Raw genomic sequence first — 57,216 nt, 5'->3', positions numbered from 1 at the left:
GCAAGATAGTGAATACATAATCGCTATCAACAAAGATGCAGAAGCTCCAATCATGAAAGTTGCAGATTTAGGATTAGTTGGAGACTTAAATAAAGTAATTCCAGAATTAATAGCTCAAATAAAAGCTACTAAAAACTAAAGAGCTTTATCTATTGATAAATATAAATTTTATAAGAGTTAATACTAAATTTAGTTGAGCAAGTAAATTATTTGCTCAACTTTTTTATACACTGAACTCTTTACGAAAGGCTATAAATTAATTATAATATAAGTTATAATTAATTTATAGCTGTATAAATATACGCAAAAACGAATAAAAAACTGTCGTTAATGATGATATGGGGTGTAAGAATGTTTAAAATTACTAAAAAAATGTTGTTAGTGTCTAATATATATCTTATGGATATAGAGGCGCCAAGAGTTGCAAAGGCTGCTAAACCAGGACAATTTGTAATTGTAAAGATGGATGAAAAAGGAGAGAGAGTGCCTCTTACAATTTGTGATTATAATGAAGAAAAGGGAACAGTAACTATAGTGTTTCAAGCGGTAGGACATTCAACTATAGAAATGGCTAAATATGAAGAAGGGGAATATTTTCAAGATTTCGTAGGACCTCTTGGAAAACCATCTGAATTTTTAAGTGAAGATATTGAAGAATTAAGGAATAAAAAAGTGCTCTTTATATCTGGTGGAGTAGGGGCAGCGCCAGTGTATCCTCAGGTTAAATGGTTCCATCAACATGGAATGAAAGCTGATGTAATAATGGGAACAAGAAGTAAAGAGTTATTAATATTAGAAGAAGAAATGAAAGATGTAGCAGATAATGTTTATGTGACAACGGATGATGGATCTTATGGATTTAAGGGGCTGGTTACTGAAAAATTTAAGCAATTAGTTGAAAATGAAGGTAAAAAATATGACTATGTTGTTGCAATTGGTCCAATTATAATGATGAAGTTTGTTTCACTTGCTACAAAACTATATGAAATAAAAACAATAGTAAGTATGAATCCATTAATGGTTGATGGCACAGGAATGTGTGGTGCTTGTAGAGTAACAATAGGTAATGATATTAAATTTGCTTGTGTTGATGGACCGGAATTTGATGGACATTTAGTGGATTTTGATGAAGCAATGAGAAGACAGGCGATGTATAAAACAGAAGAAGGAAGAGAAAAAATTAAAAGAGAAGAAGCTAATATTGAGCATCATCATCACCATAATGGTGGATGTGGCTGCTGTGGGGGTGAAGAATAGTGGATAGAATGAAGAAAATACCAATAAGTGAACAAGACCCTAAAGTAAGAGCTGCTAATTTTGAAGAAGTGTGTTTAGGATATACAGAAGATGAAGCTGTTGCAGAAGCAAGTAGATGTTTAAATTGTAAAAAGCCTTTATGTGTAGAGGGATGTCCAGTATCAATTGATATTCCGGCTTTTATACAACAGGTTAAAAATAGAAAGTTTGAAGAAGCAGCTAAGGTTATAGCTAAATATAGTTCTCTTCCATCTGTATGTGGTAGAGTATGTCCGCAAGAAACTCAATGTGAAGGAAAATGTGTACTTGGAATAAAAGGAGAGTCTGTAGCAATAGGAAAGCTTGAAAGATTTGTAGGAGATTGGTCAAGAGATAACAATATAGATCTTTCAGAGACAGAGTCTAAGAAAAATAAAAGAGTTGCAGTGATAGGAAGTGGACCATCAGGACTTACTTGTGCAGGGGATTTAGCTAAAAAAGGATATGATGTCACTATTTTTGAAGCTCTACACGAGCCTGGTGGAGTTCTAGTATATGGAATTCCTGAGTTTAGACTTCCGAAGGATACAGTAGTTAACGGTGAGATTGAAAACATAAAGAAATTAGGCGTAAAAATAGAAACTAATGTTGTAGTAGGAAGAACTGCTAATATAGATAAGTTAATGGATGAAGAAGGTTATGATGCTGTATTTATAGGCTCAGGAGCAGGACTTCCTAAATTTATGGGAATACCAGGTGAAAATTCAAATGGCGTATTTTCAGCTAATGAATTTTTAACAAGAGTAAATCTAATGAAAGCTCATAAAGATGATTATGCAACTCCCGTTAAGACCGGTAAAAAAGTTGCTGTTGTGGGCGGGGGAAATGTGGCTATGGATGCGGCTAGAACTGCTTTAAGACTAGGAGCACAGGCACATATAGTATACAGAAGATCAGAACAAGAGCTTCCAGCAAGAGTAGAGGAAGTACATCATGCAAAAGAAGAAGGAATTATTTTTGATTTATTAACTAATCCCATAGAAATTCTAGCAGATGAAAATGGCTGGGTAAAAGGAATGAAATGTATAAAAATGGAGCTGGGAGAGCCAGATGAATCAGGAAGAAGAAGACCAAGAGTTATAGAAGGGTCAGAATTTATAATAGAGGTTGATACCGTTATAATGTCATTAGGCACTTCTCCTAATCCTCTAATAGCATCTACAACTGAAGGATTAGATATTAACAAATGGAAGTGTATAGTTACTGAAGAGGAAACAGGAAAGACCTCAAAGGATGCAGTATATGCAGGAGGAGATGCTGTTACAGGAGCGGCTACGGTTATACTTGCTATGGAAGCTGGTAAAAAAGCTGCAAATGCTATTGATGAATTTTTATCTAAGGAAGAAGTATAGAGTGATTAGTAATATAAATAAATATTTTATTTAATGATTATTTGCCTAGAAGATGAATTGATTGTTCTAGGCAAATAACATCTTCTCATGTAGTTTTACTGGACAGTCAAAAGTTCTATTCTCTTAAGAAGCTAGTGGATCCTCATAGAATAAAGGGTCAACTTGCTTCTTTTTAATTCAACAGGTTGAGGTTGCTGTTTTTTAGTGTGTTTTTTTAGTTTTGGCATAGACGTATTACTTTTTTAGGTTCAAGGTTTAATTTAGTAGTAACTAATATTGCATTTCTATCTGTGTGTTTTACCAATACAAAACGTAGTTCTTGATACAATTTTGGTCTCCATAATAAATTAAGGCACAGATATTGAACAGTTTCTCCTTAAAAGTTTAGTCGCTTAAAGGATACTATAAAATCACTTAAGAGTGTTATCTTTTTTTATATGAAATTATTGGAATTAACTTTTGACTGTCTAGTATATGATATAAAATAAATTATGGATAAAACAGTGTTGGAAGAGTTAAAATATAATTTAGATTAAACTCGAAGAACAGAGGTGGAGTAATGGATTTTAATTATGCAGAAGAATTTGAAAATGGTGTCATAATAAAGGATGTAAAAAACTTTGAATTATCTCATGTATTTGATTGTGGACAATGTTTTAGATGGAAACGTCAAGAAAATGGAAATTATATAGGTGTTGCTTTTGGAAAGGTAATAGAAGTAGAAAAGAGAAATAATGATATAATTTTATATAATACCAATGAAGAAGAATTTAAAAATATTTGGTGTAATTATTTTGATTTATACAGAGATTATGATGCTATAAAAGAAATTTTAAGCAAGGATGAGCTTTTAAAGAAATCAGTAGAATTTGGTTGGGGTATCAGGCTTTTACAGCAGCAGCCTTTTGAAATAATAATATCATTTATTATTTCTGCTAATAATAGAATACCTATGATAAAAAAAGCACTAAATAATATGGCTGAAAAATGGGGAAAATCTATTATATATAATGATGAAACCTATTATACATTCCCAAGTATAGATGATTTAAAAAACTGTACTATTGATGAGATTAAGGAATGTGGAACAGGTTTTAGGGCTCAATATATAAAAAATACAATTGATGGAATTTTAAAAGGTGATATAGATATTAACTATATTAAAAGTTTAGATGATGATATGTGTCACAACGAATTACAAAAACTTAGTGGTGTTGGTCCTAAAGTTGGCGATTGTATAATGCTGTTTTCAATGAATAAATATTCTGCTTTTCCAGTAGATGTATGGGTAAAAAGAGCCATGCAGCATTTTTATTTAGCACCAGATGTATCATTAAAAAAGATTAGAGTCTTTGGTAGAGAAAAATTTGGACAATTATCCGGGTTTGCTCAACAATATTTATTTTATTATGCAAGAGAGAATAAAATAACAATTTAAGAATTAGTTGCAAATATAAATTTTGAATAGACTATAAATTAAGAAAACTGTTACAATATTATTTTATCTTCTGTTATAATTTTGTTGTTACATTATTAACAATTATCTGGTATAATAAAAAACGAACCTAGTGTACAATGTGTTAAACCTAAATTCTTACTTCTTAGTATAAAATACAACGTATTAATCAGGTATATAAATGGGAGGTAAAATAATGAATGTATTTGAATCACAATTAAAAAAATTAAAGTATGAAGTTTTACAAGAAGTGGCTTTATTGGCTAAAGAAGACGAACTTACTGAAGAAAATATAAATATTATTCCATATAAAATAATTCCAGGAAAAAAAGCAGTTTATAGATGTTGTGTTTATCATGAGAGGGCTATTTTAAAAGAAAGAGCAAAACTTGCTTTAGGATATGTCAGCAATGGAGATTCAGCAGGATATGTATTAGATACGGAGAAGAGTGAGCAAATAATGCATGTTATAGATGCAGCCTGTGATACATGCCCAATAGATAAATATACTATTACAGAAGTATGCAGAGGATGTATTCAACATAAATGCATGGAAGTATGTCCAGCTAATGCTATTACTAGAATTAATGGAAGAGCATATATTAATCAAGACCTATGCAAGGAATGTGGATTATGTAAGCAGGCATGTCCGTATAATGCTGTATCAGAAGTAATGAGACCTTGTAAAAAAGTTTGTCCAACCAATGCATTAGATATACAAGAAGATAGAAGAGCTATGATTAAGCAAGAAGATTGCATAAATTGTGGTGCATGTATGGCTGCATGTCCTTTTGGGGCAATATCAGATAAAAGTTATATAGTACGTGTTATTAATAAATTAAAAGAGAATAAGAATATATATGCAGTGGTTGCACCAGCAATTACTGGACAATTTGGACCAAACGTAACAGTTGGACAAGTTAAGGATGCTCTAATAAAAATTGGATTTAAGGATATGGTAGAAGCAGCTTTAGGTGCTGATGCGGTTACTTTACATGAAGCTATGGAATTTGTAGAAAGAATGGAACAGGGTGCGACATATATGACTAATTCATGTTGTCCTGGATTTGTGTCATATATAGAAAATAAATTTAAAGATCAGGTTGGCAATATATCAAATACTGTTTCGCCAATGATTGCAACTGCAAGGCTAATAAAACACAAGGATAAAGATGCAGTAGTTGTATTTATTGGACCTTGTACTGCTAAAAAGGTTGAAATGAAGAGAGAAAATATAAAAGAAGCAGTAGATTATGTACTGACTTTTGAAGAAATAGCTGCACTTATTGGAGCATATAAAATTAATCTTGAAAGTTGTGAAAATCTTGAAATAGATGATGCATCAGCATATGGAAGAGGATTTGCTCAAGGTGGAGGACTTACTGCAGCTATTGAAAATATTATAAAGGACAAAAAGTTGGATATAGAGTTTAAACCAGTTAAAATCAGTGGTCGTGAAAATATTAAGAGATATATGCTGCTTGCTAAAAATGGCAAATTACCAGGTAACTTTATAGAAGGAATGATGTGTGAAGGTGGATGTATAGGTGGCGCAGCTACAATATGTTCAAAGAACAAAGCTAAACTTCCTTTAAATAAGTTTAGTAATGAAGCGAAAAATAAGAGTATAATTGAAAATAATAAAATAGAACAATTTAAAGATATAAATTTAGAAAGATAATACTAAAGTATAAAGTAATATTTAAATAAGAAAAAATTGAGAATAAAAAAGGATACTTATTATGTAGAAAAAATATAAGTATCCTTTAGTTTTAATTAAAACAAAAATTAAAAGATATATTTAAAATAAATAAGGATTATAATAAAAGCGGTTTAATGAGATAATACTAGTGTAAGTTTATATATAATTGGTTTAAATAAGCAAGGAGAAGCTATGTTAAAGAGAATAAAGGATAAGATTATTGAATATAAGGAACATATAACATTAATAATAATTTTAGGTTTTTTTATTATAGCAGGCTATGAATATTATTATAAATATTTTTATGTATTAAAAGATCCGGAAAAACTTAAAGTATATGTAATGTCTTATGGAAAATATAGTGTGTTTGTTTTCATAGCTATTCAAGTCATACAAGTTATAGCCTTTTTTATTCCAGGAGAGATTGTTCAAATAGCTGGTGGATATATTTTTGGCGCTGGAATAGGAAGCATAATTTCTCTTACAGGTATAACAGGAGGAAGTATATTTGTTTATTTGATAGCAAATAAATTTGGAAAGCCTTTTGTGCAAAAAATTGTTTCAGAAAATAAATTTGATTTTATTGAAAAAATATTAGCTGCTGGAAGTAAAAAGTTTATAATATTTTTACTTTATTTGATTCCAGGATTACCAAAGGATATTTTTGGATATGTTTGTGGAGTTTCAGATATATCATTAAAAGATTTTGCATTGTATTCAACCCTTGGAAGAATTCCTGGAATTTTTATATCTGCATACTTTGGTTCTCAAATGTTTACAGGAAACATACACTTATTATTACTTATTGCTGTAACAATGAGCATATTATTTATTGTTGGTATGTTAAATGGAGATAGAATTATTAGAAAAATAATAAAAAATCATAAAAAAGAAAAATAATTATCTAGTTTTTTAAAAATAATATAAAATATAGAAGAAAATACAAACATAAGGCTAATTATTAAAATAGCACAGTGAAAAAAGAATTCTTGAGGCATAATATTTATTATAGGGTCTAGCTTAGGGTCTAGTAGCCAGTAATCATTGTTAAATAGCAATTTGTGAAAAATAGTAAAACTTTTATCGAAATTTAACAAAAAAGGTATTAAGCACAAAAATGGAGCTAAAAACAGGAATATGGAACTCCACTTTAGAAATCTAAATCTCTTGTCTGTTTTAATGTTTATATAAATAATTATTACGTCTATTAGAATTAAAGTATATAGAATATAATCCAGTTTATTAAATATTGCTTTAACTTCTTCAAAATGGATTTTACCTTGATTAGAAAAAGTTAATGTCGGTAAAACAAAATTTTGTTTTTGATGACTTTGTACATAATTTATCACATAATTATAATTTAACTTTATTTCTTTACTGCTTAAATTTGAAGTTTCTTGAACATTAAGTGTAATAATATCCATATAATATAAAGGCTTGAAATTAAGAGTGATTTTTACACTTAATATTATAATTAGTAGTGTTATGCAAAAGGTAAGGAGTATTTCAAATAGTATATTTTTTATATTGATTTTTATCATAAATTCACCTCTTATAATTTATTGCTATTTTAGCATAGGTGTAAAAGTTTAAGAATTTCATATAAATAAGTATAGACAGATAAAAAAATAATAATCAGTATTATATAAAACAGTTAATCAAATCTATATTGTTAACTGGAAAAATGTCAAAATATTTTTAAAATAGACTTCATATTACATTTGTTCAAAGAAATATGAAGTTTTCAATTAGACTTTATCAAAATAAGGTATTAATATGTTGTTATATTTTTATAATAATCATAAGAAAATGAAATTTGAAGCTTAAAGTTCTTTATTTATATAGTAATTTGGTATAAAATTTTCATATAATAAGTAAACATAAGAAATAAGACGAAATAGCTTAATATTTTAGGCTAGTTACTTATAATTGCCTTAGATAATGTGTTAAGTTAAAATGTGGAATTTGATATTACATTTAGGATAAATTATTATAATAATTGTATTAGCACTCAATGCTAACGAGTGCTAACAACAGTTAAAAATAATTTTTACATAAGTATATAAAATATATTAAGGAGGGGTTTATATGAAAATTAGACCACTTGGAGACAGAGTTGTAATTAAAAGATTAGAGGCAGAAGAAACTACTAAAAGCGGAATAGTTTTACCTGGAAGTGCTAAAGAAAGACCACAAGAAGCAGAAGTTGTTGCTGTAGGACCAGGCGGAGTTGTGGATGGAAAAGAAATTAAAATGGAAGTTAAAGTAGGGGATAAAGTATTATTTTCTAAATATTCTGGAACAGAAGTTAAAATGGATGGAGAAGAATATACAATATTAAGACAAAACGATATATTGGCAGTAGTAGAATAATTAGGTAGATGATAGTTTAAAATAGGAGGGTGTTAGAAATGGCTAAAAGTATTTTATTCGGTGAAGAAGCAAGACGCGCTATGCAAAGAGGCGTAGATAAATTGGCTGATACAGTTAAGGTTACTTTAGGACCAAAAGGAAGAAATGTTGTTTTAGATAAAAAATTTGGTGCACCACTTATAACAAATGATGGTGTTAGCATAGCAAGAGAAATTGAGCTTGAAGATCCATATGAAAATATGGGAGCACAACTTGTTAAAGAAGTTGCTACAAAGACAAATGATGTAGCTGGAGATGGAACAACAACTGCTACATTACTTGCACAAGCAATTATAAGAGAAGGATTAAAGAATGTAACTGCTGGTGCAAATCCAATGTTAATAAGACAAGGAATTAGAAAAGCTGTTGAGTGTGCAGTGGAAGAAATCAAAAAAGGTTCAAAACAAGTTGAAGGAAAAGAAGATATAGCAAGAGTTGCTGCAATATCAGCTGCTGATGAAGAAATAGGTAAACTGATAGCAGATGCTATGGAGAGAGTAGGGAATGAAGGCGTTATTACTGTAGAAGAATCAAAAACAATGGCAACTGAACTAGAAGTTGTTGAAGGAATGCAATTTGACAGAGGATACTTGAGCCCATATATGGTGACTGATACAGAAAAAATGGAAGCTGTTTTAGAAGATCCATACATTCTTTTAACTGACAAGAAGATCACTAATATTCAAGAAATACTTCCAATACTTGAACAAATAGTTCAACAAGGAAGAAAGTTATTAATTATAGCTGAAGATATAGAAGGAGAAGCTTTGGCTACACTAGTAGTTAATAAATTAAGAGGAACATTTACATGTGTTGCTGTTAAAGCTCCAGGCTTTGGTGATAGAAGAAAAGAAATGCTTCAAGACATAGCCATCTTAACTGGTGGAGAAGTTATAGCAGAAGAATTAGGAAGAGATTTAAAGGATGTTACTTTAGATATGCTTGGAACTGCAGAAAGTGTAAAAGTTTCTAAAGAAAATACTACAGTAGTTAATGGTAGAGGAGACAAAAACGCTATAGCTGATAGAGTAAATCAAATTAAAAATCAAATAGAAGAGACTACTTCAGAATTTGATAGAGAAAAACTTCAAGAAAGATTAGCTAAACTTGCAGGTGGTGTTGCAGTGATTAAAGTTGGTGCAGCTACTGAAACTGAACTTAAAGAAAGAAAATTAAGAATAGAAGATGCTCTAGCAGCTACTAAAGCAGCAGTTGAAGAAGGTATAGTTGCTGGTGGTGGTACTGCTTATGTTAATACTATAAAAGAAGTAGCTAAAATAACTATGGATAATGCAGACGCACAAGTTGGTGTAAATATCATAAGAAGAGCACTTGAAGAACCAGTAAGACAAATAGCTGCAAATGCTGGACTTGAAGGTTCTGTAATAATTGAAAAAATAAAAAATAATGAATCAACTTTAGTTGGATTTGATGCATTAAATGGACAATATGTAAATATGGTTCAGAAAGGTATCGTTGATCCAACAAAAGTTACAAGATCAGCACTTCAGAATGCTGCATCAGTTGCTTCGACATTCTTGACAACTGAATGTGTCGTAGCTGAACTTCCAGAAAAGAATCCAGCACCAGCACCAGGAATGGGCGGTATGGGAATGGACGGAATGTACTAGAATACAGTTGAGAGTTGAAAATTTAAAGTTGAGAGTTAATAAAGGGATTTTTGCTGGTGGCAAAAATCCCTTTGATTATATAACTATGAATTCTCAATTTTTAACTCTCATTGTTTTTCTGTTCCCATAAATTTTTGAAATCAAGATTTGATAAAGAAGTCATTATGTTTCTTTGAGCATCTGGATATATTTTTTCTAATTTATATAGAAGGTTTTTCATTTCTTCTCTTGTAGTTTTTTTATCTACAGGACAAGCGCTTTTAATTACAGGAAGATTATATTCTAAGGTTAGTTTTTCAATTGTATCTTCACGCATATAGATAAGAGGTCTTATTATATTAATATTCTTATCTTTAAAAAATATATTAGGATGAAAAGTTCCTAGTTTACCTACCTTTAAAACATTCATGAAAAGAGTTTCAATTACATCGTCGCTATTATGCCCAAGAGCTATTTTATTAATGTTATTTGCTTTGGCAACTCTAACTAAAGCACCTTTTCTTAATTTGGAACAAAGAGAGCAAGGTTTTTTTTCTTTTCTATCATAAAATACAATTTCTGATATGCTTGTTTGTTCAATTATCAGAGGAATACCATTTTTATTGCAAAAATGTTTTAAAGGTGAAACATTTATATCAAAACCTAAATCTATGTATATACCTATTAGTTCAAAATTTTTATTAGAGGTCATTTGTATAAGTTTTAAAGCAAAGAGCAAAAAGATACTGTCTTTACCTCCAGAGAGACCTACTGCAACTCTATCTCCAGCAGTAATCATTTTATATTCTTCCATAGAACGTTTAAGATATCTTAAAAATAATCGATTATATTCTTTTTGAAAGCATATCATAGTTATCCTCCTAGTATAATTTTATAAATGTAAAAATAAAGTTTTGAAACACATTATTTACATATAAAGTTACCGCAGGAAAAAAAGTTAATGCATTTTAGAGTTTTAGTGTCAAAGCATTCTGCAATGGTAAATGTTATATGTAAAGTGATCTGTAAAGTGTAGGTTATGTGGAATGTTAATCTTTAAAATTCCACATAGTGGTTTATAAAAATATTATACTATAAAATTTCTTGTAATTTTGCAAGTTTATTATCAAAAAAAGTATAATTTTAATTGACAAAATTCAAAATATAAAATAAAATAAAACTTAATAAAAATTTCAATATAAATATATTAGATTCGCTTATATATCCCTTGAATATGGCAAGGAGTATCTACCGGAATCCGTAAATTTCCGACTATGAGTGATTACTGCATACGTATTTTTGTACATGCATTAATTTCACTCTTATGATATATGTAGTGAAGTTAATGCATTTTTTATTTTATGACTATTAACTTTACAATAGGTAAAAACTAATTTATGTCTTAATAATAAATTTGAAAGGAAGTTGATTAAAGTGGCAATTATTTTAAAAGAAGGTTATACTTTTGATGATGTATTACTAGTACCTAATAAATCAGAGATTCTACCAAATGAAGTTAGTTTAAAAACTAATTTGACAAATAAAATAAAACTTAATATACCGCTTATGAGTGCAAGTATGGATACTGTTACAGAAGCTAAAATGGCAATAGCTATGGCAAGAGAAGGCGGAATAGGAATTATACATAAAAATATGAGTATAGAAATGCAAGCTAGTGAAGTTGATAAAGTAAAGAGACAAGAAAATGGAGTAATAACAGATCCTTTTTATTTATCACCAGAAAATACAATAGATGAAGCTTTAGAGTTAATGAGTAAGTATAGAATTTCAGGTGTACCAATAACTGTGAATGAAAAATTGGTTGGAATTATTACAAATAGAGATGTTTTATTTGAAACAGATTATACTAAAGAAATACAAGCAGTTATGACAAAAGAAAATCTTGTGACAGCACCGGAAGGTACAACTGTTGAAGAAGCTAAAGAAATATTAAAAAAGCATAGAATAGAAAAGCTTCCATTAGTAGATAATGAAAATAACCTAAAAGGACTTATTACTATAAAAGATATAGAAAAAGTTAAAGAATTTCCTAACGCTGCGAAAGATGAAAAAGGAAGACTTTTATGTGGGGCAGCAGTAGGAGTTACAAAAGATATGATGGATAGAGTAGATGCTTTAGTTAAAGCTAATGTAGATGTAATAACTATTGATACTGCTCACGGACATTCTAAAGGTGTTTTGCTTGCTGTAAAAGAAGTTAAAGCTAAATATCCAGAGCTTCAAGTTATTGCAGGAAATGTTGCAACACCAGAAGCGACAAGAGAGTTAATTGAATCAGGAGCGGATTGTGTAAAGGTTGGTATAGGTCCAGGATCTATTTGTACAACAAGAGTTGTTGCTGGAGTTGGAGTTCCACAACTTACAGCGGTTATGGATTGTGTAGAAGAAGCAAATAAATATAACATACCTATTATTGCTGATGGTGGTATAAAATACTCAGGAGATATAGTTAAAGCTCTTGCAGCAGGAGCTAAAGTTGCTATGATGGGTTCTATGCTAGCTGGATGTGAAGAAGCTCCGGGTGAAGTAGAAATTTATCAAGGAAGAAACTATAAGGTATACAGAGGAATGGGATCTCTTGGAGCAATGGCTTCTGGAAGCAAGGATAGATATTTCCAAGAAGACAATAAAAAGTTTGTTCCAGAAGGAATAGAAGGAAGAGTTCCTTACAAAGGTGTTTTAGCAGAGACATTATATCAATTAATGGGTGGAATCAAAGCAGGAATGGGTTATTTAGGTTCAGCTACACTTACTGATTTATATAACAGTGCTAGATTTGTCGTTCAAACTTCAGCAGGACTTAGAGAAAGTCATCCACATGATATTTCAATGACTAAAGAAGCACCAAACTACAGCGTACAATCTTAAGATGAATCGGAGGGTTTCCTATGAAAAGAGAATTAGTTTTAGTTATAGATTTTGGCGGACAATATAATCAGCTTATTGCAAGAAGAGTTAGGGAACATAACGTTTATTGCGAAATAGTTCCATATAGCACTTCTATTGAAAAAATAAAAGAAAAGAATCCTAAAGGAATAATTTTTACAGGTGGTCCTAACAGTGTTTATGGAGAAGGAACTCCAAAGGTTGACGGAGAAATTTTTGAAATGGGAGTACCTGTACTTGGAATATGTTATGGACATCAATTAACGGCTTATACTTTAGGGGGAAATGTTGAAAGTCCTGATATCAGAGAGTATGGCAAAAAAGATGTTAAATTAGATACTTCATCTTTATTATTTGATGGAATTAAAGAAGTTGATCAATCATGGATGAGTCATACAGACTACGTAGCACAAGTTCCAGAAGGTTTTAAGGTAATAGGTACAACAGACCAATGTCCAGTTGCAGCTATGGAAAATGCCGAGAAGAGAATCTATGGAGTTCAATTCCATCCAGAAGTTGAACATACTTTATTTGGTAAGCAAATGCTTTCAAACTTTTTATTCAAAGTTTGTGATTTAAAGGCAGATTGGTCAATGGCTTCTTTCGCAGAAGAAAAGATAAAAGAGATAAAAGAATTAGTAGGAGATAAGAAAGTGCTTTGTGCGTTATCAGGTGGAGTTGATTCATCAGTTGCAGCAGTTCTTGTACACAAAGCAATAGGAAAGCAGCTTACTTGTGTATTTGTTGATCATGGTTTATTAAGAAAAGATGAAGGTGATCAAGTTGAAAACATCTTCAAGAAACAATTTGATATGAACCTTATAAGAGTTAATGCTCAAGATAGATTTTTAGGAAAATTAAAAGGTGTAAGTGATCCAGAAAGAAAGAGAAAGATAATTGGAGAAGAGTTTATAAGAGTTTTTGAAGAAGAAGCTAACAAGCTTGGACAAATAGATTTCCTTGTTCAAGGTACTATATATCCAGATGTAGTTGAAAGTGGAACAGATACTTCAGCTACTATAAAGAGCCATCATAATGTTGGTGGACTTCCAGAGGATATGCAATTCTCATTAATTGAACCTTTAAGAGAATTGTTTAAGGATGAAGTTAGAGCAGTAGGAGAAGAAGTTGGAATTCCTCATAAGCTTGTATGGAGACAGCCATTCCCAGGACCAGGTCTTGCAATTAGAGTTCTAGGAGAGATTACTGAAGAAAAATTATTTATTACAAGAGAAGCAGATGCAATATTCAGAGATGAAATAGCTAAAGCGGGGCTTGAAGAAAAAATATGGCAGTACTTCGCATGTCTTCCAAACATTAAATCTGTTGGAGTTATGGGAGATGAAAGAACATACTGTCACACAATAGCACTAAGAGCCGTTACTTCTTCAGATGCTATGACTTCAGATTGGGCTAGAATACCATATGAAGTATTGGATGAAGTAAGTCGTCGTATAGTTAACGAAGTTAAAGGAGTAAACAGAATTGTTTATGACGTAACTAGTAAGCCACCTGCAACTATTGAGTGGGAATAGAAAAAACTAGTAAAATTAATACTTAGAGAAGAGTATTATACTTAGATTATATAAAAAAGTGTTTATGATTTACTTTTAAAAGAGGTAAAATCATAGGCACTTTTTATGTTTTTCAGTGTTTTAAGATAACTTTATAAATATTATTGAAGCTAACAGTAATGTTGAAATAGTAACTATGATTAAGAATTTAAGTAGAATGAATGAGACTAACAACTTAAAATAATTATTTTAAATTGCGTGATAAATACAAGAAAATAATTGTAAAATATTTACAATTAGATAAATAGTAAGTATAATATGTAGTAACAGTTAAAAATAAAATAACAATAAGAAGGGGATGATAAGATGAAGAAAAGAAAACTAATGACATTGATTGTATCGACCTTTGTTATATTAATGATGCAAAAAAGTAATGCGTTTGCTCTGGTTAAGGGGTATGTTATAAAAGATACTGTGAATAATAGACTCTATCAGTACGACAAAAACGAATTAATTAATTCATTTTTAAATAATGAAGCAGGAGAGGGAAATAACTTATTATTTTTAGATTACCAGAGTAAATTACAAAATAATATAATGTATTCTTTCTATGATGATTCAAAAAAATATGTGAAATATACAGATGTAGTTGAAGCATTTGAAAAAAGTAAAGATATAGGTGAAAATTTCTACTTAGATAAATTTGTGAAAAATACTGAGACCATAAAAACCCCAGACTATGTGTATAGTAGGAAAATGAAAAATGGACAAGTTGTAAATGAAATTAATTTTACCAAGAGTGGGTTAATAAAAGATTTTGGGAATAGAGAAATTAAAGAAGATATAAGAATAACAGGAGATAATATTTTAATAACTAATGGAGCGCTTAAAGGAGATATTATTATAGATGTTGGAGCAAGTGGAACAACTTTTGTTAAAGGTACACAGACTAATAATATAATAGTTTTATCTTGTGGAGAAAGCGGTCTACATTTTATTGATACAACAGTTAATAATCTTGTAATAAATACTGACAAAAAAGCAGGAATAGAATTAAGAGGGAAAACAAATATACGAAAAACATTGATACAATCTCCAGTTATTTTGTATAAAAAACAAGGGTCGTTTGGAGATATTATTGCAAAAATAGATAAGAATAAAGATAAAGAAATAGAACTTAGAGGAAACTTTAGTGAGAATATATCTATTGAAAGTGGTTTGAAACTTAAAACAGTTAAAGATTCAAAAGTAGAAAAAGTTGAAATAAAAGCAGATGGTAAAGAAGAAGTTATTTTAGATGGAATTTTCAATGATATTAAAATTGAGAATAATTCAAAGGTAAGGTTAACAGAAGGTACAGAAGCAAATATTACTGTTTTGGATAAAGTAAGGAATGGTTTAGTTATTATTTCGAAGGGAACCGATATAAGACTTGAAGGAGATATTAAGTTACTAGGTGAAGGAAAGGATCAGGTTAAAAAGATATCTACAAGTACATCACATACTTCTAAACATAAAAATAATACAAAGGATGATTCAAAAGATGATTCAAAGGATGACTCAAAAGATGACTCAAAGGATGACTCAAAAGATGATTCAAAAGATGACTCAAAAGATGACTCAAAAGATGACTCAAAAGATGATTCAAAGGATGATTCAAAGGATGACTCAAAAGATGACTCAAAGGATGACTCAAAAGATGACTCAAAAGATGATTCAAAGGATGACTCAAAAGATGATAAAAATATAATACTAACATGGAACAATTCTTCAGGGGATAAGCAAATTGGAGATTCAATAGACTTAATAATTGATTCAAAACTAGCAGAGAATACTACGCATGTAAATGATGTAGTTTATATTATGGAATGCACAAAAAATGGTATAGCTGTTGAAGAAAAGGACATAGTAGTAAAATACAAAAATATAATACTTGATAATATTAAAGGAAAGTATGAAATAGGAAATAAGCATCAGATAAAAGGTAATGAAGTTTATATGGTAAATGTGACTTTTAATGCTGCGGGTAAATATAATATAAAGATTTATGCAGAGAGATAAGATAGTGGTATAAAGGGTATAAGCTTTGTTATGAAAGAAATGAGAGCGGTCACATGTAGGAAATAAGTTCGCTTATAATTAAATTTATTATAAATTAAATTTTAAAACAGGGGGAGTATTATGAATAAAAAGAAGATAGTATCTATAATTGCTGCAGTATCTGTTACTGCTTCAGTAATGGGTAACTCCATAGGAGCTTTTGCAGAACAAATATCTAATACATTAGAAATGACATTTAATGTAGGTGAATCAAGTGGTTCGAATGAAGTTACAGTAGGTAAAGATGGAGTAGAAACAATTAATCAAGCTATTGAAAAGGTAGCAGTAAATGGTATAGTAAAAATACCTAAAGATATATACGATTTGAAAACGATTACTAACAAAAAGGTAACTTTGGAATCTGCTGATGGTGGTTATGTAGATATAAATATTGGAGAAAATGCTGAGTTACCTAAGGATATAACTGTTGGTGAAAAGGTTACTATAAATAAAAACAAATTAAAGCCAATTGAATTAGCAGGTACAATAAATGGAAAAGAATTTAAAGATAATACTAAAGTTGAAGCAGAAGCAGGACAAGCAGTAGAAATTGAAGTAAATCAAAACGTAGTGAATAAATTAGGATTCCATCATGCAGATATAATTGTTCAATTAGACAAAAATGATGGGGTGACAGTAGAAAAATGTGTAAAGGGTGGAACTTGGCAATCTGTATCGTTGGAAAATAATAAATATAATTTAGCTTCAGCAGGTACAGATGGCAAAATGAAATTAAGATTGACATTTAAAAATAAAGATACATATAATCTAAAGTTATATGTTGATAATGGAAGAACAACTGAAAGTAAGAAAGATTTTAGTACCATAAAAGATGCTAGAGTAATGGCAGATAATACAGAGGTTAAAGTACAAGGAATTGTAACCGCAGACCTTGGGGATAATCTTTACATTCAAGATGAAACTGCTGGTATGATATTAAGATTAAAGGGATTGGATTTAAATTTAGGAGATAAGGTTTTAGTACAAGGAAAAATAAAACAATATTATGGTATGGCACAAATAGAACCAGAAAGTAAGGATAATATAAAAATAGTACAAGCATCTGTAGGTGTTCCCAAACCTCAACTTGTAACAGCAACAGATATAAGCAAAAGTGGTGATGCAGGAGAAGCCTTTGAAGGGGAATTGGTTGAGATTAAAAATGTTACATTAGAAGAAGTAGATAAGTATAAAAATTTCAAAGTAAAGGATTCTAAAGGTTCTACATTTGTTCATGCTGTTGATGGAAACTGGCTGGAGGTTGGAAAAACTTATGGCAGTATAACAGGTGTTGTAAGTTATGATCATGATGAATATAAGATAATGGTAAGAAACATGCAGGATATAGTAGAAGACAATAGCAAGGTAAGAATAGTTACTGCTTCACTAAATGGAGGAATTGTACAAAAAGGTGATAAAGTTACACTTTCAACAGCTACAGAGGGTGCAGAGATTTACTATACTACTGATGGAAGTGAACCAGAAACTTCACAGACGGGAAAGACAAAAAAATATACAGAACCAATAACAATAAATGAAGATACTACAATAAAAGCAATTGCAGTAAAAAATGAAATGAAGTCCAGTGATGTTTCAACATTTAAATATACTGCAAAAGAAGCAGGTGAAGCAACTAGAATTAGAGATATCCAAGGTTTAGCTCATACATCACCTCTTAAAGGCAAAAGTGTCAGCGGCATTAAAGGTGTAGTTACGGCATTAGTAAACGATAGCTATGATAAAGGATTTTATATTCAAGATATAAATCCAGATAGTGATAATAAAACTTCAGAAGGTATATATGTTGATACAAAAGCAAAGAAAATTAATGTAAATGTTAAGGTTGGAGATTTGGTATCAGTAGATGGTACAGTTGCAGAAGTAGTAAATGCACCTGCAAGTTATACCAATATGCTTACTGTTACAGAACTTGCAGCTGCTAAAGTAAATGTAGAATCAAGTAACAATCCTTTACCTGAACCAATAATTATAGGGGAAGACGGTAGAAAACCATCTACATCAAATATCGACAATGATAAATTTGGTAAATTTGATCCAGAAGAAGATGCCATAGATTTTTATGAAAGCTTGGAGGGAATGAGAGTTAAAATAAATGATCCTCTAATTGTAGGTGCAGATGAAAGATATGGAGAGACATATGTTCTTGCTGATAATGGTGTGGCTTCAGAGGATAAAAAGAGTGTATCAAATGGAATAACTGCTACTAAAGATAATTTTAATCCTGAGAGAATTATAATAGATGATGTTGTAATTCCAATCACTGGTAGAAATAAGAAATTTATAGATAAGAGATTTGAACAGATTAAAGTAGGAGATAAGTTTGAATCATCCATAACAGGAGTTATGAGCTATGGATTTGGTAATTACAAAGTGCTTAATACAGAAACGCTTCCTAAGATTGAAGATGGTGGAAACAAGAGAGAAACAACGGCAATAAAAGAAAGTGATAATAAATTAACTGTGGCATCATATAATATTGAAAACTTCTCTGCTGTTACAGAGAGTGGTAAAGTAGATAAAATAGCAAGCTCCATAGTAAATGAATTAAAGCAGCCGGATATAATTGGTTTGGTAGAAATACAGGATGATGATGGAGAAAAAGATACTGGCACAGTAGATTCAAGTAAAACTTATCAAACTTTAATAGATGCTATAAAAGCAAATGGTGGACCACAATATGCATTTACAGATATAGCACCAGTGAATAATCAAGATGGAGGAGCGCCAGGAGGAAATATACGTGTTGGATTTATTTACAGAACTGATAGAGTATCACTTGTAAACAAACCTAAAGGAAATTCAACTACAGCAGTGAAAATTGATGGAACAGATTTATCAGTAAATCCAGGAAGAATAGATCCAACAAATGAAGCTTTTAAAGAAAGCAGAAAATCTTTAGCAGCAGAATTTGAGTTTAAGGGCAATAAAGTATTTGTTATAGCAAATCATTTTTGCTCAAAAAGAGGAGATCAGCCATTATTCGGAGATAATCAACCACCAGAAAATGCAAGTGAGGTTAAAAGACAAAAGGAAGCTTCAGCAGTTAATAAATTTGTAGATAAAATATTACAGGCAGATAAAAATGCCAATATAGTAGTATTAGGAGACATGAATGACTTCGAATTTTCAGATACATTGAAGGTGTTAAAGGGTGAAGGAAAAGAAAATGTATTAACTAACATGATAGATGAATTACCTAAAGAGGAGAGATTTACCTATGTTCATCAAGGAAACTCTCAAGTATTGGATAATGTGCTTGTAAGCAATAATTTATCTAATAAAACTATAGTTGATGCTGTAAATATAAATTCGGAATTTACAGAAGGATATGGAAGAGCTAGTGACCATGACCCTGTAATTATTCAAATAGAAATGTCAGCTGAAAGTGGAGAAAAACCTGATTTAGATACTAAACCAGATACTAAACCAGATACTAAACCAGATCCAACAGCTCCATATATGTGGAACAACACAATACCTGAAAAAAAACCAGCGGCAGATAAAGATAATGGTAAGGTAGTATTATTTGATAATTCGCATATGTCCACAGCAGGTAATGCAGATTGGGTATTGGATGGAGGATTTTCAGATTTTGCAGATGCATTAGTTGAAGAAGGATATACAGTAAGAGAATATAGAGGTGTAGATAAAAATAAAGATGGAGCAATAAGATTTTTTGATGATAGAAAATTAGAAAATGTAGAAAAAAATGAAGCTATTATAACTTATGACGCTATAAAAGATGCAGACGTATTTGTTACAGCAGAAGCAAATAGACCATTTACAAAAGCGGAGCAAGCAGCGTTGTTAAAGTATGTAGAGTCAGGTAAGGGAATTTATTTTATAGGAGATCACTATAATTCTGATAGAAACGTAAACACTTGGGATTCAACCGAAGTTTATAATGGATATAATAGGTCGGATTTAGATAAATTTAATATTGGTGGTGAATATGGAGACTTAAGAAATCCTAAAGATGCAAATGAAGGATGGTTGAGTAAAAACTTTGGCTTGAGATTTAGATTTAACTGTATGGATTGGAAAAAAGGTGTATCAGGGCTTAAAAAGGATATTGATACAGAAGGAATTTTAAACGGAGTAGATCCAATTCTTATGGCAGCAGGAGATACAATTGCAATTACTGATGATAATATTGCAAAAGGATTAGTTTATTTTGGAAAAGGAGATAAGCCTACTAAATGGGGACACTCAGTAGATGAAGGTATATATTTTGGTGGTGAAAAAGAAGGTGCTTTTGTTGCCATATCTAAGCCTAATAAAGGAAAAGCTGCATTTATAGGAGATTCATCACCAATAGAAGATAAGTCAACTAAATATAGAAGAGAAGATAATGGTAAATATGCTGAAACTCATGCAGGCTGGAATTCTCCAGGAAATGCTGCAAAATTAAGTGTGAATATAGTAAACTGGTTGGCAGAATCAGAAGATTATAAGGGATTTGGAGAAGATGGGCGTAAAAAAGGATTTTTAACTGAAGAACCTATGGCTAAGGAAGAAAAATCAGATCCAGAGAATGGACAACCTTGGTCACAGCCAAGTGGAGAATTTGATCCATGGAATACTGATACATGGGAAGAGGGATCTTATGGTGCACCACATTCTGCAAAAGGTAATAGTGGAAATCTAGATAATCCAGGAGGTCATGAGACAGGAAACTTTGAATTTGAACTATATCCTAAATATGTATATGAAAACGAACCTTTTGCTGTAATAGTTAGTGGTGAAGGAGAAGATGCAAAATTTGGAATGTACACCCAAAGCAAACAATGTGGACAAGTTAAAATAGGAGACAGTTGGTCTAATACAGGATATACTGACCTTGAAGGAACATTTCCAATGGCTGTAACTGCCAAAGCTAGTGGTATAGAAAGTGATCTTAAAATAAGATTAAAGGCTGGCAAGAATAAGAGTGATACAAGAGATGTTATAGGAATATCAAGTGGATATGGATATATAGAAGGAAAAGTTACAGGCAATGCTGGAGATATAGTGGCAGCTTTAAAAGGAAATGAGATACTTGGTACAGCACAAATAGATGCAGAGGGAAATGCAAGAATAGCAGTTAAATGTGAAGAAGGAATTTCATTAAAAATATATGGTGCAGATGGAAAAGAAAAATCTAACTTAGAGGGTACTTATACTGTAACAGAAGGACAAATTACTAAAATAAATGGCAATGATGATACTAAAAAGACAGGTACAACAGCAGAAGTTAAACTTGATAATCAAAGATACAAAATAGGTGATACAGTAACAATTACTCTAGAAGACAGCGATTTGAATATAAATAAAGAAGAAGCTGACAAAGCAGTAATACATGTAACTTCTACAGGAACAGATAAACAGGGCTTTGATTTAGAAATTCAAGAAAATGGAGAAGATACAGGAATATTTACAGGTATGTTAGAAGTTGCAGCTGCCAGCGATAGTGAAAATAAAAAGTTGGGAGCAGCAGATGGAGAAATGATTACAATAACATATGTAGATGCTTTGGATGGCGAAGGTAAAGAAAATATTGAGAAAAATATCAGTGCTGCAATAGTAGGAGATGAAGAGGTACCACCAGAAAAACCAACAGAAACAAAAATAACAGAAACACTAGATGGGGTAACAGAAAATGGCAGCAACTATGTGAATGGTACTTTTACAGGGGTTAATGGAATTCAATGGATGTATTCAGGAGCAAGAGGAGATAAAGTGGCTGATGTTATTGATGGTAGTGGATTGTTGTTTGGAGATAGTAAAAAAGGAGATAGGCATATAATAACAGCTGAAAATATTCCAAATGGAATAGGAAGCTTTTCAGTAGACACCAAAAAAGGGTTTACATCAGAGAATGATCGTAAAATTGAACTTTGGATAAATGATGTTAAGAAAGGTGAGCTTGTTCTAGACAGTACTAGTGACGAAATACAAAAATTCACAGTAGACAATATAAATATATCAGGTTCATTCAAGTTAGAAATAAGAAGTGTAGGAAGTAAACAAGTGGTTATTGACAATATTGCATGGACTAGTTACGAAAACTAAGATATATTTTTAAAAGACATTTTTTAGTGTATAGAATTTTTTAGAATAAGGGTATCCTGTTTTGAGTAGTTTTATTTTTAAACTAAAGTACTCATTGAAAAACATGGATACCTGTTTTTTAGTTATCGAGAAAAATTATGATATAATTTATGGTATATAATACATATTGATTAAGGAGACATGATATATGAAGCAAACAAAAAAATTATATTATTTTAAGGGGCTATTGCTTATAATATGGATGGCAATTATTTTTAATTTCTCAAATGATCCTGCTGTAGTTTCAGATGAGAAAAGTGGATTTATACTCAAAATATTTGATTTCATAGGTTTAGATTTAAATAGTATATTTGGTACATTAGCAAACTTTATAGTAAGAAAGATGGGACATTTTACAGAGTTTTTTATTCTTTATGTACTGCTATATAATGTTTTAAAGGAGAGCTTTAGTAAGAAAAGAGCTTTAACTATGGCTTTAGCATGTACTTTTTTATATGCTTGTTCTGATGAATTTCATCAAATTTTTATCCCAGGCAGAGAGGGAAGATTTAGAGATGTTTTAATAGATACATCTGGAGGTATAGCTGGAGTTTTATATTTTAGCAGATAATAAAATTATTTAACGAAAAAACTAGTAGAAATTTTATCTACTAGTTTTGGATGTTTAAAACATTTGTACATTATAATAAAAGTAAATTCTTATTTAATATTATACTAATTTTATTATATAACGCTTTTATACGTATTTAATAAGTTTTGCTTTGTAATCATTATATCAAGCATTAGTTTATCTGTTTGTTTCATTCCATAGGAGCCTATATTTCCTACATTTTGAATTGTATTTTCTACGTTTTTATCAATTATGCCTTCTTTTTCTGATACACCAATATTTTCAATAGCTAGTATAGCTGAAAGAACTGCTGCATTTACAGCTGTTGAAACTTTAAGGGCACAGCTAGTCTTTGCACCATCACAAACAAGTCCTGTAATATTACCCAGCATATTATTTATAGCTCTTTTAATATGGTTAACATCTCCACCTAAAAGATATGTTATTCCACATGAAGCCGCTGTACCTGCTACAACTACTCCACATAATGCTGCTAGTCTACTTAAATAACTATGAATATGAATTGACATTAAATTACTTAATGCTAGAGCCCTTGTAATTTTTTCTTCACTAGCACCTAGTTTTTCGCCAACTGCTATTACAGGCATTGATACTGTTATACCTTGATTTCCACTTCCGGAATTACTCATAGCAGACATCATACATCCTGCCATTCTTGCATCAGCACCACTACTTGTTCTTTTTATTGCTGAAATTATAATATCTTCTGTTAACAATCCTTTATTTATGTATTTATCAATTGTTTTTCCAACTTTAAGACCATAATCATTGATTAGACCTTCTTTAGATATTTCTTCATTAAATTTATCTTTTTCACGTATAAATTTTATATCTTCTAAAGATACATTTACTGCAAAATCATAAATACTATCAACTGTTAAATATGCATTATCTTCTTCTAGGGCAACTTCGTCTATATTGTGTTTAGTTTTATCACTTTTCTTTTCAAATAAGACTTTCCCATTAAATTCAATCAAAACAATATTTATGTGAGTATCTTCAATAACTACTCTTGCATTGTCCTTACCGTTCCTACAAATAATTTCGATATACAGATCAGGAACATTTTCTTTAACCTTAATAATTACCCTTTCTTCCTTTATCATTTTTTTACCTTCATCAACGTGTTTTGGAGTTATACTTTTTAAAACCTCTAATACAGCTTCAGCAGTACCACCAAGTGCTCCAACTGCTGCTGCAATATCTAAACCTACCATTCCTGTTCCAGGTACCCCTACGCCCATTCCATTTTTTAGCATGTTACCACTAACAAAAACCTCTATTATTTGTGGGGTGGTGTTTAATGTTGCTGTTGCCTTAGCAGCTGCATAGGCAACAGCAATAGGTTCTGTACATCCTATTGCTGGTATTACCTCTTTATTGATTAATTCAATATATTTTTGCCAAGTCTTATTTTTCATAATGTTCTTCCTCCTTACAGTTATATCTTAAAATCAATGTGTATTTGAAAAAGATTTCTTATCTTGTTGAAAAACATTAGTTTTTAATCTAAGACAAGAAATCTGATTCATATTAAAGATTTATTTTTAGTTAAGCACTAACTTGGTCTATTTTATTTTTATTTGCTTTAGGTTTTCCATTTTTATCATAGAATAACCCTCTAAGGAGTAATGCTAATGCCCCATCCCCTGTAACATTACATGCAGTTCCAAAACTATCTTGAAGTGCAAATATTGCAATTAATAGTCCTACTCCTGATGCATCAAATCCAAGAACGCCTGTAACGATTGCTAATGACGCCATAACAGTTCCACCTGGAACTCCAGGTGCTCCTATAGCAAATATACCAAATAAAAGTATAAATAATATTACGGTTCCTACTGAAGGTAAAGTACCATAGAGTATTTTGGATATTGTAAAACAGAAGAAAGTTTCAGTAAGAACAGAGCCACAAAGGTGAGTAGTTGCTCCAAGAGGAATAGCAAAATCAACTACTTCTGGTGTTAATACTTTTGATTTATGAGCACATTTTAATGCAACAGGTAAGGTTGCTGCACTTGACATGGTTCCTACTGCTGTCAAATATGCTGGTAAATAATGTTTTGCTACTTCCCAAGGATTTTGTTTTGAAACTATACCTGCAATTGTATATAAGATTGTAAGCCATATGAAATGTCCTATAAGTACTATGACTATAACTTTTAAGAATATAGGCAACTGTTTAGTTAAACTTCCAGTATAGGCTAGTTCACTAAATGTAGCTGCTATAAAAAAAGGTAAAATAGGTACTACTATGTTAGTAATTATAGCAAGAATCATTTTTTGTAGTTCATTTAAAAACTTGTCTACTACTTCTGCTTTTGTCCATATTACTGATACTCCTGTAAATATAGATAAAACCAATGCAGTCATAACAGGCATAATTGGAGCAATTTCTAATTTGAAAATAATTTCTGGTAGTTTTTGAAGTGCTGCTGCTTCGCTAGAAATATTAAAATGAGGTATTATTATATAACCTGCAATAGCGGACATAGTTGCTGCTCCTACTGCTGATAAATAGCACATAAGTGCCATACTGCCTAACATTTTGCTTGCATTATTTTTAAGACTTGTTATTGCTGGTGTTATAAATCCAAATATAACTAACGGAACAGTAAAGAAAATTATAGATCCTAATATATTTTTAATTGTTAATATAACCATCATAGCTTTTTCTTTAACAGTAAGCCCTAATATTACACCAATAGTTATACCAATAATCATTTTTGTAATTAAACCCATATCTCTTTTCTTTTTCATTTTTCCACTTCCTTCATTTTATTTTTTAGTTGAAATTCAAAAACAAACATTGTAGTTTACTAGTAAACGTTTAAAATAAATATATTTAATATATGTATTAGCATAATTCATACCAATACGACAAAAACAGTAATAATCAGCATTTAATGTTTTTTATTTATGATTATTTTTGAAAATAATCAAATACTACAAATATTCATGATGTTTAACCAACTGTAAATATAGTCAAATACTACTTTTATTTGTTTTTGCAGTTTTTCAAATTGTTTTTGCATTTTTTCAAATTATTCCTGTGAAATTTTCATGGAATAAAAAAATAATAAAATTTATTATTTTACAAGTTAAATTTGTTTAATTTTCTGTATAATGTAGAAAGTTCTATTCCTAATTCTTCTATGATTTTACTTTTACCTTTAGCATCGTCCCCATATTTTTCAATCATAGACATTAATATTTTTTTTTCATACATTTCTACTCTGCTTTTAAGGGTCATTTTATTTTGTGAGTCAAATTCATAAAATTTTTGCTGCATTGTAATAGGCAAATTGGAGGGAGTTATTATTTTTTCTTCTGTTATATTAACTAAGTATTCTATAACGTTTTCAAGTTCTCTTATATTTCCTGGCCAATTATAATTTACAAAGATATTCTCAATTTCCTTAGAAAATAGCTTAGGTTCTTTGCAAAGCCTATTACAAAATTTTTTTAGTAAATATTGACTTAATAGTAGAACGTCTTTTCCTCTTTCTTTTAAGCTTGGCAAAAAAATAGGTATAACATTTAATCTATAATATAAATCTTTTCTGAAAAGACCACTTTTAACCATGTCCTCAAGATTTTTGTTGGTTGCAGCTATAATTCTAATATTTATAGAAATTTCTTTTTTTCCTCCAATTTTAATAAATCGCTGTTCCTGAAGAACTCTTAAAATTTTAGGCTGAAGATGGAGAGGCATATCTCCAATTTCATCCAAAAATATGGTTCCGTTATTTGCCAGCTCGAATTTTCCCATTTGTCCTTCACGTCTAGCTCCAGAAAATGCTCCGCCTTCATAACCAAATAATTCACTTTCAAGAAGATTATCTGGAATTGATGCACAATTTATTGCAATGAAAGGAGCTCTACACCTATCACTTTTATAATGTATGGCCCTTGCAAAGAGTTCTTTTCCTGTTCCACTTTCTCCTCTCAAAAGAATAGTAGAAGTACCTTTAGCTATATTTTCTGAAATGTTTTTTACAATTTTTATGCTGTTACTTTCACCTATTATATCCTCAAATTTTACTATTTTTTCTCCTTCAATAAGATTATATGCATCACGAACTTCATCACTAGTTTTTTTGATTTCAATTATATTACTAACTTTTTTGCCTTGAAAAATAACAGGATTACTTTTAAGTGTTAGACTAAATTTCTTATCGTTTACAGTAATCTTATCAGTATTATACTTAACTTTAGTTAATTTTAAGTTTATATTAGGTATTAATTCTCTTATGGAGTGATTAATTATATTTTCTTTAATAGTATCAAAAATATTTTCAGCTTTTTTATTTATATATTTTATTAGTCCGTCATTATCAACACATAAAATTCCATAACTTAAGCCCTCTATTATTTGATTAGTTTCTTCTGTTTGAATTTTAAGCTGTTTTATCGTTTGATCATAAATTATATTTCCAAGTAAAATAACGCTTAATTTTTCAAGAAAAACCATTAAAGAATCATAATTTTCTCTAATTATTTTTTCTTGTTCTGTTCTAAAGGAATTTATTCCTATTACTCCTATTACTTCACTACCTTTCATTATGGGATATCCTATAGTAGCAAATTCGTTACAAGTAGATTTCACAGAACAATTTTCACAAATATGATTAGAAACAAATCTATCGGTATAGTTTGGTTTCTTCTCAGCTAGTACAAATTCAAATAAACATTTTTCGGGTATTTTTTCGCCAATACAATTTTTATATTCACCAGTAGCAGCTATTCTTATTAAATGGTTATCAACAATGGTAACATCCACATGTAACACTGCACTTATAGCTTCCGCTACTTCTTGTACAGATGCACTTATTTCTTTTAAAGACATTTTTTATCCCCCTAAATTAATATATCATTTGCCATTTATACATTTTAGATTATATTCTTACAATACGTATTTGTCAAAAACAAGCAAATAAATAAGTTATTTCCTAAATGAAGTATATAAAAAAACTAGTAGAATTTTTATCCACTAGTTTTTGTGTGTAAAATATTTAAATATTATAATTTCAATAAAAGTAAATCCTTATCCACAAAAGAACCAATAACCTTATTAGCCTTATGTAATATTTCAGGTGAGCCAACTCCTATCGAATACATTCCTGCATTTATTGCTCCGTCAATACCAGCAGCTGCATCCTCAAATACAACACAGTCTTTAGGCTCAACATTTAATTCTTGAGCTCCTTTTAAGAAAACCTCAGGATCTGGTTTAGCTTTAGTTATTTTAGTTCCATCAATAATAGCATCAAAATAACTTACTAAATTTATAGAATTTAATATTTTCATGGAATTTTTACTAACAGAACCGAGAGAAATTTTAATTCCAGCCTCTCTAAGAAGAGTTAAGAATTCTCTAACACCTGGAAGTATTTCATCCTCAGTCATTTTAGATATATATTCTACATACCATGAATTTTTTTTCTCAGCTAATTGTTTTTTAGTTTCTTCATCAAAATTTTTGTTTCCTATTTCTAATAATATTTCTAAGGAGTCCATTCTGCTTACGCCTTTTAATCTTTCATTATCTTCTTCAGAAAAATCAAATCCAAGTTCATTAGCAAGCCTTTTCCATGCAAGGTAGTGATATTTAGCAGTATCTACTATAACTCCATCCAAGTCAAATATACAAGCTTTAATATTGTTCATAATAATTCCCCCTATAAGATTGCTATTACAAAAATATTATATCAAAAATATGGTTAACAATAGAATTATAGTAAATAACAAACTTTAATACTTGAATTTTGTTATAATTCACAATTGACAAGAGTAAGTCAGTAGTATATGTCGGAAAATTCAATATGAGCTTTGTGCAGAAAATCCTCTTCAATGGAGTTGTCTATAATAACTGATTCACTTTCTTCCAAATGTGATAAATCAGGAATTTCAATTAAAAATTCACTACCTTTATCACATTCACTGGTCAAAAAAATTTTACCTTTATGAATTTCTACTAAGGATTTAACCAGAAAGAGACCTATTCCCGAGCCTTCACGATTCCTGGAAAGTGATTTATCAACTTGAATGAATTTTTCAAATATATTTTTTCGATTTTCTTTAGGAATCCCCATTCCAGTATCTTTTACCGATATTAGTACAGATTTTTTTTTATCATAAGCTGTAATATAAATTGAACCTCCTGGATTAGTGAATTTTACTGAATTGGAAAGGAGATTTAATAAAATTCTTTCAAGCTTTCTAGAATCAAAAGTCATTATTTTTTCTTCTACAGTTGTATCAAAAATTAAATTTATATCATTTTTTTGTGTATATTCAATTACAGAAAGAGTTACATTTTCAATAAAATCTATTATATTCGCCTTTTTTAAATAAAGAGAAGTATGTCCTGCATCTATTCTTGTTATATCCAATAAATTATTAACTAGTCTAGTTAATCTGTAGCAGTTTTGCTTCATTATATTTGTGTATTTAATTATAGAATCTTTATTTTTGTCTTCTAAAAATTCTAAAAGCTGAATTGAACTCAATATTACATTAAGAGGAGTTCTGAATTCATGAGAAAGGTTGGCTAAAAATTCGTTTCGCATTTTATCGTATTCTATGGTTTGCTGTAATTTAATATTTTCTTCCAAAGTTTTTTTTCTGGCAGTGATATCAAAAGCAATACCTAGCATTAATGGTTTATTAGCAAAAAATATATATCCGTGACTAAATTCTAACCAACGCTCAGTTCCATCTTTAGTTATAATTTTTAACTCATGAGTAGGTGGAGCAGAATTAAATAAATACTGGCTAGATAAATATTTTTTGGCGGTTTTTCTAAAAGAGGGATGAATCAAGTCTTCAAAGTTCATTTGTAAAATCTCATCATTAGTGTAACCTGTTAACTTTTCCATATTATAGTTAACGTAGTTAAATTTTTTAAAATCATGTATCAATATTATTGCTGAAGTTATTTCTGCTAGGGTGTTAAATTTAATTTCACTATTGGAGGTTTTATTCCATTCACTACAGGCTGATATTTCTAGTTTATCAAAAATTCTTTCCAGACGATAAATATCTTTAACTTTATCTTCATTACATAAGTCACACTGGAAAATTAAATCAATATAGGCCCTTCTATAACATTTTACTGCAGCAAGAAATCCTCCAGAATCTATTTTCCTATTATGATACTTTAAAATATTTCCTATTCCTGATTGGCAAATTAATAAAAAAATATAATCTATATTTTGAGAATTTGTTTCCTGTAGATATCTGGATTTTAATATTAATATTATATACTTAGAAATATCATCAACAGGATTTTCCCAAATATCCGTACCTCCTTTGAATAAGTCTATTAGGTTAGTTAATTTTGCATATTTAATTACATTATTACATATTTTGATTCTGTTATTTTCTATTAAATTACAAACTTCTATCAAATCAATCCACACCTTCTTAAATATGTAAAAATTATTATACTATAGTTTTAATGTATTAGATATAATCATTTGCAAAAAGTTACAATTAATTAATAAAAAGTAAAGGGAGATGTACATAAGTATATTTAATCATAAAGTATAATTTAGTAAAAAGCACATGGTAATTATGAATAATGTGAATAAATTCATTAAAAAAGTATAAGAAAATACATATAGTAAAAATTGTAAATTAATTCAATTATGTGTTATTATATTTATATTAAGTTAAAAATGTATATACAAAGGAACAAAAGCATGAATAAGAACAGAAAAATAAAAATTTCTATTATAATATCCATTTGTTTAGGTATGTTTTTTTATTATCAGAATAATTTTATTGAAGTTACCAGTTTACAAATTAAAGCTAAAGAAATTCCACAAGAATTCAGCGGTTATAAAATTCTTCATTTATCAGATTTACATAATAAATTATTTGGAAAGAATCAAAAAAGGTTAGTCGAAGAAATAAGAAAAATCAAACCAGATTTAATAGTATTTACAGGGGATATAATAGATAGAAGAAGATATGATGAAAGACCGAGTTTAATTCTAATGAATGAAATTATAAATATAGCTTCAGTATATTATGTTACAGGGAATCATGAAATGTGGTCTGGCAAATTTGATTCATTAGAGAAAAAACTTAAAGATATTGGGGTTAATATATTACGAAATAAACAGAAAGCTATAAGAAAAGGAAAAAGTCAAATTCATATTATAGGTATAGATGATCCGGCTGCAAGTAGTTCATATAATGATGAACAAGTAGTGATAGGTAAGGAAATACAACAAGCAATAGGAAAAAAATATAATAATGAATATAAAATTTTATTATCTCACAGACCGGAAAAATTCCCTATTTACAGAAAAAACAATATAAACTTGATTTTATGTGGACATGCACATGGAGGACAAGTTAGATTACCTTTTATAGGTGGAATAATAGCACCAAATCAAGGTTTTTTTCCTAAATATACTAGTGGCGCATATCAGAATGGAAATTCTACTATGATAGTGAATAGAGGTCTTGGAAATAGTTTAGCTCCTTTTAGAATTTTTAATAGACCAGAAATTGTAGTTATTACATTGCATAAAGAATAGTTTAGCAGGAATGGAATAGGAAGAGTTTATGGGGAAAGAATAGTGTTTAGAAAGTATAAAAAAGAAGAACTTGATTTATAGGATTTTGAAAAAGTTTTCACAAATCATAGTAATTAGTATAACTTGAATTGTTTTCATAAATGCATTAGAATTTCTAAAGAAGTAAAATATATTTTATGGGAGGGTCAATATATGTCCAGAGGTTTAAAATTAGATTTATCAAAAGCTATGCCATATTTAAATGAGCATGAAGTTGAGCAGCTTCAACCAATGGTAACAGCAGCACATACTATGCTTCATGAAAGAACAGGTGCAGGTAGTGACTTTTTAGGATGGGTAGACTTACCAGTAAGTTATGATAAAGAAGAATTTGCAAGAATACAAAAAGCAGCAGAAAAAATAAAAAGCAATTCAGAAGCTCTTATTGTTATAGGAATAGGTGGGTCATATTTAGGAGCAAGAGCAGCAATAGAAATGTTAACTCATACATTCTATAATGTTGTTTCTAAGGATAAAAGAAAAGCACCACAAATATTCTATGTAGGAAATAATATAAGTTCAACATATATGTCAGATTTAATAGAAACTGTTAAAGATATGGATTTTTCAGTAAATGTAATATCTAAATCAGGAACTACTACAGAACCTGCTATAGCTTTCAGAATATTTAAGGATTTACTAGAAAAGAAATATGGAAAAGAAGGTGCAAGAGAAAGAATTTTTGCAACTACTGATAAAGCTAAGGGAGCATTAAGAACTTTGGCTAATACAGAAGGATATGAAACTTTTGTAATTCCAGATGATGTAGGTGGAAGATTTTCAGTATTAACTCCAGTTGGATTACTTCCAATAGCAGCGGCTGGAGTTAATATTGAAGAAATGATGAAGGGTGCTGCAGATGCACGTGAAGAATACAGCAATGCAGATCTTAAAGAAAATACAGCATATAGATATGCAGCAGCTAGAAATGCATTATATGCAAAAGGTAAAACTATAGAAATGATGGTTAATTTTGAACCATGCTTACATTATATGGGTGAATGGTGGAAACAATTATTTGGAGAAAGTGAAGGAAAAGATGGAAAAGGAATTTTCCCAGCAGCTGCTGATTTCTCAACTGACTTACACTCAATGGGACAATACATTCAAGAAGGTATAAGAAATCTTTTTGAAACTCAATTAAATGTAGAAAAACCAAGAAAATCAGTTATTATAGAAGCAAATGAAGATAATCTTGACGGATTAAATTTCTTAGCAGGAAAAGATATGGATTTTGTTAATCAACAAGCATTTAGAGGAACTGTACTTGCTCACAACGATGGTCAAGTTCCTAACATAATAATAAATATTCCAGAATTAACTCCATATTATTTTGGATATTTAGTTTATTTCTTTGAAAAAGCTTGTGGATTAAGTGGATACATTTTAGGAGTAAATCCATTTAATCAACCAGGAGTTGAAGCTTACAAAAAGAATATGTTTGCACTTCTTGGAAAACCAGGATTTGAAGATATGAAGGCTGAGTTAGAAGCAAAGCTTCAATAAAATAAGTTAGAGTTAAAACAAATTAATTAGGGACTGTAGATAGATTTAAAATATATATCAATATCTATCTACAGTCCTTAATTAAATTTTAAAGTTATAGTGGAGATTATAGTAGAGGTAGGAGTGTTAGGATTAGATGTTTTGCTGATACAAAGTTAAAATATATTAAGATGTATAATTATGTTACAATAATAACAGCATAATGAGGAGGAGTGGTTATGAGAATAATAGTAGATGCAGATGCTTGTCCAGGAAAAGAGTATATTGAAAAGGCAGCAAAAGAAAACGACATAGAAGTGATAATGTATAGTGACATAAATCATGTGATACATAGTGATTATAGCATAGTAAAGATAGTAGATAGTGGATTTCAAAGTGTGGATATGAAGATTGCAAATGAGGCTAAGTCAGGAGATATTGTAGTTACTCAAGATTATGGTGTAGCGGCTATGGTACTGGGGAAGAAAGCTTATGCTATAAATCCTAAGGGGTATATTTACAGTGATGATAATATAGATAAGTTACTTTTTGAAAGACATATGTCATCAAAAATTAGAAGAAGTGGAGGAAAAACCTTTAATCCCAAAAAAAGAACAGAAGAAGATAATAAAAGATTATATATTAATATTTTAAGAGTGATAAAAAATGCCAGCAAAGAGTAAACTGGAATTTCTATTATTTTATATAAATATAAGATTATTTATTCAAATAGTGAGTATAATTGTATAGTAGTAAAATATTTAAGAAGGTGACAATAAAATGGATACTATAATAAAATTTATTAATGAGCATAAACATTTTTTATATTTGCTTATATTAATACCTTTATTAATTTGTTTTAGCTTTTGTCAAAGGTTTTTAAAACCAAAGTATATAATGTACTGCAGTTTGGATAATTACATACCATTTTTAAAGATATTTATTTTAGCATATATGTTTTGGTTTATTTATATGGGAATAAGTTTTGTATATTTTGGATTAAAATCTAGAGATGACTTTATGAATCTGGCAAAATTTCTTTTCTTAGGAATGGGTATAAGTTATATAATATTTGTAACACTGCCTTCAGGTCAAAACTTAAGACCTGTTTTGAAGGAAAATGATATTTTAACAAAGATGGTTGGATTTATTTATTCTATAGATCCGCCTACTAATGTATGCCCAAGTATCCATGTTATAAATTCTATAGGTGTAAATGCTGTTGTGTGGAACAGTTCCTTATTTGCAAATAATAAAAGAATAAAAATTTCATCAGCTGTTGCTATGACACTTATATGCTTGTCGACTCTATTTATAAAGCAGCATTCTTTACTTGATGTAATTGCAGGAATAGGACTTTCATCTGTATTATATACGTTTATATATACTATTCCTGGGGTTAGAAAGAAAACAGAAGAAGTTGCGGATAACTTAAATAAGGAAGTTTAAAAACAAAAGTTTAGGGAGTGTAGTCACTACGTTGAGACTACACTCCCTAAACTTTTGTTTATTCAATTTGACAGTATTTTAAAATTAGCTCCAGCGTTGCGACTAAGGAGTCCATGTGAGTTCTTTCATACGAATGAGAAGCTGTCTGGATTTTGTAAATACTTTTTCATCAGAATTTCCCATGAATCCACCAACGAATACTATGGGTAAAGCACCGTTATATTTTATTTCACGAACCATTCCTCCCAAAGTATCAATGTGAGCAGAAAAAGTTCACTGATTTTCTTCATTTTCTCCTTTAAATGTAACTATTATGACATCTTTATTGGTAGTTCGATATGGTATATTTAGAGTAGCAAGTTATGTTTTTATATAACTTGTTAATTTATCAATATACCAAGAAGGACTTGGTATAGATAATATGTTTTTTAGTAATATTTAAGTTTATCTTGTTTACTTTGCATAGTATCACTCCTTTATAGAAATTTTAACATATACCTTAAGGATAACCAATGTAAAACAAATATTATATATATATAATTATTTGATATTTTATAGTATAATAAACTAGAAAGAAGGGAGAAATGACATGGGTAGAACAAAAAGAAATGATAAAAAGAAAAATGTAAAAAGAATGACAAAATTCTTTTTTGCCGCTGTTTTACTGGGGATTTCTGTTATCGGAAGTTATGGATATTTCACTACTCAAAAATGGAATAATTTAATTTTTCCTAATGTTGTGGTTGAGAATATTGATTTAACAGGAAAAACAAAGGAAGAGGCAATTAAGATTTTAAGTGATAAGTATGGAAATCCAGTACTTAATAGCAAGATAAACATTAAAACTCAAAACAGGACTTATACTATAAGTTATTCAGGATTAAATGCAAAATATAATATTACTCAAGTTGTTAATGAAGCTTATACATATGGGAAAGATTTAAACATTATTTCAAAATATAAGCTTATAGCTAAACCTAAAAGTAAACAATATGAACTTAAATTTTCCTATGATGAAAAACCAGTAAATGATACTATACAATCTATAAAAAAAGATATAAACAAAAATACAAAAGATGCTAGTATAAAATTAGAAAATGGGAAATTTAATATAATTCCTGGAACTAAAGGGGTTGAATTAGATGAGGCCAAGCTAAAAAAAGATATTTTAGCTAAACTGAATAATAAAGCTAGTGGTGACATAAATTTGGAAGCTCCTACTAAGGTTTTAGAGCCTAAGATTTCTACTGCGGCTTTAGAAGCAGTAAATACAAAAATAGGTTCTTTTTCAACTAATTACGCTACATCTTCACAAGCTAGAGCTACAAATATCGATGTAGCAACTAGGAGTATAAATGAAACGTTAGTAATGCCAGGCGATACATTTAGCTTTAATGGAATAGTAGGAGAAAGAACTAAGGCGAGAGGATACCAAGAAGCACCTGTAATTGTTAATCAAAAACTTGAGTCAGGACTTGGTGGAGGAATATGTCAAGTGTCATCTACATTATATAATGCGATTTTACAATCAAATATAAAAACTACAGAAAGAGCGCATCACACTTTTCCATCACATTATGTGGATAAAGGATTAGATGCAACGGTAGATTGGGGAAATATAGATTTAAAATTTAAAAATACATTTGATTACCCAATATATGTTGAGGCAGGAACTAATAATAGAAATGTGTACTTTAATTTATATTCCAATCAAAAACTAAAACAAAGAACATATAAAATAACTAGTGAAGTTTACAGTACAATAGAACCTACAACCAAGTATATTGATGACCCAACTTTACCAGCTGGAAAAGAAGAGGTCGTAAAAAACCCTCATACAGGATATAAAGTTAAAGTTTATAGAGATATCTATGAAAATGGTAAATTTGTTAAAAAAGAGACAGTTTCTAATGACTATTATGTTGCAATAAATGGAGTTATTAAGAGAGGAACGAAGAAATAATAGAATAAAATTGTGAAACAATTTTATTCTATTCACCAGTCGCCAATCTCCAGTCCCCAGACAATGACGTTTTGCTAATGCAAAACTAAAATTAAAATAAAGCAAAATAGACTTAAAGTAGATATAATCTATCTTTAAGTCTATTTTAATTTATTTTTATCTAATTGTTCTTAATTGTTTTTATTTTTTTTCTTTACGCTGGGGATTGGTGATTGGCGACTGGGTAATATAAGAATGTTGCTTCGCAACATTCTTATAAAGCGTAGAACACACTCATACATAAGCTATCCACTTCAATTTTATCAGAAGTTATGGTTTCCATAGAAATAGTATCAGCGTGATATTTATCAACTACTTTATGCCAAGTTTTTTCTGGAACTTGTAAAGTTACAGGATATCTATTGGCATTGTATACAACCAAGATGCTTTCCCATAAATCTCCATTGGCATTATCCTTAAGTATGAATGCCAATGTGTTACTAGGGATATTTTCTATAAATTCTAGATGATGTTTTATATCTTTAACTGAATACATTCTAAAGGCTGGGTGTTCTTTCCTTAGTTTGATTAGACCTTTATGATATTTATATACATCTAAAAATTCAGCCTTTCTATCGTAATCTAAACTGTTTATGATGTCTGGAGAATTAAAACTATTTTCAATTCCGTTTTTTGTGCGGCAGAATTCAACTCCAGAATGTAAAAAAGGAATTCCTTGGGAAGTTAGAACTATAGCACTTGAAAGCTTAACCATATTTTTTTTATCTTCTATTGTGTCATTGCTATTACTAAGCTGAAATTTATCCCATAAAGTATTATTGTCATGGCAGGATACATAATTTACAGATTGTTCTGGAGATATAAATATTGTGTTAGAACCTTCAATTGAAATAGTACATCCAGTTACGCACTCTCTCATTTTATTCTCTAAATTTTTTTCACCACTAACGAATCCTTTATCAAATTTTGAAAAAACACTGCCTTTTATGGTATCTCTAATTATATCATTAAAAAAAGCTAGATTTGGTATTTCTTTTGCATTTTTTAAAGTTGCTCTTAAACTTTCATCAAGGCTAGTATTTAGATTCCAACCCTCGCCATAGAGCATTATATTTCTAGTGAAATTTTTAAAAGTATTATATATGCACTGCATAGTATTTATATCATGAATTCCCATAAGGTCAAATCTGAAACCATCAATATGATATTCTTTAGCCCAATAAAGAAGAGAATCTATAATGAATTTTCTCATCATTTTATGCTCAGATGCAGTGTCATTACTACAGAAACTCCCATTGGAATAGTTGCCATTATCATCAAGTCTAAAGTAATATCCAGGGAATATTTTTTCAAAATTGTTTTGTGTTCTATGGAACATATGGTTATATACAACATCCATATTTACAGAAATATTTTGAAAATGTAAATGCTGTATCATTTTTTTTATTTCCAAGATTCTACATTTGGGATCATAAGGATTAAGGGAAAAAGAGCCTTCTGGTACATTATAATTTTCAGGGTCATAACCCCAATTATAATTTTTAAGGTTCTTTTCATCTATACTCATATAGCTAAAATCAAAACAAGGCATAAGCTGTACATGAGTTATTCCAAGATCTTTTATGTGAGATAAACAAGTGGGGAGGTTCTTCTTTGATAAAGTGTTATCTTCAGTAAGAGCTAAAAACTTACCCTTTTGAATAACTCCACTGCTATCATGCATAGATATATCTCTAATATTGATTTCATATAATATAGCATCGGTATTATGTTTTAGTTCTAGCGATGTGTCTTTGCCAAAGTTAGGAGGATTAGTATCTTTTAAATCAATAATTGCAGCTCTTAATCCATTTATTCCTACTGCCACAGCATATGGGTCAACTGCTTCTTGGGTACAATTATATGCTGTTACTTCATAGGTGTAATAATAATTTTTTAAATCTTTATATATGGATATATTCCATACACCATTTTTTTCTTTCATTTTATATTTTAAAGGAGTTTCAGCAACTGCTGGATCACCATTTTGGTAAAGTAGTAAATAAACAGAAGAGGCAGCAGGGGACCATAGTTTGAATGTAGAAACTTTAGGGGCGTAAATTAGTCCCAGTGTATCATCATAATAGAATTTTTTATTAAATTCAGAGGTTAGAAATATATCTTTGTATAGAGCTTTTGCTTTTATACCATCATAAATAATATAACAATAATCTTTTATAGTAATTTTTTCATCAATAAATAGCAGAATAGAATTTTCGGTAGTTGTAGTATAATTATTTATATGTAAAGTTGTATCTCCATTTTTAACTATAAGTTTACTTATGTTAAAATTTTGTAAATTATTTGTACTGATTAACAGTTTATTAAAATCTAATACCCTAGCAGTAATATTATACATTAAAACCCTCCTAGAATGTAAAAAATGGTACTTAAATATTTTTTATTATAAACTTTAAATGTAAAAGAGTCAAAATTTAAAAAGGTAGTTAAGAAATAATATTTAAAATATAGTGAAAATATACCTTTTACAAAATATGGGATTATAGTATAATGTATAATAGAAGGTAGAATAGGGGCAGGAGAGGGTAATATGAATGAAATTATTATTGGTTATAATAAAGAATCTCCACAAAAAAAGAATTCTGAGATTAAGATAAATATTTTAGATAAACCAAAAGAGGATTTATTATTTAAATTTATTGTAGGTTTTGATGGAACGTGGGAAATTCTCAAAGATTTCGGTAAAAATGATAGTGTAATATGGAATCCTAAAAAGGAAGGAAATTACATTTTGATGATACAAGGTAAGGAAGAGAATAGTACTAAACCTTTTGATTATGTGTCTAAATATGAGTATATGATAGGGAATTCTACGTGTGATGAGTCTATATTGATTACAAATATAGACTTAAATAAAAAAGAGTTTCATGTAGGAGAAAAAGTTCACCTTAAAGTAGATACTAAAAAAGATTCTGTTTTATACAGATATATGATAAAGGAAAATGAAAAGTGGATTTTAGCGAAGGACTACTGTGATGAAAATGAGTTTACTTGTAGTGTTAAAATACCAGGTTTACATGAAATACTAGTTCAGTGCAAGTCTATAGATTCATCAAAAAACTTTGAAGATGCAAAAAAGATTGAATATAAAGTTGTAGAAATGAAAAAATTAGAGATAAGTAACTTTAGGTGTTTAACTTCTGAATTATTAGTAGATGAGGAACTAGTTTTTGAAGTTGATGCAGAATATGATGATGCCAGGTTGATATTATATAAATTTGTGAAACTTAATCCCGATGGACAAGCTAAATGCATACAGGACTATTCTACTAAAAAAATTGTAAGTTATAAAGAAGAACACAGTGGTGATTATAAACTTCTATGTTTAGCTAAGGACATGTATTCTCCTAAGGAATATGATGATAGAGCTATTATTTATTATCAGGTTAAACTTTACAAGAATGTGAAAATATTAAGCTTCACAAGTGATTTGAGTTCACCACAGATTATGAGTAAAAATATTATATTCAAGGCTGTGGTCAGTGGTGGAAAAGAGCTTAGATATAGATATTTAATTGAAGGAGTAAAAAGTGAAGATTCAGGATATATAAAGGCTAATGAATATACATGGGAGCCTAAGGAACATGGAGAATATAAAATAACTTTATATACAAGAGATGTTTCATGCAGGGATAAGTATGAAGACAGTAAATCTATAACATTCAGTATCGATGAAATACCTAGAGAACCTGTAAAAATAGATGAGATAATTTTAGATAAAAATAGAAGTTTGTTAGTTAGGGAAAATGTTCAGATTAAAGTAATAGCAGGAGGAGGAATAAAACTTTTATATAGTTTTGTAGTAAGAAAGGATAATAATGATATAGAGAAGGTGAATTTTAGTGAATGTAATTGGGTGAATTTTATCCCAGAAGAAGCAGGAAGATTTGAAGTTGAAATCAGAGTTAAAGACAAGTACTCAGATAAAATATTTGACGCACATGAAATAATTCACATAGATTCATATAAATATATACCTGCAAAAATAGATTATATTTTAATGGAACCAAGGGAATATTATTTACCAGGAGATCAGATAGCTTTAGATATTATTACTCAGAATACTAAGGAAACTTTATTAAAATATGTGCTTCAAATAAATGGCCATAAAGTTGAGGAAACAGACTATGTAAAAAGTAAAAGATATATACTTACGCCTAAATACAGTGGTAAATATGCAGTAAAAATATATGTGAAAAATGAAAAAAGTGATAAAGAATTTGACAGTTCCAAGAATGTTTTAATTGTTGTTAATGAGGCATTACCTATAACTAATACTAAACTTAAATGTGACAGATTTAAGTTTAGTATTGATGATCCTATAGAAGTTACTGCTGAAAGTAATGGAGGAAAAGATGTAATTTATGAATTTTACTTAATGGAAAATAAAGAATGGAATTTAGTGCAGAAATATAGTAAAAAAAATTATTATAACTTCATACCATTTACTAAAGGAATTCATAAAATTTTGGTTCTTGCTAAAAGCAGTTATAAAAAAGTTGCTTATGAGGATTATTATATGATAAAGATTAAAGTAACTGAAAAATTGCCTTTGGAGGAACTAATTAGAAATAAAGAAATAATGGAAATTAGAGAAACAATACAGAATGATCCTTTATTTATGAATTTATCAGAAGAGGAAAGAAAAACGCTTATGTAAATCTAAAAGTACTCTTGAACTATAAAGAGTACTTTTAATGTGAAAAAAAACTTGCAGCTAATTATAAAAAATGATAAAAAACAATCATTTTTTATAATTTACATACAATGTTATAAAATATATTTAAATATATTTTAATATATGCATGAAAGTACAAAAATAGTTTGATAAAATGGTTTAGTAGTTAATACTAAACAGGGAGTGAAGAATAATGGAAAGATTAGATAAAATTTTGGCCAATTTAGGATATGGGTCAAGAAAAGAGATTAAAGCGCTTGCAAAGGCTGGAGAAGTAGAAATTGATGGAGAAGTTGTTAAAGATAGTAGTTTCAAGGTAGAACCAGATAAGTGTGTTATAAAAGTTTCAGGTGAAGAAGTTAAGTATAGAGAATATATTTATATTATGATGAATAAGCCATCAGGAGTGATTTCAGCTACTTTTGATAAATATGATGAAACAGTAATAGATTTATTAGAGTATGAAGACGGTGCATTTAAGCCCTTCCCGGTAGGAAGACTAGATAAGGATACAGAGGGACTTCTTTTAATAACTAATGATGGAGAACTAAATCATAGGCTAACTTCTCCAAAGTGGCATGTGGATAAGGTATATTATGCAGAGATAGATAAGCAAGTTGATGAAGGTGATATAAAAGCTTTTGAAGAAGGTATAGTGATTGATGATGGATATAAATGTTTACCAGCTAAACTTGAAATTATAAATGCTGATAAAGATGGTTCAGAGGTTTATGTTACAATTCAAGAAGGAAAATTTCATCAAGTAAAAAGAATGTTTGAGGCAGTAGATAAGCAAGTTATTTATTTAAAAAGAATAAAAATGGGGAAATTGGAATTAGATGATGAATTGGAGCTGGGAGAATATAGAGAATTGACAGAGGAAGAATTGTTAAATTTAAAAGAGAATCTTGTAAATAAATAAAAAAATAAGATGAATTAGAGAAAATTTATGAATAAATTATGAAGGATACAGATTATTATAACATTTTATTTACAATTAAATCTGCAAAATGTCTTGCAATTTATATATTTATCTAATATAATAGCTTGTGTAAGGGAAAATAAAAAGAATGAATAGCCCCCTTTTTATTAATTTAGACACTCCAGCCCCAGGACGTGTCTTGCCCTAAATAATACTAAAAAACACTATCACCGGGATAGTGTTTTTTAGTATTATTTTTTATTTATTCAAAAATAAATCTGTTTTCAAGAGCTTTAAAAGAAGTTGTAAATACAGTTGTCATCATAAGATAAAGTATGGTAGCTAATAGAAATACTTCTAGTGGTTTATAAGTAGCTGCATATATTAATTGTGATTTTCTCATTAAATCACCCATGGATATAGCGGAAACCAAAGAAGTATCCTTAAGTAGTGCTATGAATTCATTGGACATTGGAGGAAGCATTCTCTTTATACTTTGTGGAATTATGATTAAAAACATAGTTTGCCAGTAATTCATTCCTAAAGCTTTTGAAGCTTCCCATTGCCCGTTATCTATGGATTGTATTGCAGCTCTTATTATTTCAGTAATGTATGCAGAAATATTTATAGTTAGTCCTATTACAGCGGCGGTAAAAGAGGTGAACTTTATTCCAAGTTGAGGAAGCCCGTAATAAATTACAAATAGTTGAATTAAAAGAGGGGTACCTCTGAACAGCCAAGTATAAAAATCTCCAAACTTATTTAAGGCTTTTATTTTACCTATTTTGCAAAAGGTTATAACTAGGGCAAGCATTGTACCAAGAATAATTGCAAGTACTGTTAATTCTATTGTTATAATACTTCCCTTTAATAAAATTGGAAGAGATTTTTTAAATGTAGTAATATCCATATTTCTGCACTCCTTTGTCTTTGTTAAACTAATCCATTTTTGTTATGTCTTCTCCAAACCAATCTTTTGATATTTTAGCTAGAGTACCATCTTCTTGCATAGCTTTTAAAGTTTCGTTAAATTTTGCTATAAGAGCAGTATCCTCTTTTCTTAAACCAATTGCTATAGGCTCTCTTGAAATTTCTTTTTCAACAACTCTATATTTGTCACTGTGTTCTTTTATATAATATCTTGCTACTAATTCATCAACTGCCACAGCATCAAGTCTTCCTATTGCCAAATCTTGAAGTGCTTCTGTGTTTTTATCATATTGTTTAACGTCTTTCATTGTATCTCTAATAGGTGCTATTGCCTCAGCACTTGTACTTCCAACTTGAATACCTACGATTTTATCTTTTAAATCATCAGCTGAGTTTATAGAAGTATTGTCTTTTTTTACAACGATAACTTGTTTTTCTAAAATATAAGGATTTGAAAAGGCTATTTCTTTTTTTCTTTCTTCAGTAACACTCATAGCAGAAATTATTACAGTGAATTTTTTAGAATTTAAAGATGGAATTACGCCACTCCATTCAGTAGGCATATATTCTATTTCAACACCCATTCTTTTAGCCATTTCATTAGCCATATCGATATCAAAACCTATTATCTTGTCCTCATCTGAACGAAAACCCATCGGAGGGAAAGAATCATCTAATCCTACAACTATTTTACTTGGAATACCATCTTTAGTATCCGTAGTTGAAGCATTTTTACTACTACCGCATCCTACAAGAGACGTTATTAAAAGTGAGCTTAATATCAGACTAACTAATTTACTTATTTTTTTCATTGTGATAATCCTCCTTATCGGTTATGTAAAATTTTAATTAAGTGTAAATAAATTTTCTATGAATTTATTATACTTTATTATGTTAAAGTTGTAAAGTGCTAAAATAAAAATACCATATAGAGTAGAAATTTTTATTGTCTATTCTATATGGTATTTTTATTTAGCTCTCAAAAATTGATTAATATATTCATTTGGAGAAAGAGTTTTAAATTCAAACCCTTGATTGATTAAACCTTCAATAATTTCAGGTAGAGCTTCTACAGTAGTGGTTTTAACAGAATTATCATGCAGTAGAACTATTAAGGCAGATTTACTTTTACTTGTGTTTAAAACAGAAGTAACTATTTTAGTTTTGCTTTGAAGTTTAACAGATGCATCAGTTGAATCTATATTCCAATCAAAATAAGTATAGCCGTTATCTAGTAAGTATTTACTTATTTCTAGCATAAGAGTTGTTCCACCATATCTACGACTTATGCTATTATTACTTCCACCAGGAAGTCTTACTATTTTAGGTTTTATCCCTACAGAGCTATTTAAAAGAGTTTGTAATTTATTGAAATCTTCTGCAAAATCCTCAACGCTTTTATATATTTTACTATAATTATGACTATAAGTATGATTGCCAATAGCATGACCTCCGCTGGTTATGGCTTTGTAAGTGTTAATTCCTAATTGAGAGGTAGAACCATTTACAAAAAAAGTAGCTTTAATATTATATCTATCAAGAATATTTAATATATTTAAAGTATTTTTAGAAGGACCATCATCAAAGGTTAGATATGCTATTTTATTTTGTGGAATATTTGCAATGTAAAAGGAATTAGTGTTACTTAAGGCTAGTTTATTTTCTAATTGATTATTTTCTTTAATTAATTTTATTTTTTCAGATTCTGCTTTCTTTATTTTTTCTGAAAGTATTTTTTTTTGATAGTCCGTAGTAGACATATTACTACTAAGGACATTTAAAGATTCTTTTTTTTCAAGAATTATTTTTTGTACAGCAGCAGCTTGGTTACATTGAAGTGCTATCTTAAAAATAAAAAGAGTTTGAATGATAAACAGGACAGTTAAACTTGTAGTAAAGGGTCGTTTTCGCATGATATGTTCACCTTCTAAAATATTATGTATGTAATTGTTTTTTTAGTTTGTTATTTTTTTCTTTCAATTCAATACTTTCTTTTTGCAAATTATTGAGTTTTTTTTGCAGTGAAATAAGTTCTTGTTCTAGTAATGAAGCTTTTTGGGATTCTTTATAGCATTTCTGCTCAACCTTTAGAGCTTGCTGACTTAAAGTATCAATATATTTTTGCTTAGAATGAGAGAACGTTAATGAAAAGAATAAAGTAAGGATTAATGTTATATGAAGTACACTTAATTTATTGATAAATTTCATTATAAAAATCTCCTTTAGCTAAAAACATATGTTATAATCTTAGTTTGTCCTTTTGAAAAATATATATTATTAAATTACTAAAATTAAAACTATGTAATTTATACCTTTTATACGAATTATTAAGCAATAGATGGTAATAATCTATAAATAACAAAATCTTGTTATTGAATTTTGCACTCTTTAAGTATTAAAATTAAAAGATGTGTAAATTAATGTAGAAGAAAGTATTAGGTAATGATAAAATTTAAATGTATGTTAATAATAAAAAATATCGATATATGCAAATTGGCAAAGACAGGGAGTGATTAAGTGTCAGATTTTAAGTCTAAACTAGAAAATAAGGAAATGGACTATCTATGTGAAGCGATTTTATGTTTAGAGACAAAAGAAGAATGCTATAGATTTTTTGAAGATATATTTACAATAAATGAATTAAAAGCAGTAGAACAAAGGCTTCAAGTTGCAAAAATGCTTAATAAAAAAAAGACTTATACGGAAATTGCAGCAGCAACGGGGGCAAGTACTGCTACTATAAGTAGAGTAAATAGATGCTTAAATTATGGAAGTGATGGGTACAACCTAGTATTAGAAAGAATAAAATGGGGATAATACTTATAAATGGATAAAGGTATAAAAATTAAGGAGTGGTCTAATGGATTTAAAAGCACTATTAAATAAGGAACAGTATGAGGCAGCAACCACAATAAAAGGACCTTTACTTGTATTGGCTGGGGCAGGGTCTGGTAAGACGAGAGTTCTAACTTATAGAATTGCCCATATGATTGAAGATCTAGATATACCACACTATAATATATTGGCTATAACTTTTACTAATAAGGCAGCAGGAGAAATGAAGGGAAGAATAAAAAGCTTAATTGATGTGAATATAGACAATATGTGGGTATCTACCTTTCACTCATGCTGTGTTAGAATTTTAAGAAGAGAAATAGATAAGTTGGGATACAGTAAAAACTTTGCAATATACGACAGTTCTGACCAAAAAACTTTAATAAAACAGTGCATGAAAGAACTAAATATAAATGATAAGGATATTGATGAAAAAGAGATAATTTCTAAAATGGGTAAACAAAAGGACAACCTGATATCAGCGGAACAGTTTAAAAAGGAAAATGAAAAAGAATTTAGAAATAACAAGATAGCTGATGTATATGTTTTATACCAAAAAAGACTAAAAAATAGTAATGCTCTAGATTTTGATGATTTGATTTTCAAAACTGTAGAATTATTTAAGAAAAATCCAGATGTTTTAAAATTCTATCAGAACAAATTTAAATACATAATGGTAGATGAGTATCAGGATACAAATAAGGCTCAGTATGAATTAGTTAAGCTTTTAGCGGAAGCTAATAAAAATATATTTGTAGTTGGCGATGATGATCAATGCATATATCAGTGGAGAGGAGCAGACATAAAGAATATTTTGGACTTTGAAAAAGATTATCCGCAGACTAAGATTATAAAGTTGGAGCAGAACTACAGGTCTAAAGGGAATATATTAAATGCAGCAAATGTTGTAATAAAAAATAACTCTCAAAGAAAAAGTAAGGTTTTGAGAACAGATAATCCAGCTGGTGAAAAAATAAAGACATATAGAGCTTTTTCGGATATAGATGAAGGAAATTTTACTGCTAATGAGATAAAAAGACTTATGGAAAATGAAAGCAGAGGTTTTAAAGATTTTGCTGTACTTTATAGAACAAATGCGCAATCGAGAATTTTTGAAGATATATTTATGAAAAGAAGTATTCCTTACAGAATAATAGGTGGACAAAAATTCTATGATAGAAAAGAAATTAAAGATATAACTGCATATTTAAGATTTATAAACAATTTACAGGATGATATCAGTTTAAAAAGAATAATAAACGTTCCTAAAAGGTCAATAGGGGCTGCTACTGTAGCTAAGATACAAGAGTTTGCAAATTATATGGATGAGTGTATGTATAGTGTATTACTAGATATAGAAAATATTCCAGGACTAACGGCTAGAAGTATTTCATCAATAAATAAATTTACAAGTCTTATAAATTCTTTTAATAGAACGAAGGATAAAGTAAGTGTATCAAAGCTTATAGAGGAAATTTTGGAAAGCACAGGATATTTAAAGGAACTTCAAGCTTCTAAAGAAATTGAAGATATAAGCAGAATAGAAAATATAAAGGAATTGGTATCAGCAGCTGTAGAATTTGAAAATAGCTCTGAAGATAAATCACTTTCAGCTTTCTTGGAAAATGTTGCATTGGTATCAGATATAGATAATTATAGTGAAGATACAGATGCAGTAGTAATGATGACTATTCATAGTGCTAAAGGGTTAGAGTTTCCAGTAGTATTTATGGCTGGTATGGAAAATGGTATTTTCCCAGGAATGCGTTCTATGGAAAATTTTGCTGAGATGGAAGAATCAAGAAGACTTTGCTATGTTGGTATAACTAGAGCTAAAGAAAAGATTTATATGACTTCGGCAAGCACAAGACGGGTATTTGGTAGAACTGTAAGTTATTCAGAATCTGATTTTATAAATGAAATATCATTAGATCTTCGTGAAAATGTGAGAGAAAAAAGAAATGGTACTTCTAAAAGTACCTCATCTACAGCTTTCCAGGCATATGTAAATAATAATCTGGGTTCTCATTCCGTAGATTCCTTTAAAACCAGAAAAGTAGAGAAAACTATTAATTCTATATTAAATAACCAGTGCTTAAATTCAGATAGTAATTTTAAAAATGAAAGTAAGCAAAAAATTGATTTAGATGAAATAAGTGTTGGAAGAAAAGTTAGACATGAGAAATTTGGAACGGGGACTATAGTCAGTACTTCAAAGACTTCAAATGATGTTAAAGTCACTATAGCTTTTGATAACATGGGAATAAAGCAGCTTATGCTTAATATGGCACCAATTGAACTGCTATAAAAAAGAAATTTGATCCTTATACTGAGTTTAGTGAATATAGAGAGTTTATGTTCTGAACTTCTAAACTCAGTATAAGGAAGTGAATTTTGGGTAAATGGATGGTGATTTTAGTTGATGGAAGATAAAAAGCAAAGAATAGAAAAGTTAGTAAAAGAGTTGAATAAGTATGCATATGAGTATTATACTTTAGATAACCCTTCAATTTCAGATAAAGAGTATGATGAAAAGTATGATGAGCTTGTAAGGCTTGAAAAAGAAACAGGTATAGTATTTCAGTATTCACCTACCCAAAGAGTTGGTGATATTGTGTTGTCTCAATTTCAAAAGTATACTCATAAGGGTAGACTATGGAGTTTAGGGAAAGCTCAAAGTATAAATGAAATTAGAGATTGGCACAATAGAAATCTAAAGGCTGTTAATGAATACAATGCTAATCACCAGGATAAGTTGCCGACGGTGAAATATATTTTAACTAAAAAATTTGACGGTCTTACAATAAATTGTACATATAATGAAGAGGGAATATTAACAAAAGCAGCAAGTAGAGGAACAGGTGAAGTAGGAGAAGATATAACTGCGCAGGTGAAAACAATAAAGGCATTGCCACTTATTATTGATAATGATGCACTTATAGAAGTACATGGAGAAGCTATTATGACAAAAGAAGCTTTCAATGAATATAATAAAGTAGCAGAAACTCCTCTGAAAAATTTAAGAAATGGTGCTGCAGGAGCATTGAGAAATTTAAATATAAGAGAAACTGCAAGAAGAAATTTATCAGCGTTTTTCTATGATGTAGGTTACAACGAAGGAATCCCTTTTGAGACATATGTTGAAATGTTGGATTTTATAAAGAAAAAAGGACTTCCAATGGATGATTATATTAAAGAGTGTTCCACAATTGAAGAAATTGAGAAAGAGATAAAATATATAGAAGATATAAGAAATAACTTGAATTATGAGATTGATGGAATAGTACTAGCCATTGATCATATTAAAACTCGTGAAATAATAGGGTATACAGTAAAATTTCCTAAATGGGCTATTGCGTATAAGTTTGAAGCAGAAGAAGCAACTACTAAGTTGATAGATGTAGAATGGAATGTAGGAAGAAGTGGAAGAGTTAGTCCTACGGCTATACTAGAGCCGGTAGAAATAGGGGGAGTTACTGTAAAGAGAGCAACATTAAACAATATGGATGACATAAACAGAAAGGGAGTAAAAATAGGAAGTAAAGTATTTCTACGTCGTTCAAATGATGTAATTCCTGAAATAATGGGAGTCACAGAAGAAGCAGAGGAAACGAGAGAAATAGAAACTCCTAAGGTTTGTCCGTATTGTGGCAGTGAAATTGTACAGCAAGGTGTTCATTATTTTTGTGATAATACACTTTCGTGTAAACCTCAACTTGTAAAATCTATTGTTCATTTTGGTAGTAGAGATGCTATGAATATTGCTGGGTTTAGCGAAAAGACAGCAGCACAATTGTTTGAGGAGCTTGATATAAAGTCTCTTTCAGACTTATATAGAATTAAAAAAGAAGATTTGTTAAAGTTAGAGAGATTTGGAGAAAAAAAAGCACAAAACTTAATTGAGGCTGTAGAAAAGAGTAAAGAATGTGATTTGCCATCTTTTGTATATGCGCTAGGGATACCTAATGTAGGTAAAAAAACTAGTATAGATTTATGTAAAAGGTTTAAAAATCTTTCCAATATGCAAAAAGCTGATTTTGAAGAACTTATATCGATAGAAGACATTGGAGAAATTGTAGCTCACAGTATAATAGAATTTTTTAAAGATGAGAAAATAACAAAAAGTATAGAAGAACTTTTACAACTAGGTGTTAATCCATATTATAAAGAGGCAGTAGTTGAAGAAAATGTATTTAATGGAAAAACAGTAGTTGTAACTGGTTCATTAGAGACTTTTTCCAGAAGTGAAATAAAAGAAAAGCTTCAAGAACTAGGGGCTAAGGTTTCAAGTAGTGTAAGTAAAAAAACAGATTATGTATTAGTAGGAAAAGATCCAGGATCAAAACACCAAAAAGCTTTAGAAATAGGTGTAAAGATTATAATTGAAGATGAATTTAAACAAATGATAAATAAAATTTAAAACAGGAAAGGGATCTGGGGGATACAAAATGAAAAAGTTTGTAAGTATATTTGCATGGATTTTTGTAGTAATTACTAGTTTATGCTTAATATTTACTATGATGTCAACTTATAAAATTGTAAATATAGAGTACTTTAATAATTATTATATATTTCAGTGCAGTATAGTAATAACAATGTTTTTATGGAGTATTAAACAATTACACTTAAGAAATAAAGAATGGATAAATTCATTTTTATGTATGCTTATGGGTTTTGGAACAATGTTTTTTTTATTCATGAAAGTATATTAAAACGTCAATTATTTGGCGTTTTTTTTATATAGGAATTTTATATAGTATATGATTTTAGTATGTTTGAAAGGTTTATAATATAAATTTCAGTTAATAATCATATAATATAAGGGAAAATATTGAATTAAGTGGAGGTTGATATATGTTTAAAGGGTTATTTGATTTTATATACTTTAAAGTTAAAAAAAATGAAATAAAAAAAGCTAAATATAGATTAAGAAGATTAAAAATTAATACATTGTTAGATTTATTAATCAGAAATTGTAAAGAAAAAAACATTATCTATAATGTATTAGAACAAACTAAAAGTGAAATGTTAGTAGAACTTACAGGTAGTAAAGAAAAAATATTGTTGAAGTATGATAGGGCGGATATGGTTTTTGATGAGGAGTATAATAATTTTATAGATAAAATGAAAAAAAATCAGGCTAATAAAGGTATATACATAACATCAGGATTATTTCAAGGTGGCTTGCATGGAAGTAGAATTATTTTTCCCAAAGAAGTTATTATGCAAGATTATACCTATTTTATGAAAAGTCAATTAGGACTAAGAGGAAAAACAATTGATATTTTTAAAAATAAAAAACTTAATTTTTACAAATATTTGCCTAGATAAAGTGAAACTTCAACATTTGGATATAAATTTACCGTATTTTGTGTATTATTTTGTGTATTGGCAATAATTCATATATAACTTGATTTGGAAATGGATGGTATGATTATGAAAAAATATATAGCAATAGTATTGATTTTTTTTATGACAGTAGTAAGTGGATGTATTAAGAAAAAAGAAGTTAATACAAAAGTGAGAGACTATATTGTGTACAACATAGAAAAGCTGCCAGAAGATTTAATAATGCTAGACAATCATAATATAAGACAGGAAGAATTGCTATTATGCTTATTTGAAGGGTTAGTATCAGTAGATGAAAAAGGGGAAATAGTACCAGCATTAGCCTCAGAATGGGAGACAAGTGAGGATAAGTTATCTTATCAATTTACAATAAGAGATAATGCTAAGTGGAGTGACGGTAGTGATATAACAGCAGATGATTTTGTTGATTTCTTTTCAGAATTATTAAAATACCAAAATAATATTTATAAACAGCAGTTATACTGTATTTTTGGAGCTAGAGACTATGCTGAAAACAAAGTAGATATGGATAGTGTTGCTGTAAATGCAGTAGACAATAAAACTTTAGAGATAAGGCTAAATTATCCCTGTAGCTATTTTTTAGATATTCTGGGTCAACCTATATATGTATTGAGAAAAGATTTTAATTATTTAAAAGAATGGAAAAAGAATTATGATAGAATATTATATTCTGGAGCTTTCAAACTGGAAAGTATTTCGGATAAATTAGAACCATGTTTTTTGAAAAATAAAATGTATTGGGATAATAAAAATGTTATCAGTGATAAGCTGTATATAAAAAATGAAGAAGCTAGTGCTTTTGTTTTAGCAGATTATAAATGGAATGAAGTTGATATAATGACTGATCCACCCAAAAGTGAAATAAATGAGTTTCTTAAAAACGATGAGATATTAAAAAATTATTCACTAGATGGTATGAGTTTATATTTTAATTTAAATAAACAGGGAATAGTAAGAGATGATAATTTTAGAAAGTGTATTAACTATTGTATAAGTAGAAAAGATATTAATAATATATCATCAGGAGAAGTGGTTAAAAGTTTTGTTCCACAAAATATAAAAGGCTATTCATTTAATAGTAGTTTATTTACTGAATATAGCAGTAGTTCTAAGGCTGAAGAGTTTTTAGATAAAAGCAAATATAATAAAGAAAAAATTAAATTGGTTTACTGCAGCGAGAAACAAAATAATAAAGAGATAGTAGATGAAATTGTAAAAAGCTTAAAAACAATTAATCTTAATATCTTATCAGAGGGATATAACCAAGAAAAGTTCAAAGAAGTAATTGAAAATAGTGAGTATGACGTACTATTAACAGAGTATATAGGAGAATATAATTCACCAATGGCTTTTCTGGAAAAGTGGGTTAGTAATTCGAGATTTAATATATATGGATATAATAATATTGACTATGATGTTTTGATTTTAAAAGCAAGGATAACTAGAGATAATAATCAGGCAATTCAATATTTAAATTCTGCACAAGAATTGCTATATAATGATATGCCCTGTATACCCTTATATTTTTATGAAAACATAATTTGCAGAAAAAAATATATAGAAGGATTACAAATTAATAAAAGAGGAAATATAATTCTGAAAAACATATATATAAAGAAACCAATTTAATAAAGCTCCCTAATAAGTTTAGGGGGCTTTATTTTTAGGAGATTTAGAAATGAAGTAAGCACAATTTATGTTATTAAGGTTTATATCATAAGTAGAAGTAATATTATTCAGAGTACACATACCATTTTCACAATAAATACAATCTTCAGAGCAATTTATATTTGTTGGAACAGCATATAAATTATTGAATTCGAGCGACCCCTTTCTTTTGTTTTATTATTTAGTGAATATAGTTTAAACATGTTTGGCTATTCTTATACTTATGATTAAAAAGTTAATTTGAGGAATTAATGTTTTCGGGAATATTTGTTTTAAGGTGATTATTAAATAGGTATAGCATTAAGAAAAATAATTCTAAATTTTTTCTACTGTCAAAGGTTGCTTTACTCGGCTTAAAGCTTTTTTTGTTTTTATCATAAGTTACATACTTAACAAAAATTGGCGCTACTTCACTGTTTCCAGGACTAGCTATCGTAGGCATTTTAAAATATTGTTCATCCAATAAATTTTCAGGTTTAGTTTCAAAATATTTATAATGTTCAACATCATCTAAATTTGGAGTTTCTGGCCAGCTTAAAATTATTCCAGAGTCAACTAATTGATGTGTAAATATGTCTAAAATCATTTTATCATTATCTTCCTTATTCATATGATTCTGATAAATACTACAAAGAAGATATAGAACTATTTCTCTACAAGAAAAGTCAATTTCTTTTTCTTCAGAAGGCTTTAACCAAATAGAGTGTTCTTCATCATAATATTTTATTAGAAGTTTATAAAAATTTTCTCCTATTTTTTTAAATTTGTATATACTTGTATGTTCGTAAATTAGCATTGAATTTAGATACAATAAACATAAATCTGTCACATGGATGTTATCTGTTATACTTGTATTGTAATTTTCATAGAGTAAATCGAAAATATCGAGAAGAAGCAATTTTACATCTTCTATTTTAGAGTAAGTATAAAAAATATTAAGCTGTAAACATAATTTACACTGATCTTGAAAAGATATATTATACATTTCATCTTTAAATTCTAAAAACATATTTAAAATGTCATGAGAAAAATTTTTATAGGAATCTTTAAGTTTCCCATCTATATAAGTAGAAGATTTATAATAAGCATTCATAAGTAATGCTTGATCAGAAAATTTAAAGTTCTTATTTTTTTCTTTAAGTTTAATTTTCCCAGTTATAGAATCAGTGCAATCTTTTTTGTCAACGAACACCCCTTCTTCATTTCTTAAATAAGATGCATAAAAATCTAATTGCTTTTTAGTAAGTTCTGTGTACAAAAAACTCAAGCCATATTTATTAGAAGAGGAGTCTTTGAATTGGTTGTAGTAGTCAATAAGTTCTAAAAGACACAAGGTCATATAACCATTACTGGAGACAGGTATATCTTTTTTTACTTTGTTTTTTGACCATAACAAAGTATTTTCTTTGAGTTTTAGTCCAGCAGCAGCTTTTTTATACACACATAAAAGTGGAGAATTTAAATCCAATGTGTTAATATCAATACTAGATATGTTTTTAAAATTTAGTTCCTTAGGGTCAACTACAATTCCACATCCAGAATAGAGTACAATATCTTTTATAGATTCTTTTGATAAGTGAAATAATTGTGATTTGATTTGCTCTATATCTAGTCTGTTCATTCGTAAAAAAGGCCCTATATACTTTAACATACATACACCACCATAAATTAATCCTTATATAAATAATATGTAAAGAGATAATAAAAGGTGATAGTTTTTAATCTAAAGGAGAGGTTTTTATGAAAATAGGAAAGCTTCATTGGGATGATTTACACAAAATTATTGCTGAAAATAAAAGTGTCAAGAGAGAGGATGTAAGGATAAGAAGTGCTATTGGAGAAGATTGCAGCGTAATGAATTTTGGAGAGTATGAATGTGTAATGTCTACAGATCCAATAACAGGAGCAGAGAAGAACATTGGAAAACTAGCTGTACATATTAATTGTAATGATGTGGCTTCTTGCGGGGTTGAACCGGCAGGACTGTTGGTTACTATTCTTATTCCGCCACATTCAGAAATTAAAGATATTGAAGAGATAATGAGGGAAATAGATGAGGAAACTAAGAAATTAAATGTAGAAATATTAGGAGGACATACAGAAGTAACAGATGCAGTCAATAGAATAGTTGTTTCATGTACAGTTATAGGAAAGACTAAAAAAGATATGGCTGTGGCTACTAGTGGAGCACAAATTGGGGACGATATAATTGTTACAAAAAAATTATGTTTAGAAGGAACGGCTATAGTAGTTAATGATTATTATGAAAAAGTAAAAGATATATTAACTGAAAGAGAAATAGAAGAGGCTAGAAGTTACATAGATGAACTAAGTGTTGTAAAAGAAGGCAAAATAAGTGGAAAATTTGGCGTGAATTCCATGCATGATATAACAGAAGGTGGAATACTGGGGGGCTTATGGGAAGTTGCAGAAGGAAGTAAAGTGGGATTTAGAATATATAAAGAAAACATGCCAATAAGTAGTGTAACCAAGAAAATATGCAATATATTTTCAATAGACCCTTTAAAATTCATTTCTTCAGGAAGTATGTTGATTACCAGTAATGATGGAAAAAAACTGGTAAAGACATTGAAGGAAAATGGTATTGATGCCACAATAGTAGGCAATATTACTAATAAGAATAGGGTTATAATAGAAGATAATAAAGAATATGCTGCACTTCCATCTGAAAGAGACGAGCTTTTTAGGATTGGATAAATAATAAACTTTAAAGCTTGTTATATATATAATAAAATTAATTATATGAAAGAGGTTAGATAAAAGAATGAAGAAGCTTTTAGTTGCAAGTAATAATGAGCATAAGATAAATGAAATAAAGGAAATATTAAAAGATTTTCCTCTTAAAATAATTTCATTAAAAGAAGCTGGAATAGATGTTGATGTTGAGGAAAATGGTAATACTTTTATGGAGAATGCACACATTAAAGCCAGTGAAATATATAAATTGGCTGATGGATGTATGGTTGTGGCTGATGATTCTGGACTTACAGTAGATATACTTAATGGGGAACCAGGAGTATATTCTGCAAGATATAGTGGAGAACATGGAAATAATAAGAAAAACAATGAGAAATTATTGAAAAACTTAAAAGGAATAAAATTTAAAGATAGAAAGGCTAAGTTTGTCTGTGCCATAGAATTAATTATTGATGAAGAGAAAGTTATAAATGTGCAAGGAGAAATCGAAGGGTATATAGTAGAAGAAGAAAGAGGAAAAGATGGCTTTGGATATGATCCTTTATTCTACATTCCCGAGTTGAAAAAAACCTTTGCAGAAATGAGTTCAGAAGAAAAAAATTCTATAAGCCATAGAGGCAGAGCCCTAAAAGAAATACAAGAAAAGGTTAAGGAAATATTATAAGGGGGAAGGATAAGTGCTTATAGGAGTTGTAAGTGACACACATAGAGACAAGTCTGTTTTTCAAAAAGTTGCAGAAGTTTTACAAGATACAGATTTAATTATACATTTAGGTGATAATGTTCAGGATGTTGAAGGAATCAAGGAATATTATAAAAAGAAAATTATAAATGTTAGAGGAAATTGTGATTTTGGAAAAAAAGAACCTTTAGAATTATTGGAAGAAGTTGAGGGTGTAAAGATTTTCATTACTCATGGACATAACTATGATGTTAAGTATAATATATTAAAATTAAAATATAGAGCTGAAGAACTGGGTGCAGATATAGCATTATTCGGTCATACGCATGTATCGGTAATTGAATATGAAGAAGGAATTTGGTTTATGAATCCAGGAAGTGCATCTTTACCACGGGATGCCTATAGCAGTGTGGCAATAATAGAAATAAATGATAGGAAAATAAACCCAGGTATAAAATTATTACAAAAAGAATAAAAAGTTTTGAAAAAAGTATTGACGTATTTAGAAATATGGTGTAGAATAATTCATGTCGCTAAGGAACAGAGCGGAAAATTAACAAGAGGTTAACTTGTTGATAAATGCTAGAAAGAGTTTTTTAGGACATGACAACGGGGTGTGGCGCAGATGGTAGCGCGCATGGTTTGGGACCATGAGGCCGCGGGTTCGAGACCTGCCACCCCGACCAAAAAAATGCGGGTATGGTTCAATGGTAGAACGTCAGCCTTCCAAGCTGAACACAGGGGTTCGATTCCCCTTACCCGCTCCAAAATATGCGTCTTTAGCTCAGCTGGATAGAGCAACGCCCTTCTAAG

Annotated in this window: 42 protein-coding genes, 2 tRNA genes, 1 pseudogene and 1 riboswitch; of the genes and pseudogenes, 31 read left to right on the top strand and 14 right to left on the bottom strand. The window is 29.4% G+C overall.

The features are described from left to right. The 6 genes and pseudogenes from OIO11_RS11530 to OIO11_RS11505 all read left to right on the top strand — a co-directional run. Positions 1–139 (top strand): annotated as a pseudogene (locus OIO11_RS11530) (electron transfer flavoprotein subunit alpha); the annotation flags it as partial. Positions 140–351: 212 nt separating this feature from the next. Then, complete coding sequence (locus OIO11_RS11525; protein WP_268071626.1) at positions 352–1,257, top strand: sulfide/dihydroorotate dehydrogenase-like FAD/NAD-binding protein; 906 nt, start codon at positions 352–354, stop codon at positions 1,255–1,257. Further along, positions 1,257–2,648 carry an NADPH-dependent glutamate synthase gene (gene gltA / locus OIO11_RS11520; RefSeq protein WP_268071625.1) on the top strand — a complete coding sequence of 464 codons (1,392 nt, stop codon included), beginning with the start codon at positions 1,257–1,259 and terminating at the stop codon, positions 2,646–2,648. The genes OIO11_RS11525 and gltA overlap by 1 nt, the downstream gene beginning before the upstream one ends. A 559-nt stretch (positions 2,649–3,207) precedes the next feature. Then, positions 3,208–4,086: a DNA-3-methyladenine glycosylase family protein gene (locus OIO11_RS11515; RefSeq protein WP_268071624.1), complete on the top strand. Its 879-nt coding sequence runs from the start codon at positions 3,208–3,210 to the stop codon at positions 4,084–4,086. 214 nt (positions 4,087–4,300) lie between these two features. Beyond that, the gene (locus OIO11_RS11510) at positions 4,301–5,785 is read left to right on the top strand and encodes a 4Fe-4S dicluster domain-containing protein (RefSeq protein WP_268071623.1); all 1,485 of its coding nucleotides are present in this window, start codon (positions 4,301–4,303) and stop codon (positions 5,783–5,785) included. A gap of 213 nt (positions 5,786–5,998) precedes the next feature. Then, a complete protein-coding gene (locus tag OIO11_RS11505; protein ID WP_268071621.1) occupies positions 5,999–6,706 on the top strand; it encodes a TVP38/TMEM64 family protein in 708 nt (235 codons plus the stop codon). Here the strand turns inward: OIO11_RS11505 and OIO11_RS11500 are convergent. Then, complete coding sequence (locus OIO11_RS11500; RefSeq protein ID WP_268071620.1) at positions 6,688–7,347, bottom strand: TIGR01906 family membrane protein; 660 nt, start codon at positions 7,345–7,347, stop codon at positions 6,688–6,690. The genes OIO11_RS11505 and OIO11_RS11500 overlap by 19 nt on opposite strands. Before the next feature lie 547 nt (positions 7,348–7,894). On the opposite strand from OIO11_RS11500, the gene groES reads away from it, so the two are divergent. Together groES and groL are read left to right on the top strand one after the other, a co-directional pair. Then, a complete protein-coding gene (groES, locus tag OIO11_RS11495) occupies positions 7,895–8,179 on the top strand; it encodes a co-chaperone GroES (protein ID WP_268071619.1) in 285 nt (94 codons plus the stop codon). A 38-nt stretch (positions 8,180–8,217) separates the two neighbouring features. Next, on the top strand, positions 8,218–9,849 hold the full coding sequence (gene groL / locus OIO11_RS11490) for a chaperonin GroEL (RefSeq protein ID WP_268071618.1): 1,632 nt from the start codon (positions 8,218–8,220) through the stop codon (positions 9,847–9,849). Positions 9,850–9,949: 100 nt separating this feature from the next. Here the strand turns inward: groL and OIO11_RS11485 are convergent, their stop codons facing one another. Next, positions 9,950–10,699 (bottom strand): tRNA lysidine(34) synthetase, encoded by a 750-nt coding sequence (locus OIO11_RS11485; RefSeq protein ID WP_268071617.1) that lies wholly within the window; start codon positions 10,697–10,699, stop codon positions 9,950–9,952. A 326-nt stretch (positions 10,700–11,025) separates the two neighbouring features. Then, positions 11,026–11,123, top strand: a riboswitch (purine riboswitch). 139 nt (positions 11,124–11,262) lie between these two features. Here OIO11_RS11485 and guaB point away from each other — a divergent pair. The 5 genes from guaB to OIO11_RS11460 all read left to right on the top strand — a co-directional run bounded on the left by guaB (position 11,263) and on the right by OIO11_RS11460 (position 23,031). Next, the gene (guaB, locus tag OIO11_RS11480; RefSeq protein ID WP_268071616.1) at positions 11,263–12,717 is read left to right on the top strand and encodes an IMP dehydrogenase; all 1,455 of its coding nucleotides are present in this window, start codon (positions 11,263–11,265) and stop codon (positions 12,715–12,717) included. Positions 12,718–12,737: 20 nt separating this feature from the next. Next, positions 12,738–14,270 carry a glutamine-hydrolyzing GMP synthase gene (gene guaA, locus OIO11_RS11475; RefSeq protein WP_268071615.1) on the top strand — a complete coding sequence of 511 codons (1,533 nt, stop codon included), beginning with the start codon at positions 12,738–12,740 and terminating at the stop codon, positions 14,268–14,270. A gap of 345 nt (positions 14,271–14,615) precedes the next feature. Continuing rightward, positions 14,616–16,310 carry a hypothetical protein gene (locus tag OIO11_RS11470; protein ID WP_268071614.1) on the top strand — a complete coding sequence of 565 codons (1,695 nt, stop codon included), beginning with the start codon at positions 14,616–14,618 and terminating at the stop codon, positions 16,308–16,310. 120 nt (positions 16,311–16,430) lie between these two features. Beyond that, a complete protein-coding gene (locus OIO11_RS11465) occupies positions 16,431–22,421 on the top strand; it encodes a chitobiase/beta-hexosaminidase C-terminal domain-containing protein (RefSeq protein ID WP_268071613.1) in 5,991 nt (1,996 codons plus the stop codon). A 187-nt stretch (positions 22,422–22,608) separates the two neighbouring features. Beyond that, on the top strand, positions 22,609–23,031 hold the full coding sequence (locus OIO11_RS11460) for a VanZ family protein (protein ID WP_268071612.1): 423 nt from the start codon (positions 22,609–22,611) through the stop codon (positions 23,029–23,031). Between the two features lie 113 nt (positions 23,032–23,144). On the opposite strand, the gene OIO11_RS11455 is transcribed toward OIO11_RS11460, so the two are convergent. From OIO11_RS11455 to OIO11_RS11435, 5 genes are all read right to left on the bottom strand, one after another. Beyond that, positions 23,145–24,473: an L-cysteine desulfidase family protein gene (locus OIO11_RS11455; RefSeq protein WP_268071611.1), complete on the bottom strand. Its 1,329-nt coding sequence runs from the start codon at positions 24,471–24,473 to the stop codon at positions 23,145–23,147. A 130-nt stretch (positions 24,474–24,603) separates the two neighbouring features. Then, the gene (locus OIO11_RS11450) at positions 24,604–25,812 is read right to left on the bottom strand and encodes a dicarboxylate/amino acid:cation symporter (protein WP_268071610.1); all 1,209 of its coding nucleotides are present in this window, start codon (positions 25,810–25,812) and stop codon (positions 24,604–24,606) included. Positions 25,813–26,146: 334 nt separating this feature from the next. Continuing rightward, positions 26,147–27,901, bottom strand: coding sequence for a sigma-54 interaction domain-containing protein (locus OIO11_RS11445; RefSeq protein WP_268071609.1), 1,755 nt, complete (start codon positions 27,899–27,901; stop codon positions 26,147–26,149). A gap of 173 nt (positions 27,902–28,074) precedes the next feature. After that, the gene (gene pgmB, locus OIO11_RS11440) at positions 28,075–28,722 is read right to left on the bottom strand and encodes a beta-phosphoglucomutase (protein WP_268071608.1); all 648 of its coding nucleotides are present in this window, start codon (positions 28,720–28,722) and stop codon (positions 28,075–28,077) included. A gap of 128 nt (positions 28,723–28,850) precedes the next feature. Then, positions 28,851–30,464, bottom strand: a complete 1,614-nt coding sequence (locus OIO11_RS11435) for a PAS domain-containing sensor histidine kinase (RefSeq protein WP_268071607.1) — start codon at positions 30,462–30,464, stop codon at positions 28,851–28,853. A 294-nt stretch (positions 30,465–30,758) separates the two neighbouring features. Between OIO11_RS11435 and OIO11_RS11430 the strand changes: the two genes are divergently transcribed. From OIO11_RS11430 to OIO11_RS11415, 4 genes are all read left to right on the top strand, one after another. Continuing rightward, on the top strand, positions 30,759–31,604 hold the full coding sequence (locus OIO11_RS11430) for a metallophosphoesterase (RefSeq protein WP_268071606.1): 846 nt from the start codon (positions 30,759–30,761) through the stop codon (positions 31,602–31,604). A 192-nt stretch (positions 31,605–31,796) separates the two neighbouring features. Beyond that, positions 31,797–33,149 carry a glucose-6-phosphate isomerase gene (locus tag OIO11_RS11425; protein ID WP_268071605.1) on the top strand — a complete coding sequence of 451 codons (1,353 nt, stop codon included), beginning with the start codon at positions 31,797–31,799 and terminating at the stop codon, positions 33,147–33,149. A gap of 218 nt (positions 33,150–33,367) precedes the next feature. After that, a complete protein-coding gene (locus OIO11_RS11420; RefSeq protein ID WP_268071604.1) occupies positions 33,368–33,811 on the top strand; it encodes a YaiI/YqxD family protein in 444 nt (147 codons plus the stop codon). A 97-nt stretch (positions 33,812–33,908) separates the two neighbouring features. Beyond that, a complete protein-coding gene (locus tag OIO11_RS11415; protein WP_268071603.1) occupies positions 33,909–34,577 on the top strand; it encodes a phosphatase PAP2 family protein in 669 nt (222 codons plus the stop codon). A gap of 102 nt (positions 34,578–34,679) precedes the next feature. Here the strand turns inward: OIO11_RS11415 and OIO11_RS11410 are convergent, their stop codons facing one another. Continuing rightward, positions 34,680–34,835 carry a hypothetical protein gene (locus OIO11_RS11410; RefSeq protein WP_268071627.1) on the bottom strand — a complete coding sequence of 52 codons (156 nt, stop codon included), beginning with the start codon at positions 34,833–34,835 and terminating at the stop codon, positions 34,680–34,682. Between the two features lie 331 nt (positions 34,836–35,166). On the opposite strand from OIO11_RS11410, the gene OIO11_RS11405 reads away from it, so the two are divergent. Then, positions 35,167–36,540 (top strand): VanW family protein, encoded by a 1,374-nt coding sequence (locus tag OIO11_RS11405; RefSeq protein ID WP_268071602.1) that lies wholly within the window; start codon positions 35,167–35,169, stop codon positions 36,538–36,540. A 253-nt stretch (positions 36,541–36,793) separates the two neighbouring features. On the opposite strand, the gene pulA is transcribed toward OIO11_RS11405, so the two are convergent. Next, positions 36,794–38,938: a type I pullulanase gene (gene pulA / locus OIO11_RS11400; RefSeq protein WP_268071601.1), complete on the bottom strand. Its 2,145-nt coding sequence runs from the start codon at positions 38,936–38,938 to the stop codon at positions 36,794–36,796. Positions 38,939–39,130: 192 nt separating this feature from the next. Between pulA and OIO11_RS11395 the strand changes: the two genes are divergently transcribed. Together OIO11_RS11395 and OIO11_RS11390 are read left to right on the top strand one after the other, a co-directional pair. Continuing rightward, positions 39,131–41,260, top strand: a complete 2,130-nt coding sequence (locus OIO11_RS11395) for a triple tyrosine motif-containing protein (RefSeq protein ID WP_268071600.1) — start codon at positions 39,131–39,133, stop codon at positions 41,258–41,260. A 211-nt stretch (positions 41,261–41,471) separates the two neighbouring features. After that, a complete protein-coding gene (locus OIO11_RS11390) occupies positions 41,472–42,200 on the top strand; it encodes a pseudouridine synthase (protein WP_268071599.1) in 729 nt (242 codons plus the stop codon). Positions 42,201–42,462: 262 nt separating this feature from the next. On the opposite strand, the gene OIO11_RS11385 is transcribed toward OIO11_RS11390, so the two are convergent. The 4 genes from OIO11_RS11385 to OIO11_RS11370 all read right to left on the bottom strand — a co-directional run bounded on the left by OIO11_RS11385 (position 42,463) and on the right by OIO11_RS11370 (position 45,338). Further along, positions 42,463–43,110: an amino acid ABC transporter permease gene (locus tag OIO11_RS11385; protein WP_268071598.1), complete on the bottom strand. Its 648-nt coding sequence runs from the start codon at positions 43,108–43,110 to the stop codon at positions 42,463–42,465. A 28-nt stretch (positions 43,111–43,138) separates the two neighbouring features. Next, positions 43,139–43,942, bottom strand: coding sequence for an amino acid ABC transporter substrate-binding protein (locus OIO11_RS11380; RefSeq protein ID WP_268071597.1), 804 nt, complete (start codon positions 43,940–43,942; stop codon positions 43,139–43,141). Positions 43,943–44,098: 156 nt separating this feature from the next. Next, positions 44,099–45,043, bottom strand: a complete 945-nt coding sequence (locus OIO11_RS11375) for a polysaccharide deacetylase family protein (RefSeq protein ID WP_268071596.1) — start codon at positions 45,041–45,043, stop codon at positions 44,099–44,101. 22 nt (positions 45,044–45,065) lie between these two features. Further along, a complete protein-coding gene (locus tag OIO11_RS11370; protein WP_268071595.1) occupies positions 45,066–45,338 on the bottom strand; it encodes a hypothetical protein in 273 nt (90 codons plus the stop codon). Positions 45,339–45,647: 309 nt separating this feature from the next. Here OIO11_RS11370 and OIO11_RS11365 point away from each other — a divergent pair, with 309 nt between their 5' ends. The 6 genes from OIO11_RS11365 (at position 45,648) to OIO11_RS11340 (ending at position 52,964) form a co-directional block, all read left to right on the top strand. Next, a complete protein-coding gene (locus tag OIO11_RS11365; protein ID WP_268071594.1) occupies positions 45,648–45,947 on the top strand; it encodes a YerC/YecD family TrpR-related protein in 300 nt (99 codons plus the stop codon). Positions 45,948–45,990: 43 nt separating this feature from the next. Continuing rightward, positions 45,991–48,273, top strand: a complete 2,283-nt coding sequence (pcrA, locus tag OIO11_RS11360; protein ID WP_268071593.1) for a DNA helicase PcrA — start codon at positions 45,991–45,993, stop codon at positions 48,271–48,273. 114 nt (positions 48,274–48,387) lie between these two features. Then, positions 48,388–50,385, top strand: a complete 1,998-nt coding sequence (ligA, locus tag OIO11_RS11355; RefSeq protein WP_268071592.1) for an NAD-dependent DNA ligase LigA — start codon at positions 48,388–48,390, stop codon at positions 50,383–50,385. A 28-nt stretch (positions 50,386–50,413) separates the two neighbouring features. After that, entirely contained in the window at positions 50,414–50,677 is a 264-nt protein-coding gene (locus OIO11_RS11350; protein ID WP_268071591.1) for a hypothetical protein, read from the top strand. Positions 50,678–50,819: 142 nt separating this feature from the next. Continuing rightward, positions 50,820–51,296, top strand: a complete 477-nt coding sequence (locus OIO11_RS11345) for a hypothetical protein (protein WP_268071590.1) — start codon at positions 50,820–50,822, stop codon at positions 51,294–51,296. Positions 51,297–51,401: 105 nt separating this feature from the next. Then, positions 51,402–52,964 carry a peptide ABC transporter substrate-binding protein gene (locus OIO11_RS11340; RefSeq protein ID WP_268071589.1) on the top strand — a complete coding sequence of 521 codons (1,563 nt, stop codon included), beginning with the start codon at positions 51,402–51,404 and terminating at the stop codon, positions 52,962–52,964. 274 nt (positions 52,965–53,238) lie between these two features. Here the strand turns inward: OIO11_RS11340 and OIO11_RS11335 are convergent, their stop codons facing one another. Further along, entirely contained in the window at positions 53,239–54,654 is a 1,416-nt protein-coding gene (locus OIO11_RS11335) for a hypothetical protein (RefSeq protein ID WP_268071588.1), read from the bottom strand. Between the two features lie 89 nt (positions 54,655–54,743). On the opposite strand from OIO11_RS11335, the gene OIO11_RS11330 reads away from it, so the two are divergent. The 5 genes from OIO11_RS11330 to OIO11_RS11310 all read left to right on the top strand — a co-directional run bounded on the left by OIO11_RS11330 (position 54,744) and on the right by OIO11_RS11310 (position 57,170). Further along, positions 54,744–55,721, top strand: coding sequence for an AIR synthase family protein (locus tag OIO11_RS11330; RefSeq protein ID WP_268071587.1), 978 nt, complete (start codon positions 54,744–54,746; stop codon positions 55,719–55,721). A 67-nt stretch (positions 55,722–55,788) separates the two neighbouring features. Then, entirely contained in the window at positions 55,789–56,385 is a 597-nt protein-coding gene (locus tag OIO11_RS11325) for an XTP/dITP diphosphatase (protein WP_268071586.1), read from the top strand. Positions 56,386–56,398: 13 nt separating this feature from the next. Next, the gene (locus OIO11_RS11320) at positions 56,399–56,878 is read left to right on the top strand and encodes a metallophosphoesterase (protein ID WP_268071585.1); all 480 of its coding nucleotides are present in this window, start codon (positions 56,399–56,401) and stop codon (positions 56,876–56,878) included. 135 nt (positions 56,879–57,013) lie between these two features. After that, positions 57,014–57,089: transfer RNA gene (locus OIO11_RS11315), tRNA-Pro, on the top strand. Positions 57,090–57,096: 7 nt separating this feature from the next. Beyond that, positions 57,097–57,170 (top strand) — tRNA-Gly (locus OIO11_RS11310). Positions 57,171–57,216 lie beyond the last annotated feature (46 nt).

It is taken from the genome of Clostridium sp. ZS2-4 (assembly GCF_026719745.1).
In the GTDB taxonomy this organism is placed as follows: Bacteria; Bacillota; Clostridia; order Clostridiales; family Clostridiaceae; genus Clostridium_H.
This window is presented reverse-complemented; position numbering and strand designations above follow the sequence as displayed.

Coding starts and splice junctions, on each gene's coding strand:
- OIO11_RS11370 (WP_268071595.1), bottom strand. CDS start 45,338: ATGAAATTTATCAATAAATTAAGTGTACTTCATATAACATTAATCCTT.
- OIO11_RS11500 (WP_268071620.1), bottom strand. CDS start 7,347: ATGATAAAAATCAATATAAAAAATATACTATTTGAAATACTCCTTACC.
- OIO11_RS11380 (WP_268071597.1), bottom strand. CDS start 43,942: ATGAAAAAAATAAGTAAATTAGTTAGTCTGATATTAAGCTCACTTTTA.
- OIO11_RS11425 (WP_268071605.1), top strand. CDS start 31,797: ATGTCCAGAGGTTTAAAATTAGATTTATCAAAAGCTATGCCATATTTA.
- OIO11_RS11325 (WP_268071586.1), top strand. CDS start 55,789: ATGAAGAAGCTTTTAGTTGCAAGTAATAATGAGCATAAGATAAATGAA.
- OIO11_RS11455 (WP_268071611.1), bottom strand. CDS start 24,473: ATGAAAAATAAGACTTGGCAAAAATATATTGAATTAATCAATAAAGAG.
- OIO11_RS11525 (WP_268071626.1), top strand. CDS start 352: ATGTTTAAAATTACTAAAAAAATGTTGTTAGTGTCTAATATATATCTT.
- OIO11_RS11390 (WP_268071599.1), top strand. CDS start 41,472: ATGGAAAGATTAGATAAAATTTTGGCCAATTTAGGATATGGGTCAAGA.
- OIO11_RS11345 (WP_268071590.1), top strand. CDS start 50,820: ATGTTTAAAGGGTTATTTGATTTTATATACTTTAAAGTTAAAAAAAAT.
- OIO11_RS11510 (WP_268071623.1), top strand. CDS start 4,301: ATGAATGTATTTGAATCACAATTAAAAAAATTAAAGTATGAAGTTTTA.
- OIO11_RS11405 (WP_268071602.1), top strand. CDS start 35,167: ATGGGTAGAACAAAAAGAAATGATAAAAAGAAAAATGTAAAAAGAATG.
- pcrA (WP_268071593.1), top strand. CDS start 45,991: ATGGATTTAAAAGCACTATTAAATAAGGAACAGTATGAGGCAGCAACC.
- OIO11_RS11445 (WP_268071609.1), bottom strand. CDS start 27,901: ATGTCTTTAAAAGAAATAAGTGCATCTGTACAAGAAGTAGCGGAAGCT.
- groES (WP_268071619.1), top strand. CDS start 7,895: ATGAAAATTAGACCACTTGGAGACAGAGTTGTAATTAAAAGATTAGAG.
- OIO11_RS11375 (WP_268071596.1), bottom strand. CDS start 45,043: ATGCGAAAACGACCCTTTACTACAAGTTTAACTGTCCTGTTTATCATT.
- OIO11_RS11465 (WP_268071613.1), top strand. CDS start 16,431: ATGAATAAAAAGAAGATAGTATCTATAATTGCTGCAGTATCTGTTACT.
- OIO11_RS11395 (WP_268071600.1), top strand. CDS start 39,131: ATGAATGAAATTATTATTGGTTATAATAAAGAATCTCCACAAAAAAAG.
- OIO11_RS11460 (WP_268071612.1), top strand. CDS start 22,609: ATGAAGCAAACAAAAAAATTATATTATTTTAAGGGGCTATTGCTTATA.
- OIO11_RS11340 (WP_268071589.1), top strand. CDS start 51,402: ATGAAAAAATATATAGCAATAGTATTGATTTTTTTTATGACAGTAGTA.
- OIO11_RS11385 (WP_268071598.1), bottom strand. CDS start 43,110: ATGGATATTACTACATTTAAAAAATCTCTTCCAATTTTATTAAAGGGA.
- OIO11_RS11420 (WP_268071604.1), top strand. CDS start 33,368: ATGAGAATAATAGTAGATGCAGATGCTTGTCCAGGAAAAGAGTATATT.
- OIO11_RS11415 (WP_268071603.1), top strand. CDS start 33,909: ATGGATACTATAATAAAATTTATTAATGAGCATAAACATTTTTTATAT.
- OIO11_RS11470 (WP_268071614.1), top strand. CDS start 14,616: ATGAAGAAAAGAAAACTAATGACATTGATTGTATCGACCTTTGTTATA.
- OIO11_RS11505 (WP_268071621.1), top strand. CDS start 5,999: ATGTTAAAGAGAATAAAGGATAAGATTATTGAATATAAGGAACATATA.
- ligA (WP_268071592.1), top strand. CDS start 48,388: ATGGAAGATAAAAAGCAAAGAATAGAAAAGTTAGTAAAAGAGTTGAAT.
- OIO11_RS11450 (WP_268071610.1), bottom strand. CDS start 25,812: ATGAAAAAGAAAAGAGATATGGGTTTAATTACAAAAATGATTATTGGT.
- pulA (WP_268071601.1), bottom strand. CDS start 38,938: ATGTATAATATTACTGCTAGGGTATTAGATTTTAATAAACTGTTAATC.
- OIO11_RS11430 (WP_268071606.1), top strand. CDS start 30,759: ATGAATAAGAACAGAAAAATAAAAATTTCTATTATAATATCCATTTGT.
- OIO11_RS11350 (WP_268071591.1), top strand. CDS start 50,414: ATGAAAAAGTTTGTAAGTATATTTGCATGGATTTTTGTAGTAATTACT.
- OIO11_RS11335 (WP_268071588.1), bottom strand. CDS start 54,654: ATGTTAAAGTATATAGGGCCTTTTTTACGAATGAACAGACTAGATATA.
- OIO11_RS11330 (WP_268071587.1), top strand. CDS start 54,744: ATGAAAATAGGAAAGCTTCATTGGGATGATTTACACAAAATTATTGCT.
- pgmB (WP_268071608.1), bottom strand. CDS start 28,722: ATGAACAATATTAAAGCTTGTATATTTGACTTGGATGGAGTTATAGTA.
- groL (WP_268071618.1), top strand. CDS start 8,218: ATGGCTAAAAGTATTTTATTCGGTGAAGAAGCAAGACGCGCTATGCAA.
- guaA (WP_268071615.1), top strand. CDS start 12,738: ATGAAAAGAGAATTAGTTTTAGTTATAGATTTTGGCGGACAATATAAT.
- OIO11_RS11485 (WP_268071617.1), bottom strand. CDS start 10,699: ATGATATGCTTTCAAAAAGAATATAATCGATTATTTTTAAGATATCTT.
- OIO11_RS11515 (WP_268071624.1), top strand. CDS start 3,208: ATGGATTTTAATTATGCAGAAGAATTTGAAAATGGTGTCATAATAAAG.